Consider the following 55,891-nt stretch of genomic DNA (forward strand, 5'->3'; position numbering starts at 1 on the left):
CGAGTGACGGGGCTCGAACCCGCGACCTCCGGCGTGACAGGCCGGCACTCTAACCGACTGAGCTACACCCGCGCTCCACAGACATTCGTCTGCGTTTTTTCCGAGGAACAGGATGGCGCGAGTGACGGGGCTCGAACCCGCGACCTCCGGCGTGACAGGCCGGCACTCTAACCAACTGAGCTACACCCGCTTATCCTGACCGACAAGACCTTAGTCTCGCCGTACGAACCAGCCTCGGCTGTTCGTTGAGCGGCTAACTACGGCGTTCGTGCGGGGGTGTCAAGCAGGTTTCACGACAAAAGAATAAGCTTCTTCATTTTGATCGGAAAAAACTGAAAGGCCTTTGACCGGCATTGCAGCGAATGCCTTGTTTTCCGGGCTTTTCCCAACAAAAACAAAAAACTTGTCCACAGCCGGGGCGTCCGTAACGCGATTCCAGCATACCGCCAAAGGTAACGGCCGGGCGTTGTTTTTATCGAAAAGCCCGCAGTTCCCGGCTTTTTGCCGATCACCTCTGCCAATGGGCAAAGCTATCCGGAAAAAAAACAAAAAAACTTCACAAAAGCTCTTGCGGTTTTTTTCCGATCCGAATACATCACGGCCACCGACGCGGCAGACACGATCTGCAAGACGCGAAGGGCGATTAGCTCAGTTGGTAGAGCGCCTCGTTTACACCGAGGATGTCGGGAGTTCGAGTCTCTCATCGCCCACCATTTTCCAGCTTCTTCAAATTGTGCGCATTACCAAGCCGAAGCTCTTTCGGATGTCGGTGCGTTTTACCGTCAACTTCCTGCATCGGGAATCACGGCCCCTGCCCCTGATTCTGTAGACGGCCGCGGCCTTGGGCTGGTGGAGCGGCTTTTCCGGCGTGAGTCTATGCCAGATCGGCACTTCTGTTCCACATTCATACAGGCCGGCTCCAATAGGTGTGCCACCCCGCAACATACCGAAAAATAAGCAGATTCAGACTTTTTAAAGAGATTTCATGCATTGTTTTCGAGCCGTTTCATGATGAACGGTATAAATGATGGATGAAACCATGTCGGTCGACGCGTTTGTAACACTCGCGCTTATTGCGCTGCCTGTTTATATTTTTTTCCGCTGGGTCCAGCAGGACTCGGAAAAAGACAGCACTCCCAAAAGCAAGAATTCCATGGGGCGGTGAGCTCTAGCGATCTGGTCCACTGCACATTCATGGAAGTCCTCCGGATAACACCCTCGATTATGCGATAGCGACGCGACCATGCCGGTTTTAACGGCTGGTATGCGACTCATCGTGGGGAATCGGCATTCCCCGGATCGGGGTTTCTTCCGCCGCACAAAAAAGCCGGGCTATGCCCGGCTTTTCTCACTTGCGATTCTATTCGGACCGATCAGTTGATCGCCTTTAGATCAACGGTAAAGAACAGCGTTTCGCCGGAAGATCCGTCGACGCCGTCATTGTCAGTGACGACATAGGCCGTTCCTGCCTTGCCGAAGGTGAAGCCTTCCAGCTTGTCAACGGTATAGCCATTCGTCTGGGCCTTGAGGTCCGGCAGGAAATCATGTGCTTCCTGCTTGGCCACCAGCGGCAGTTCGCCACCGATCTTGCCCGGCTTCAGGTCAGCGATCGCGACGCGGTAAAGCTTCTTGATCTTTGCCTTGTCACCGACCTGATTGTCGCGCTCGACGATATAGACATAGTCGCCCTGTGCGGTGATTTCAGAAAGGCCGACCCAGCCTGCCTCGGTCTTGTCGAGCGGGTAACGCACGGCTCCCCATTCCTTGGACTTCGGATTGTAGGAGACGAGCTTGACGAAACCCTTCTCGTCCGTGCCCCATTCGCGCTGTACGGCCATCCACAGCGTCGCGTCGTCGCCCTTGCCGATCATGGTCACGCCTTCGAAACCGAAGCGGGTTTCGCCAGCCAGCAGTTCCTTCGGCAGAGCGATCTCAGCCTTGATCTCGCCCTTGGCGCTGACATTGTAGAGTGCGTGGGGCACGAGCTTGGCACTGTCACCTTCCGAGGCCAGCCAGAAGCCGCCCTTACCGTCAAGCGTAATGCCTTCGATGTCGAGTTTCTGGGCTGCGATACCGTCGCGCTTGATGCGCAGGGCGCTGGTGATGGTGGCGGGCTTCTTCGTTGCGTCGATGGTGTAGATCGACGGCTGGTTTCCATAGACCGAGTCGGACACGGCGTAGAGGATGCCAGGCTTTTCAGCATCGCCCACCAGACCGGAGAGAGCGCCCCAGCCGATCGGTGCGCCATCAACGGTGGCGGAAGCGAGCTGCGGGTAGGCAATCTGGCCTTCTGCGCGTTCATAGATCATGACATGCGAGCGAGCGCCGCCATCTTCGACGAGATCGGCTTCGTTGGCAGTGACGAGAAGATTGCGCGACGGAATGGCGACGGCGCCTTCAGGCGAAATGCCCGAGGGCAGAAGCTGGACCAGTTCCGGTGTGCCGCCCGTATCCTTGTAGACCGCAGCGAGAGACGCGCGCTCGGCAAGAACGAAGAAGTACTTCTGACCATCGAAGGTTGCCGTCTCCAGACCTTCCGGCTCGATGCCCTTGGCCTTGGAGCGCTTTTCCGGATAGTGGCCGATGCTGGCGGCGGCGTGCTCAAGGGTGGCACCGGCTTCATAAAGAAGCTTGCCGGTCTTGTCGAAAATGGTGAAGCCGCGCGCGCCGCCCTGCCAGTCACCCTCATTGGCGATGACGATTCGGTCATTGTCCAGCCACTTCACGGCATCTGGCTCACGCTTGCGGCCTTCCTGCTTGTCGGTGAATTTGATCTGGCCGTCCGTCTTCGTGTCGACGCCTTCCAGATCAACCGTGCCGGCGGAGAAATGCGTCTTTACCGTACCGGTCTTGCCGTCGATGATGACGATGTGGTTGTTTTCCTGCAGCGTGAGCGCGATCTCGCCATTGGCATTGATCGAGACGAATTCCGGCTCCGGATCTTCCGGGGAGATTTCGGCAAGGCCGGTCACGTCGATCTTCTTCAGCGTCGCGCAGTCGGCAACGCCGTTTTTCAGACCGACCGTCACCAGATAACCGGCCGGCATCTGTGGCAGGGCGCCTTCGTTCACCTCTTCATCGCGTTCGTTTTCGATCGCGATGGCGGCGAAGGTCTTGTCCGGGGAAATTGCGACAGAATCTGGCTGGCCACCGAGATCGCAGCTCGCTTCAATCTTCTTGGTGGCGATATCGACCGTCACCAGCTTGCCGGACGGCTTGGCGCGGTTTTCGGACGTGTTGACACCGGCCAGAACCTTGGCGCCAGCAACGGCAACCGAGGTCGGTTCGCCTTCCAGCAGCAACGCGCCGCCAGCCTTGGGTGCCTTGGCGTCGGTGATGTCAACGAATCCAATGCCGCCAAGCGGGCTGTCCGAATAGATCAGCGTCTTACCGTCTTCGCTGGCGGTTACGATTTCAGCTGAAGTGACGGCCTTCGCGTCCTTGTCCGCTGGCAGGTTCTTTACGACCGGGAAAGATGCGATGCGGTTGAAAACCGGCTCGGCAGCAGCCGGAAAGGCCGCGGACGTGAGCAGAGCAGCAGTCAAAGCCATCTGAGAAAGTCGGAACGCCATTATAAATCCCCCTTGGATCCAAAAAAACACCCTATGGCTTCTGCGTCAGAGACATGACAGCGGCATGACATTTCCTGCCGGAGGAATCAAAAAGCCCGACCATGAAGGCCGGGCTTTCCTGTTCGTGCGCACATTCCGCGTATCGGAGCGCCGTGTGACCGGATAGAGGCTACACAGGCGCGCTCTCCTACTTTCAAGTACATCTTGCCGGTTCGAAAAAAGGGCTATCCGAAAAATCATTTCGAAAAGCCGCCCGGTTTACGTGCCGGCATGACGGCGTCAGGGCGTCAAAACATGTTTCCTCGTGAACCTGAAAAGCCGCCCGCCCGCCGCCGGACGTCACGGCCTTTCGGAAACCTTACGAGTTGACGGCGTCCTTCAGGCCCTTGCCTGCGGAAAACTTCGGTACGTTGCGAGCCGGGATATCGACTTCAGCACCCGTGGAAGGGTTACGACCCTTGGAGGCTTCACGACGGCTTACGGAGAAGCTGCCGAAGCCAGCGAGACGGATGTCGCCACCGCTCTTCAGTTCGTTCTGTACGGTTTCGAATACGGCATCAACAGCGGAAGCAGCATCTGCCTTCGTGAGACCAGCCTTTTCGGCAACAGCAGAGACGAGCTCGTTCTTGTTCATGTTTCCACCCCTTTCAATGGTTTGAAACGACTCAAATTAAGCCGGCGCAGAATACGTCTGTATCCGCGCGCAGCAACTCAAAAGCGCTGGAATCGCCTGAAAAACAAGGGGTCTGCGGGGTTTTTCACAAAAAAGGCCGACATTTCTGCCGGCCTTTCCCTTAAACGTGCCAATTTCGCACCAGTTCTGCGAGCATCAAAGAAGCATCGCGCCTTTCGGCATCTAACACATTGAATCTATGCACAGGTGTCGCGAAAACGGATTCTGGCTTTCACAACGACGTGGCAATCAATGTGCGATCGTCTGTCCGCCCTCGTCGACACCGTCGACAGTTGCGATAACAGGCGTTTCGATGCTGCCGTCCCACTCGATTGGCTCGGGCATGCGAAGCAGCGCGTGCTTGATGACCTCACCCATGCGAGAAACCGGGATGATCTCCATCTCGTTCTTCACATTATCAGGAATATCCGCCAGGTCCTTGGCGTTTTCTTCCGGGATGAGCACCTTCTTGATGCCGCCGCGAAGAGCCGCAAGCAGCTTTTCCTTCAGGCCGCCGATCGGCAGCACGCGACCACGAAGCGTGATCTCACCCGTCATCGCCACATCCTTGGAGACCGGGATACCGGTCATGATGGAGACGATGGCGGTTGCCATGGCAACACCGGCAGACGGTCCATCCTTCGGGGTAGCCCCTTCCGGAACGTGAACGTGAATGTCGCTCTTGTCGAAACGCGGCGGTTCGATGCCGAAGTCCACGGCGCGCGAGCGGACATAAGATGCCGCTGCCGAAATGGATTCCTTCATCACTTCCTTGAGGTTGCCGGTGACCGTCATGCGGCCCTTGCCCGGCATCATCACGCCTTCGATGGTGAGCAACTCACCGCCGACTTCCGTCCATGCCAGACCGGTGACGACACCAACCTGATCCTCACGCTCGGCCTCGCCGTGGCGGAACCGCGGAACGCCCAGATAATCCGGGACATTGGCTGCGGTGACTTCCACGGACTTGACCTTGCCCTTGATGATCTCGGTCACGGCCTTTCGCGCAAGCTTCATCAACTCGCGCTCGAAGCTGCGCACGCCCGCCTCGCGGGTGTACTGCTGGATCACGATCATCAGAGCGTCATCGCTGACCGAGAACTCTTCCGGACGCAGGGCATGTTCCTTGATCGCCTTCGGCAGCAGGTGACGCTTGGCGATTTCGCGCTTTTCGTCCTCCGTGTAACCGGCGATGCGGATCACTTCCATACGGTCCATCAGGGGACCTGGAATGTTCAGCGTGTTGGCCGTGGTCACGAACATCACGTCGGACAGGTCGTATTCCACTTCAAGATAGTGGTCCATGAAGGTGGAGTTCTGTTCCGGATCGAGCACCTCCAGCAGTGCGGAAGACGGATCGCCACGGAAATCCATGCCCATCTTGTCGATCTCGTCGAGCAGGAAGAGCGGATTGGACTTCTTGGCCTTCTTCATCGACTGAACGATCTTGCCCGGCATGGAGCCGATATAGGTACGGCGGTGACCGCGGATTTCCGCCTCATCACGCACACCACCCAGCGCCATACGCACATATTCGCGGCCGGTCGCCTTGGCGATCGACTTGGCGAGCGAAGTCTTGCCGACGCCGGGAGGACCGACGAGGCACAGGATCGGGCCACGGATCTTCGAAGCGCGAGCCTGCACGGCCAGATATTCAACGATGCGTTCCTTGACCTTGTCCAGACCGAAATGATCCTGATCGAGGACCGCCTCGGCGCTGTTGAGATCAACCTTGACCTTCGACTTCTTGCCCCAGGGCAGGCTGAGCAGCCAGTCCAGATAGTTGCGCACGACAGTCGCTTCCGCAGACATCGGGCTCATCTGGCGAAGCTTCTTCATTTCCGCCTCGGCCTTATCCTTGGCCTCCTTGGAAAGCTTGGTCTTGGCAATGCGCTCTTCCAGTTCGGCCATCTCGTCACGGCCATCCTCGCCGTCGCCGAGCTCCTTCTGGATCGCCTTCATCTGTTCGTTCAGATAATATTCGCGCTGCGTCTTCTCCATCTGGCGCTTGACGCGCGAGCGGATACGCTTCTCGACCTGAAGCACGGAAATTTCGCCTTCCATGAAGCCGAGCGCTTTTTCAAGCCGCTGCTTCACGCTGACGGTTTCCAGCATTTCCTGCTTTTCGGTGATCTTGATCGACAGGTGCGACGCAACAGTGTCGGCCAGCTTCGAATAATCGTCGATCTGGCCGGCAGCGCCGACAACCTCGGGCGAAATCTTCTTGTTGAGCTTCACATAGCTCTCGAACTCCGAAACGACGGACCGCGACAGCGCCTCGATCTCAACCGGGTCTTCCGCAGGCTCCTGCAGCGGCGTCGCAGACGCTTCGTAGAAATCCTCGCGGTCGGTATAGGCCTCGATCTGGGCGCGACCCTTGCCTTCCACAAGCACCTTCACGGTGCCGTCGGGCAGCTTCAGCAGCTGGAGAACGTTAGCGACCGTGCCGACCTTGTGGATGGCTTCCGGGGACGGATCGTCATCGCTGGCGTTGATCTGGGTAACAAGCATGATCTGCTTGTCCGAGCCCATGACCTCTTCGAGAGCGCGAATGGATTTTTCCCGCCCGACGAACAGGGGAACGATCATATGCGGGAAAACGACAATGTCGCGCAGGGGAAGTACCGGATAGATACCGCCGGATGCCGCAGACGTGATGTTCGTCATATCATTTCCTTTCATGGTCCCTTTCAGGACACTTTGCCTGACGTCTTGGGGCGTCCGGCATATTCATTTCTCGAGACTGAAAGTGGAGTTTCGGAACGCCGATTTCAAGTCACCGGAAGAGACGACCCCGCGCAACGGCACGGCCGTAAAATTCAAACAAATACAGCGCCGGCTATTACTCCCGACATTTCCGGTTATCCCACAGGATCAGGAACCGGGTCGCCGACGGTAATTCACATTTCCGTCATATCGCGCTGCAAATCAGTTTTAAGACTTTATCAGCAAAGCGCAATCCGCTCCAAACGCAAAATCGGGTTACTCCAAGTTAGCGGCAAGTTTCGCACCTGCCACAACAGAAAAGGCCCGCACGAGTGCGGGCCTTTGGAATTCATCAAAGCGTCGGATCGGTCAATCAAGCCGAAACATTGGCCTTTTCTTCCTGACGATCCGCATAGATGTAGAGCGGGCGAGCGATGCCGCTGACGACATCGTTGGAGATCACCACTTCGCGCACGCCTTCCAGCGTCGGCAGTTCGAACATGGTATCCAGAAGGATCTTTTCCATGATCGAGCGCAGACCGCGGGCACCCGTCTTGCGGGTAATCGCCCGGCGCGCAATCTCGCGCAACGCGTCCTCGTGGAAGGTCAGTTCCACATCTTCCATCTCGAAAAGACGCTGATACTGCTTGACCAGCGCGTTCTTCGGCTCGGACAGGATCTGGATCAGCGCATCCTCGTCAAGGTCCTCCAGCGTAGCCAGAACCGGCAGACGGCCGATGAATTCCGGAATAAGACCGAATTTCACCAGATCTTCCGGCTCCAGTTCGCGCAGCACCTCGCCAACGCGGCGATCGTCTTCCGCCTTGACGGTCGCACCGAAGCCAATCGAGGTCTTTTCGCCCCTGGCCGAGATGATCTTGTCCAGGCCGGCAAACGCGCCGCCGCAGATGAAGAGAATGTTGGTCGTATCCACCTGCAGGAATTCCTGCTGCGGATGCTTGCGGCCGCCCTGCGGCGGAACGGAAGCGACCGTGCCTTCCATGATCTTCAGAAGCGCCTGCTGAACGCCCTCGCCCGACACGTCACGCGTGATCGACGGGTTGTCCGACTTGCGGGAAATCTTGTCGACTTCATCGATATAGACGATGCCGCGCTGGGCGCGCTCGACATTGTAATCCGCAGCCTGCAACAGCTTCAGGATAATGTTTTCCACGTCCTCGCCGACATAACCGGCTTCGGTCAGCGTCGTTGCGTCTGCCATTGTGAAGGGAACGTCGATGATGCGGGCGAGCGTCTGGGCAAGATAGGTCTTGCCGCAACCCGTCGGACCGACGAGCATGATGTTCGACTTCGCAAGCTCGACATCGCCATTCTTGGAGGCGTGCGCGAGGCGCTTGTAATGGTTGTGAACGGCCACCGACAGGATCTTTTTCGCCTGCTTCTGGCCGATGACGTATTCGTCGAGGATCTTGATGATGTCCTGCGGGGTGGGAACACCCTCGCGCGACTTCACCATCGACGTCTTGTTCTCCTCGCGGATGATGTCCATGCACAATTCGACGCATTCATCGCAGATGAATACCGTCGGTCCGGCAATGAGTTTCCGGACTTCGTGCTGGCTCTTGCCGCAGAATGAACAATAGAGTGTATTCTTAGAGTCGCCGCCGTTGCTGCCGCTGACTTTGCTCATATCACTTTCCTTCCAGCACGCCGCAGGTCCGCCAAACGGATCGCGGTCAACTTACCGCCCGCCGATACGGCCGCCCTTGGGTGCATCGCCGTATCCGCCTCGTTTCCCGGGGTACTAACCGGTATCAGATACATGAGCTGACAACCGGCTGCAACGAATTCCCCATCAAAACAAAGGCCACGTCATAAAAATTCAACACAGCCTTTATATATACTAATATCGCTTTCTGTTGCGGTTGAAAGCCCCGAAATTACTTTGCGGGGTTAAACAACCGTCAAAAAGCGTCGCGCCTTAATTCGCGGCGGCGCCTTCCATTTCCTGGCGCGAGGTGAGGATCTTGTCGATCACACCCCAGTCCTTGGCCTCGTCGGCATCCATGAAGTGGTCGCGATCAAGGGTTTTTTCAACCTCTTCCAGCGTACGGCCGGTGTGCTTCACGTAGACTTCATTAAGGCGACGCTTCATTTTAATGATGTCGCGGGCGTGACGCTCAATATCCGAAGCCTGCCCCTGGAAGCCGCCGGAGGGCTGATGCACCATGATGCGGGCGTTCGGAGTTGCGAAACGCATTCCCTTTTCGCCAGCGGCCAGAAGCAGCGAGCCCATGGATGCGGCCTGGCCGACGCAAAGCGTCGAAACGGCAGGACGGATGAACTGCATCGTATCGTAGATCGCCATGCCGGCGGTCACGACGCCACCCGGCGAATTGATGTAGAGCGCGATTTCCTTCTTCGGGTTTTCAGCCTCGAGGAAAAGCAGCTGCGCGCAGACGAGCGAGGCCATCTGGTCTTCCACCGGTCCGGTGAGGAAAATGATGCGTTCCTTGAGAAGACGGGAAAATATGTCATAGGAGCGTTCGCCGCGATTGGTCTGCTCTACGACCATCGGCACCAGAGCCATGGCGGTATCAACTGGATTTTTCATGTCCGTCCTTTGTCAAACTCTGCCCTTCGCGGAAAACCGCTCCGGAATCACTTCTAACCTTCGTTCTCCCTACATAGAGTGTCCCTGCCCGGTACTTCAAGACACGAAGCCGCATATCCTTAACGGCTCAACAGCGTTTACGGGCGTTTTCCACCCGCGGGGTAACGGCTATGGACAAGCCGATGCCAACCGGACCATTCTCTGTCGCCCGCATTATTTTTTAACAGGAGCAAACCGCAAACGCAAAAACCGGTGTGTTGCCCAGATATAACTTCTCACTGGCAAGAACTCGTTAGGTATTTGCGGCTGATACTACGACCGCGAATTTCCGGTTTCCCGTCAGGGGGCGGGAGCCTCTTTTGAGGCGAAATGGCATCTCCACCAATTCGGCGGGCATTGCGCACATCGTGCAGCGAACCGCTTTTACGGCATGATAGCGCAGATAGGATTTTGCAATGCTGGATGCAAAGACGGGCATGCTGCTTTGGGCGTCGGAAACGCTGACCCTTGCCCTGCTGCTGGGAACCCTGTGGCTGCACCGCCCTGCCCGCCGGCACAATATCTATTTCGCCGCCGGTTTCGCCGCCACGAGCGCCGGCACGGTGATGGTGGCGCTGCGCGGCGATATTCCCAACTTCCTGTCGATCGAAGTCGGCAATACGCTTGCCCTTTCGGCCTTCAGTTTCTGGCTCGCCGGTCTCCTGTCCTTCGAACAGCGCAAGACCGCCGGCTGGATCGCCATTCCGGCGCTGTTATGGGTGGCGGGCATGCTGATCGGCCCCGTACGCGAAAACATGGTCCCGCGCATCCTGCTCTATCACATCTGTGCCGCCACCGGTTATTTCATGCTGGCCGGCATTCTTCTGGCCAGCAAGGCACGCGCGTCATTCAGCCGCAAGGTGCTGGCGGCCACCTTCATCGTGCAGGCATTTTGCGGGGCGCTCGTGGCGTCCATCGTCATTCCCGTCAACGCCGCCGCCCCCAACGCCATTCCGCTGACGGCAGCGCTCGCCTTTTCAGGCATTCTCGGCTTTACCATCATCGTCATGATGAGTGCCAAGATCATCATGGAAGATACGGAAACCCGCCTGCACCGGCTGGCCATGACCGACCACCTGACCGGCGTCCTCAACCGGCGAGGGCTGCTTGAAGAGTTCGAACACATCAAAAAAAGGTCGCCCGGCTCCAGCCGTTACGTGGCGCTGGCGCTGTTTGACATCGACCATTTCAAGAAGATCAACGACAAATACGGCCATCAGTCGGGAGACGCGGTGCTTGTGCATTTTTGCAATATGGCGCAGCGGGTCATCGGTGAGCGCGGCCTGTTCGTCAGGATGGGCGGCGAAGAATTTGCGCTCGTCGCCGAAGTGGAAAGCCCCTCCAGCACCGTGACGCTTGCGGAAGCCATCCGCAGCAACCTGCGCCTTTCGAAGATCAGCGCACGCGGCGAAAACATCGAGGTCACGACCAGCGTCGGCATATCCGAAGCCATGATCAAGGATGCGGATCTGAGCGTGATGATGACGGAGGCCGACCGCGCGCTTTACGCGGCCAAGAAGGCCGGCCGCAACCGGACCGTGATCCACGTCAATTCAGCCAATGTTGTCGTCCCCTCTCCGGACCGGAACGAAAACCCGATGGACAACAATGCCAACCGGCAGGTTGCGGCGCTGAACCGGATAGCGGCCATCGCCAACCGGTGACAAAGTAACCACACAGTGACATGCGGATAAACACATGGAACGGCATTTTCACGCCCTTCCCAAAGTGCGGCGCGCGGAATAAACCATGGACATGACAGCGACATTTCCCTTTCTCAAAATCGATCCCGCCACGCGTCGTGTTTCACTCGATGCACGCAATCCGGCTTTCTACAACGACCCGAACCCGGTCTACGCTGCCCTGCATGCCCAATGTCCCACTTTCTATTGGGAAGAGCAGCGGCAGTGGTTTTTCACCGAATACGACCATGTCAGCGCCCTCCTGCGCGACCGCCGGTTCGGACGGCAGATCCTGCATGTTGCGAGCCGCGAGGAGATCGGTCTGGCAGAGCCGCTCGAGCATGTGAAGCATTTCGACGCCGCAGAGCAGCACTCGCTTCTGGAGCTGGAGCCGCCGGAACACACACGGCTGCGCACCCTCATCAACCGCGCTTTCGTTTCGCGGCATGTCGACAAGATGAAGCCGGAAATCGAGGAACTCGCCAACCGGCTGATCGACGCCTTTGAAGGAAACGGCGAGACGGAACTGCTCTCTTCCTATGCCGATATCATCCCGGTCACGATGATCGCGCGCATGATCGGCATTCCCGAGGAAATGGGGCCGCAGCTTCTGAAATGGTCACATGCCTATGTCGGCATGTACATGTTCAAGCGCACGCCCGAGGACGAGCTTCTGGCCGACAGGGCCGCACATGAGTTTTCAGACTATGTGCGCAGTGTGATCGCGGAGCGCCGGGCAGAGCCGAAAGACGATCTGCTGAGCCACATGATCCATACGGAGCACAAGGGCCAGTATCTGACCGACGACGAGCTGATCTCGACCACCATCGTTCTGTTGAACGCCGGGCACGAGGCGACGGTGCACCAGATCGGCAATTCCGTGCGCATCATTCTGGAAAGCGGCATCTCGCCCGACACACTTTTCCACGACGAGACGGTAACGGAACGCACGGTGGAAGAAACGCTGCGTATCTGCGCGCCCGTCCATATTTTCCAGCGCTGGGTTCTGGAGCCGGTCGAGATCGACGGCGTGGAATTCAAACGCGGCGACAAGGTCAGCCTCATTCTGGCGGCCGCCAATCTCGATCCGGCCAAGTTTTCCGATCCCCTGGCATTCAGGCCGGACCGAAACGAAGGCGCCAACGTCTCCTTCGGCGCCGGCATCCATTTCTGCATTGGCGCGCCGCTGGCAAGACTGGAGCTGAACCTAGCCTTGCCTCTGCTTTTCAAGCGACTGCCGGGCCTGAAGATTGCCGAGCCACCCAAGGTCAAGGACGTCTATCACTTCCATGGTCTGGAACGGCTCGATCTCAGCTGGTGACAGCCACGCCGGGAACAACCTTTATCCCGGCGGTGGACCAATAGAAATCATCCGGCTCCTACAACCGGATGACATAATCCTTGCGGGTCGTTTCGACGACCTCCCAGGTTCCCTTGAAGCCCGGCCGCAGGACCAGCCTGTCGCCCGGTTTCAGGTCGCGCGGGGATCCGCCATCCTCCGTCAGGATCGAGTGACCCTCGAGAATGTTAAAATATTCCCATTCGTCATAGACCACCCGCCATTTGCCGGGCGTCGACTGCCAGATGCCGGCATAGATGCCACCGGGCGCTTCCTCCAGATTCCACGTGGTGAATTTGGGGTCGCCGGAAATCAGCCTTTCCGGTGCGGGTGCACTGTGCTCCACCTCCGCCTCGACATCACTGGCCGTAGCGGTTCGTGTATCTTCGAATGCGAGAAAATTCGTCATGACGACCCCGGTCTCTCAGAGCTTCGCAAGCGATTGTTCGAGATCGGCGATGATGTCCTTGACATCCTCGATGCCGATCGAGAGGCGCACCACATCCGGTCCGGCACCCGCCGCCGTCTGCTGTTCCGGTGTCAGCTGCGCATGTGTCGTGGAAGCCGGGTGGATGACGAGAGAGCGTGTATCGCCGATATTGGCGAGATGGGAGAAGAGTTGCAGACCTTCCACCAGCGCCTTGCCGGCGGCATAACCGCCCTTGATGCCGAAGGTGAAGACGGAACCAGCGCCCTTTGGCGAATAATGCTGCTGGATTGCGTAGTTGTCGCTGTCCTCCAGCCCGGCATAATGCACCCAGCCCACCTTGGGGTGCGCTTTCAGCCATTTGGCGACGGCCAGCGCATTGTCGGAGTGGCGCTGAACGCGCAGCGGCAGGGTCTCTATGCCCGTGAGGATGAGGAAGGCATTGAAGGGTGAGATCGCAGGGCCGAGATCGCGTAAGCCAAGAACGCGGCAGGCAATCGCGAAGGCGAAATTGCCGAAGGTCTGGTGCAGCACGACGCCGGAATATTCTGGGCGGGGCTGCGACAGCGACGGATATTTATCCGTGGCCGACCAGTCGAAAGTGCCGCCATCGACGATGATGCCACCCATGGAATTGCCATGGCCGCCGAGGAATTTCGTCAACGAATGCAATACGATATCCGCGCCATGTTCCAGCGGCCGCAACAAATAGGGGCTTGCCATGGTGTTGTCGACGATGAGCGGCAGGCCGTGACGATGAGCGACATCGGCAATCGCGGCGATATCCACGAATGTGCCGCCCGGGTTGGCCAGGCTTTCGATGAAGATCGCGCGTGTGCGGTCGTCGATCTGCCGTTCGAAAGTGGCCGGATCAGCCGCATCGGCCCAGCGCACCTGCCAGTCGAAACCCTTGAAGGCGTGGCCGAACTGGTTGATGGAGCCGCCATAAAGCTGGCGTGCCGCGACGAAATTGTCGCCGTGTTGCAGCAATGTGTGGAAGACCAGCAATTGCGCGGCGTGACCGGATGCAACGGCAAGTGCCGCCGTGCCGCCTTCAAGCGCTGCGACACGCTCCTCCAGAACCGCCTGGGTTGGGTTCATGATGCGCGTGTAGATATTGCCGAACTCTTTTAATCCGAACAGCGCGGCGGCGTGATCGGCGTCACGGAAGGCATAGGCCGTTGTCTGGTAGATCGGCGTCGCGCGCGCACCGGTGGTCGGATCGGGCTGTGCGCCCGCGTGCACGGCCAACGTTGAGAACCCGGGATTGCTGCTCGGCATGATGTTTCCTCCAATGATATTTTGGAGGGATCATAATGCCTTGCCGCCAAATGATAAGTCCAATCCGTACCAACTATCGCACAATATTGAGACGCGGATACTCAATTGCGGGGCAACGGTCCATCACCACGTTCATGCCGTAGGCCTCGGCCTTGGCCGCCGCATTGTCGTCTCTGACCGAAAGCTGGCCCCAGATCACCGATGGCCGCTGCGGCAGCAATATCGCCTCTTCGACAATTGCCGACAAATATTCCGGCGCCCGGAACACATCGACCATATCAACGGGCTCGGGAATGTCGGCAAGCCGCGCATACACTTTCTGCCCCAATATCTCCTTGCCCGCCTGACCGGGATTGACCGGAAACACGCGGTAACCCTTGGACAGCAGAAAGCGCATGACGCCGTGGCTCGGCCGATCCGGATTGGGAGAGGCGCCAAGCAGGGCGATGGTCCTGACATCCGTCAGAATTTTTCTGAGGTAATCCGGTTCATAGGTATCATGCTGCATGTCAACTTTTCCCTCTGCCATATCGCGCGGTTCAAGGACCTCAAGCGCCGGCTCGACGCTCAATGGCCCAGCGAGAATTGCCTCTCCCGCATAAATCCGCGGACGAGCTTTTCGCACCGCTTTTTTGCGGCCGCTTTCCTAGATCTAGGAACCCTCATCCTTCTCTTGAACCCCTGCTCGAATGAAAATATTGAACAAGCCGGGCTCGTGATGTCACGAAAGTATACCTAGGTTCGCGCAAAATGATTTCACAAAAACACCTTAAGCGGCGTTGTGCTGAGTATTTTTATCCAGTTTTTCAAAAGCATACATTTCGATGAACATTTGCTGAAACAACATTTGCGTGCATCTTATGCGCCCTTCGTCTCCTGTTTGTTTTCATTCCGTTCACCGATGCATTAGGCGTATCTAATTTTCAGAAAGTTATTCTGTAAATCAAGTTATAGGTAAAACTGTAACGTTGTAGCCGGCCATTCAGTAATGAATTGAAACTTCTTTTCATTTTTAGCCTGCATGTGCTCGCTTGATTGATACAGTTTCATCTTCTGGATATGGGCAATTTCGAGCAGGAATAATCGCCGCAATCGGTCGCATTTTTGCGAAAAACACGTTCCACAGCAAAACCATAAGCTGTGCATCCGGCATAGGCGCGTATGTCCTGCTGATGAAATCGTGAGCACGGCCGTATATCGCCTCTCGCACAGTTACCCACTCCATCCCGCAACACGCACAAACCCGAAACTTGACACGCGTCATAATCCGCAAAGAAGCAACCGCTTACGACAGGAGGATTTGCGTCTCCCACAGCCACCACGGAAAATGGATTCCGGTTTTCAAGCCGATGCTGTAGGTTGCCTAGAATAGCCCATGAGCGAGTCTCTATCGTGACATTTGACATTCTAATTCTGGTGCTTCTGGGCGCGATATTGCATGCCGGATGGAATGCGCTGGTAAAATCCGGATCCGACAAGTCGCTGGACGCCTCGCTGATCGCGGCGGGCGCCGCAGCTTGTTCTTTACCCTTCCTGCCCTTCCTGCCGTTTCCTGCGCCGGTGGCCATTCCCTTTCTCATCGCCTCGGCCGTTCTGCAATTTGCCTATTTCCGGCTAGTCGCCGCCGCCTATACGATCGGCGATATCGGCCTCGTCTATCCCGTCATGCGTGGCGTGGCGCCGCTGATCGTCGCAGCGACGAGCAGCCTTTTTCTCAGCGAGATTTTAAGCCCGCTTGCGCTTGCCGGGATTGCCATCATTTCCGGCGGCATCCTGACGCTTGCCTTCGAGGCGCGGCGCGGCGGCGGAAAGGCGATCATTGTCGCGCTCATCAACGCCTTCGTAATTGCATCCTACACCTTCGTTGATGGTTTCGGCGCAAGGCTTTCCGGCAATGCGATTTCCTATACGCTGTGGATGTCGCTTCTGCCGCCCGTACTCCTCTTTGGTTTCGCATTTTACCAGCGCGGCGTAAGCGCGGTTACGCAGCATGTGCAGCGAAACTGGTGGCGCGGCCTGATCGGCGGCGGCGGCTCCATCCTCTCCTACGGGCTGGCGCTCTACGCCATGACCAAGGCCCCCGTCGCCGTCGTCGCGGCGCTGCGCGAAACCTCAATTCTGTTTGCGCTGGTGATCTCCGTCGTCATCCTCAAAGAACGCGCCAGCGTCTGGCGTTATCTCGCTGGCGGCATCATCGCAGCGGGTGTTCTGGTCATGCGGCTGGGATGAAACAGGTAAATCTATGGGGTAAAATAATACCACATAAACAAACCGTTGTTTTTATTGATTTATTTTTACGGTCAGCAAAATCCGTCATATTGACGCTTCATCCAGCACACCGTATAAGCGCGCCAGATCGGATTCCAAAGGGAATATGGTCATTTGTGGTCGCCTTCGGGTGACCAAACCAAGCAACAAGAAACGCCCGTATGCTCTTACTTAAAGAGCATGACGGGTCCACGTTAGAAAGTGAAATCCATGTCTACTTTCGTTCAGAAGCCTGCTGAGGTGGAGAAGAAGTGGGTCATCATCGACGCCGAAGGCCTCGTTGTTGGTCGCCTCGCCACCATCATTGCAACCCGCCTGCGCGGCAAGCACAAGGCCACCTACACCCCCCACGTCGATGATGGCGACAACGTCATCGTCATCAACGCGGAAAAGATTGCCTTCACCGGCAACAAGTACGCCGACAAGAAGTACTACTGGCACACCGGTCACCCGGGTGGCATCAAGGAGCGTACGGCTCGCCAGATCATCGAAGGTCGCTTCCCGGAGCGCGTCGTTGAAAAGGCCGTCGAGCGCATGATCCCGCGCGGCCCGCTCGGCCGTCGTCAGATGAAGAACCTGCGCGTTTACGCCGGCTCGAACCACCCGCACGAAGCACAGCAGCCCGTCGTTCTCGACGTAGCCGTGCTCAACAAGAAGAACGTAAGGAGCGCCTGATAATGGCCGATCTTTCCTCTCTGAAAGACCTCGCCCCTGCATCGGAAGCTTCTGCTCCCGTGCACGTCCGCAAGGTTGACACTCTCGGCCGCTCCTACGCGACCGGCAAGCGCAAGAACGCCGTTGCCCGCGTATGGGTAAAGCCGGGTTCTGGCAAGATCATCATCAACGGCCGCGATTTCACCACGTATTTCGCACGTCCGGTTCTGCAGATGATCCTTCAGCAGCCGATCGTTGCCGTTGCACGCACGGGCCAGTTCGACATCATCGCTACCGTTGCCGGTGGGGGTCTGTCCGGTCAGGCCGGTGCCGTTCGTCACGGTCTGTCCAAGGCCCTCACCTACTTCGAACCTGGCCTGCGCGCCGTTCTGAAGAAGGGTGGCTTCCTGACCCGCGACAGCCGCGTTGTCGAACGTAAGAAGTACGGTAAGGCCAAGGCCCGCCGTTCGTTCCAGTTCTCCAAGCGCTAATCGCTTCTCGGAACCGTTCGTTCAAAACTTCGAAAAGGCGGGGCTTCGGCTCCGCCTTTTTTCATTGCCATCCTCCTTGTTTTTTCGGCGAGAAGACAGCACCCTCAGCGCAAACCGCAATGGGGTGATCAATGCCATCAAAAACCATCGACCATGCCTTCACCGCAGCAACGCTGACATCGGCTGCGACCGACCCGACCCATGCGGGCGTCCTCTCCTTCATGCGGCGCAAATATACCAAAATCCTCAAGGGCGTATCGACGGCCGTCTGGGGTGTCCCCTTCGATGCAGCGACATCCAACAGGCCGGGTGCACGCTTCGGGCCGCAGGCGATCCGCCGCGCCTCCGCGATTTTCGACAACGACCCGCAATATCCCTTCGCCCGCGATCTTTTCGCCCATATGCCGACCATCGATTATGGCGACTGCCTGCTCGACTACGGCAATCACTGGAAAACGCCTGATACAATCGAAAAGGAAGCGCGCAAGATCATCTCCAAGACGGATTATCTGCTAACGCTCGGCGGCGACCATTTCATCACCTGGCCGCTGCTGAAGGCGCATGTGGCAAAGCACGGCCCGCTGGCGCTGGTGCATTTCGATGCGCATCAGGATACCTGGTTCGACGACGGCAAACGCATTGACCATGGTTCCTTCGTGGCACGCGCCGTGCGCGATGGTCTGATCGATGCCGATCGTTCCATCCAGATCGGCATTCGCACCCATGCGCCTGAGGATTTCGGCATCCGCATTCTCCACGGTTACGAGGTGGAGGAGATGCGGGCGAGCGATATGGCCTCGCTGATCATCAAGCACACGGCAGGCATGCCCACTTATCTGACCTTCGATATCGATTGCCTCGATCCAGCCTTTGCGCCCGGAACCGGTACGCCTGTGGCCGGTGGGCCGACAAGCGCCAAGATATTGTCCGTCCTTCGCGGACTCGGCCAGCTCGATATTCGCGGCTCCGACGTGGTGGAGGTCGCGCCCGCTTACGACCATGCTGATATCACTGCCATTGCCGGAGCGACCGTTGCAATGTATATGCTTGGCCTGCGCGCCGAACGGCTGGCGAAGGCCGGCTGAACCGACGCCCGGGCGCTTAGCAAACTGAATCCGATTACACTCGCAACCCTCTGAAAAGTCAGGACAAGGACATGACAGCGAAGATCTTCATCGATGGCGAACACGGCACAACGGGTCTGCAGATCCGCACGCGCCTTGCTGGTCGCCGCGATATCGAGTTGCTGTCCATTCCCGAAGCAGAGCGCCGCAACGCCGCTATCCGCGAGGACATGCTCAACAACGCCGACATTTCGATTCTCTGCCTGCCGGATGATGCTTCCAGAGAAGCTGTCACCATGGTGGCAGGCAACAACAATGTCCGCATCATCGACACCTCGACCGCCTATCGTATCCATAAGGACTGGGCTTACGGTTTTGCCGAAATGGACAAGGAACAGGGCGAAAAGGTTCGTTCCGCCCGCTTCGTCGCCAATCCGGGCTGCTACCCGACCGGTGCGATCGGCCTTCTGCGTCCGCTGCGCGCCGCCGGCATTCTGCCCGATGGTTATCCCGTCAGCGTCAACGCCGTGTCCGGATATACCGGCGGCGGCAAGCAGATGATCGCGCAGATGGAAGATCAGAGCAGGGACGATGCGATCAGTGCCAACAACTTCCTCTATGGCCTGACGCTTGCACACAAGCACGTGCCGGAAATGACCATTCACGGCCAGTTGGACCGCGCCCCGCTGTTTGCACCCTCCGTCGGGCGCTTCCCGCAGGGCATGATCGTGCAGGTTCCGCTGTTTGCCGCCGACCTCAAGGACGGCGCGACCATCGAGACCGTGCATGCCGCGCTCACCGCCCATTATGCCGGACAGGACATCGTCAGCGTCGTTCCGCTTGCCGAAAGCAAGGGGCTGTCCCGCATCGATGCCGAGGAACTGGCGGGCAAGGACACGATGAAGCTGTTCGTCTTCGGCACGCCGGGCGGCGAACACATCAATCTCGTCGCGCTGCTCGACAATCTCGGCAAGGGCGCATCGGGTGCGGCTGTCCAGAACATGGAGCTGATGCTCTCGGCATGAGGCTTTCTGCGTGAGCCGAGCTATCCCCTTTTTTCCGGCCTCGTGGAATATCGAGGCCGCAAAACAGATTGCCGATACGCCTGCCGGGGTGGTTTACGAAGTCAGACTTGGCAATGGTTCCCTTGCCATCGCCAAGGTACTTAAACACAAGGTTCTGAAAGACAGCCTTCGCGGGGCGGATTTCATCGAATGGCGGGCAGGTGTCGGCTGCGTGAAGCTGCTCGATCGCTCCGACGACATATTGCTCATGGAACATGCCGGCAATGAGACATTGCGCGACGTGCTTTTTCGCGACGGCGACGATGATGCCACGACCGCAATCGCCGCCGATGTTCTCCTTCACTATCACCAGCCTTCAACGCAGACGCCACCAGCAAGCCTGCTGACGCTGCCGCAATATTTCGAAAGTCTGTTCCGTAAAGCCGAGCACGATTGCAGCGAAGGCTTCGACAGCCCCTATATCGAAGCCGCTTCACTTGCCGAGGAGCTTATCGGGCACCAAAGCAATATTCGACCGCTGCACGGCGATCTGCATCACGAAAACATCATGCGCAGTGCGCGTGGCTGGATCATCATCGACCCGGCAGGCCTGATCGGCGATGAAGCACTCGACGTCGCCAACATGTTCTCCAATCCACTCGACCGCTTCGATCTGACACGCAGCGAGGCACGCATCGCCTCCATGGCGTCGATTCTTGCGAAAACGCTCAAACGGAACGAACGGGTGCTTCTGCAATATGCCTTCGCCTACGGCTGCCTTTCGGCAGCATGGCACGAGGAAGATGGCAACACGCGCGAACGCGACGACGAACTGGCCGTCGCGACAACCATCAAATCTGTCCTGAAGCAATTTTAAGGGTTTTCAGTCCCTGATCTCAACCGCTACAGGTGCCGGGTATTCGCCGAGGAAGCCTCGCCAATGGGCGACTGCAAAACCAAGCACCAGCAGCGCCATGCCCTGATGGGCGAGCGCCACATGAATGTCCACATGCATCAGAAGCGTGGTGATGCCGAGCGCCGCCTGAATGGAGATCAACACGAAGAACAGTACGGCGCGGCGGGCATGCGGCGTGCCGGGCAAGGCGCGAGCCAAGGACACCATATGCCACAGCGTGGCGGCAAACAGCGTATAGGCGCCGAGGCGGTGGACGAACTGCACCGTCTTCGGGTTTTCGAACAGGTTGATCCACCAGGGCTGTTGCAGGAAAAGATCGCCGGGCACCAGGGAGCCGTCCATCAGCGGCCACGTGTTGTAGGACAGGCCGGCATTCAGCCCCGCCACCAGCGCGCCGAGATAAATCTGGAACAGACAGAGGAAGGTCAGCAGCGCGGCAAAACGGCGGCCGGTCGTTTCATTGGCAGCATCGGGCGAATGGTGCGACAGGCCGCGCAATATCCACATGCAGCCCGCAAAGATGAGGCACGCGATCGTCAAATGCGTTGCCAGGCGATATTGCGAGACATCCGTACGGTTGACGAGGCCGGAAGACACCATCCACCAGCCGACGAAGCCCTGAAAGCCGCCAAGCCCCAGAAGGCCGATGAGCGGCAGGCGCAAGCGCCTTTCGATGCGGCCGGTCAGCCAGAAGAAGGCTAGCGGCAGGGCGAAGATGAGGCCGATGGCGCGGGCAAGCAGTCGATGCGCCCACTCCCACCAGAAAATCGTCTTGAACTCATCGAGCGACATGCCCCGGTTGATTTCCTGATATTGGGGAATACGCTTGTAAAGCTGGAATTCCTCTTCCCATTCGGCAACGGAAAGCGGCGGAATGGCGCCGTGGATGGGCTTCCATTCGGTAATTGACAGGCCAGACTCGGTCAGCCGCGTGGCGCCGCCGACAAGCACGAGACAGAACAGCGTGAAGAGAACGACGCGCAGCCAGATGCGCAGCAGGCGGCGATCCTTCTCCTGTTTCTGCAGGGCAGCCTCCACCACCATTTCCGCAGAACCATTTGCCATCGTCATGCCGCTCGAATGCATCTTTGAGGTCTCCATCATACAGTCATGTTGATTAGCCCCAACCGGCACAACAAAACAAGGCCTCAGGGTTTGCGGCATCCGGTCGCGGCGGTATAGTTTCGCCAGACACTAGATCGTCCTGTTTCTGCTTCGAATCACCAAGACGATCTAGATTTTTTGTTTTACGCATGTCTTTTCCCCAAAACCGATGACACTTTTGGGATACATGCTCGGTTACGGAAGATTTCATGCACCCTCGCCTCAGATCGCTCATCGGCACCATCGTCATCATCTGCCTCGTCGTCATCTACGCCGTAGCGGCGACGGCCATCGCGTCGGCGACGCTGGCGCAATCTCCATGGTGGGTGCATCTTGCCTACTTCGTGCTGAGTGGGCTTTTGTGGATACTGCCCGCCATGCTGGTCATCAAATGGATGGCCGGCTCCAAAAAACAGGAATAGGCACCTGCCTTCTACGGGACATCCAGAGGTCGCAATTTTATAAACCTCTTGTTTGCCGCTCAACGATATAGTCTCACCGAAACAACCGGAGAGCGTGGATGGCGGCTGAAGCGCCGGTCATAGTCAGCGAGGGTGAAGGACCAGCCGCCGTGCAAAACGAGCGGCGGGGCGCCGATCGCCTGGCTATCGATCTCGTCGACGATGCCTCCACTATCCGCGCCGACTGGGAACAGCTGGAGAGCGACCCGCTCAATTCGCTGCATCAGGGTTACGGCTGGTGCTCCATCTGGGCGCAAACGCAGGACAGACCCCTCCTCATCATTCGCGGCAGGCAAAGCGGAAAGACCGTGTTCCTGCTGCCGCTCGAAATCGTTCTGGAAGGCGGCATCCGCAAGGCACGTTTTCCCGGCGGTCGTTTCAACAATATCAATACCGGGCTTTTCGACCGGTCCTTCGCCGAAGCAGCCAGCCACAAAACGGCGGCAGCCATTGCCCGCGAAGCGCGAAAGCTGCTGCGTGGCCAGGCGGATATTCTGGCCTTGCAGAACATACCGCTGATCTGGCGCGGCAGGGCCAACCCGCTCTCGCATCTGGCATCAGTCGAAAACCAGAACCCGGCCTTCCAGATTCCCTTACTGGCAAATTTTGAGAGCACGCTTCGGCAGATCAACGCCAAGAGGCGCCGGAAGAAATTCCGCATCCAGAGCCGAAGAGCCGAGGAAATGGGTGGTTACAGCCATGTGATCGCCCGTTCGCCACGGGAAAAGTGCGAATTATTGCAGACGTTTTTCCGGCAGAAGGCAGCCCGGTTCGCATCGCAGGGCATTCCGGATGTTTTTCGCGATCAATCGGTAAAAGACTTTTTCTATGACCTCGCAAATTTTCCGGAGATCGGCACAGACAGTCTTCTGGAACTACACGCCATTCGTCTGCATGGTCAAAATGAAGGTTTCATCGCTGCCATATCCGGCCTTTCGCGCAAGCAGGATCACATTATCTGCCAGTTCGGTTCTATCGATGAGACCTTCGCGGAAATCAGCCCCGGTGAGCTGCTGTTCTGGCTGATGATCGAACGGGCTTGCAGTGAAAATGCGGCGATCTTCGATTTCGGCGTCGGCGACCAGCCCTACAAGCGCAGCTGGTGTCCGCTTTTCACCGTGCAGCATGATATTTTCCTGCCGATGACGTTGAAGGGCCGCGCGGCGGCCTCGGCCTACGTTGCCATTGCCCGGACAAAGAGCCTGATCAAATCCAATCCGGCACTCTATGCGTTCATTCAGCGTTTCCGCGCCGGCCGGCCGAGCATGGACGCAACGCCCGCCGCCGACTGACCGGTTATCGGCCGCAGCATGTCAGGCGGCGCTAAGACGGTCCGGTTTGCGCATGCCGGTCATCGGCAATGCCTGCTCGTAGCCGTGGGCAACCAGTTCTCCGAGGGTCTTTTCCAGCAATTCGCTATCATTACCGGGAACGGACACAACGATTTCCGCCGGCAGATTGCGCAGCATTTTCTCAAGGCTCGATATCTGCACCGCGCCGCACTCCACGAGAACCGTGTCATAGGCGTCGGAAAGCGCGCTGAGGATCATGGTCAACCGGTCGATCGCGCGCATGGCCTCACGCGGCTGCGCATTGCCGCGCGGCACGATATGGGCATCGGAAAGCCGGTCGCCGTGAATGGTTTCGCCAAAGGCGGCGGCACCCGCCAAAAGGTCCATGACGCCCGGAAGTCCGGTCTCAGGCGCCATCAGGCGCGTCGGACAGGCCGATGCCGTCATATCGACGAGAACGACCGAACGGCCCATTTCGGACAGGGCGCGCGCCAGCATGACGGTGGTGGTCGAACCACTATCACCAGCTGGAGACACGACCGCTGCGACGGATTTGGCAAGACGGGTGGCGAGGAAAGACGCGACGGAGTCGATCGAGAAATTGTCGGCGTTGTCGATCTCTTCTTCCGCAGTGTCCACTTTCGCAGCGACGGCGTCTGCAACCGGCAGGGCCGATTTGGCAGCAACGGCCGCGACCGGTATCTGCGCTTCCTGTTCGACAACGGACTGGCGGGCAGCGGCAGGCATGGAACGAACCGCAGGCGTCGCATCCTCTTGACGTGCGGGAAGCGGTTGCTCCGGCGTATCCGATGTCTCATTCGTGTCAGCACGCGCTTTGGCGGGCGGTGGCGGATCGGACAGCGGCGGGACATGGGTCTTGCCAACCGGCTTCAACGCCCGCCCGGTGAACAGTTCCACGAGCATGACGACGATGCAGGAGAGAAGGAAGGCCGCCAGCGTGACGACAATGGTGATGGCGCCGGTCTTCGGGAAATAGGGTTCGCGCGGCTCCACTGCAGTTGAAATCACGCGGGCATCGGCGGGCGTGGATTCGGCTGAACCGGCGCGCGACGTCGCCTCGCGGTAACGGGCGAGATAGGTTTCAAGAAGCTGGCGCTGAGCCGAGGCCTCGCGCTCCAGGTCGTTGAGGCCAACCTGCTGCTCACCGGCGCGTACACTTTCCGTTTTCAGCACGTTCAACTGCTGAACCAGTTGCCGCTCCCGCAGGCGGGACACATTGGCCTCGTTTTCGAGACTTGCGAGCACCTTGCGGGTCTCTTCCTGAATCTGCCGCTGTATGCCGTCAATTTGGCTGCGCAGCGCCTTGATACGCGGATGGCCTTCCAGCAGCGAGGAAGACAGATCGGAAATCTGGCTGCGCATGGCAGCCTCGCTTTCCTTCAGTCTCTGGATCATCGGCGAGGCGACGACGTCGGGGAAAGTATCGAGTGGGCGGCCGCTCGAAAGCGCGTTGCGCACGCCTTCTGCCCGCGCCTCCGCATTCGCCCGCTCGCCGCGGATACGGCCAAGTTCGGTCGAGATATCGCTGAGTTGCCGGGTGGCGAGCGTTTCGCCCTGCCCTGCCGACAGAATATCGGACGAGGCGCGGTAATCCGCGACCTTCCTGTCCGCATCGCGAACCTTCTCACGCAGACTGGCGATTTCCGGCTCCAGCCAGCGTGCCGCCTCCGTGCTTGTGTCCAGTTTCGCGCCGCTCTGCAGCGCGATATAGGCCTTCATCATCGCGTTGGGGACTGCTGCCGCAAGCATGGGGTCCTCGGACGAGAACTCGACCGTGATGACGCGCGAGCTTTCGACCTGGTAGACCTGCAACCTCTCCTGGAACGCTTTCAGTATCCGTTCCTCTGGCGGCACCTGCTGCGGATCTTTCTTGACGCCGACAGCAACCAGCAGCTTCGAGACGAGAGAAGGACGCGCCGCCGGGTCAAGCTCCTGCCGCTCATAAAGCTTCATATCTTTCGCGACCTGCTTGATAAGGTCGACCGATTGCAGGATCTGCACCTGGCTGGAGATCGTCAATTCATCGAGCACGGGTTCGGCGGGCGCATTCGACTGCTGCGACGCACCGAAGGAGGCCGCGCGCGATTCGATGAGGACGCGCGCCTCGCCCTTGTAAGCGGGCGACATCATGCTTGCGACAACGAAGGCGGCGCCCCCGGCAAGCAGCGTGATCGCCGCTATCCTGCCCTTGCGCTGCCATATGGCAGCGACGAGCCGCGCGAGATCGATATCCACATCTCTGTCATCAATGCGATCGCCGTTCATACGGGCTCCGTAACCGAGATACACCTCGGGCGCTCAAATATAGAGGCCAATTTTCGCGAAGTTTAAGTCTTTCCGGTAACACAACAGTTAATTGTGACGAAGCCCACGAAATAAAGCCGATATTACCATCCTTGCGACTGGCTGTTTACCGCCCATTAACCCTAACAGAACGATAAGAATGCTCATAGTTCGACTCGGAGCCAGATGAGATGCCGCTCGCCGGATCACGACATGTCACCGCACTGACGCTTGCCGTTCTAACGGCCCTTTCCGGTTGCGCGGCATATCAACCTGCGCCCAAGGCGTTTCACGAGGGCGCCCTGCAGCCCTATCATGTCGATAGCGGTGACAGGCTGCGCATCAACGTGTTCGAACAGACCGGGCTGACAAATACCTATACGGTCGATCAGGCTGGTTATGTCGCCTTCCCGCTTGTCGGTCAGGTTCCCGCCCGAGGCAAGACGCTGCCGCAGCTCGAAGCCGCCATTGCCGCCAAGTTGCGTCAGGGTTATCTGCGCGATCCCGATGTGACGATCGAGATCGATCGTTATCGCCCCGTCTTCATCATGGGCGAAGTCGGCCGTCCCGGCCAATATTCCTACGTGCCGGGCATGACGGCGCAGAACGCCATCGCCATCGCCGGCGGCTTCACGCCACGCGCCAATCAGGCCGATGTCGATATCACCCGCAAGATCAATACCGAGGTGATGACCGGCAGGATCGGGATCACCGCACCAATTCTTGCGGGCGATACGGTCTATGTGCGTGAACGCTTCTTCTGAAAAACGGAGCGGCTGACATGGCGGATGACGGTCCTCCCCTGCGCATCATTCACTGTTTCCGCTCTCCCGTCGGTGGCGTGTTCCGCCATGTCCGCGACCTGATCGAAGAACACGTCAAGCAGGGCCACAAGGTCGGCATCGTCTGTGATAGTTCGACCGGCGGCGCGCATGAGGAACGGCTTTTCGCGCAGATCGCCCCGATGCTGGAGCTAGGGTTGACCCGCCTGCCGATCAAGCGGTCGATCAGCCCCGGCGACCTGTGGGCGCTCGTTAAGTCCTACAACCATATCAAAAGTTTGCGGCCGGATATTTTGCATGGGCACAGCGCCAAGGGTGGCGCTCTGGCCCGGCTGATCGGCTCATTGTTGCGGGTGAACAAGTATCGCGTAGCCCGCCTCTATTCGCCGCACGGCGGCAGCCTGCATTACGATCGTAAAAGCCTTAAAGGGCAGCTGTTCCTGCGTATTGAGCGGTTTCAGGAGCATTTCACGGACGCCCTGTGTTTCGTTTGCAATTTCGAACAGGAAACCTACGAAACCAAGGTCGGCAAACCACGCACCCGCACGGCGATGATCTATAACGGCGTGCAGGAAAGCGAGTTTGAAACCGTGCCCACCCGCGAAGGGGCAGCGCGCTTTCTCTATATCGGCATGTTGCGTGACCTGAAGGGGCCCGACATCTTCATCAAGGCATTCGCCAAGATGGAACGCAGCATCGGCCAGCCCATGTCCGGCGTCATTGTGGGCGATGGGCCGGACAGGGACAAATATGCTGATATGATCGCCAAGGCCGGACTTTCGCAGCGCATTTCCATGCACGCCGCCATGCCCGCCAGACAGGCATTTGCGCTGGCGACGACTGTTGTCGTTCCCTCACGCGCCGAGGCGATGCCTTACATCGTGCTGGAAGCGCTTGCTGCGGGGAAAACCGTCATCGCCTCGCATGTTGGAGGCATAGCTGAGGTTCTGGGAGAAGACAGCGAGGCGCTCGTTCCGGCTGGAGACGCCGATGCGCTGGCAAAGATAATGGTCAAGGATGCCGAGAGCCCGGACTGGGGGAAACGGGTGATGCCCCGCCCCGACAGCTTCAAGGCGAAATTTTCAACGCCTGTCATGGCCGACGACATGATGAAGCTCTATCGTCACCTGCTTTCGCTCTAGAAACATTTCAAAAACACGATTTTTAATTGTATATTCCGCCGTCCTGTAGAAACTCATCATAAACGTTTCTTAGCATGTTTCGGCTAGTTTCCTGCTCGTAGAGCGCACGTATCCGCACGGATGCGAAAACTGTGCTCTACCACTTTGAAGTTGCGCATCGTTCCCTTCGAAAATCGATTCCGATTTTCGGGCCGATGGGCTGGAGGGTGCGGACCAAAGCAATGACCAAGGCTGACAAGGGAAGACTTGAATTCGATCTGGCAACGTTGCGCCAGCAAATCTCCGAGCGCGATACGGGTGAGCCTTCCGCATCGGAAAGCGTTGTTCTCAATCCACTTGCACGGCAGATCGCCAACCAGCTTCGCGCCGGCAACCATTCGCCAAACATGGTCATCGGCCAATTGCGTCTTCTCGAATTTTCGATGCTGGCGATCACCGCGGCCATCGTCAATGGCATCGCTGCCCGGCAGGGGCTTGAAACCTTTCTTGCGGTTTTCGGCATTGGGGTGCTGGGCGCGGCGGTTTGCGTGTTTCTTTTGCAGGCCGGCGACTGTTACCAGTTGCCGACGCTGCGCGCGCCGCTGAAAATGTTTGCCCGCATTCAGGGCGCCGTCTGCCTGTCCTTCGTCACCGTCGCCGGCATCCTTCTCCTGTTTTTGCCAGAAGCGCTGCATTCCTGGCAGACTTTTGCCATCTGGTACGCCACCGGCGCAATCGCCATTTTCACCGGACGGCTGATCCTCGGCTTCGCCATTCGCCACTGGGGCCGCAACGGCGTGATGGAGCGTCGCGCCGTGATCGTCGGTGGCGGCGATGCCGCCAAGGACCTCATCCGCTCGCTCGAACAGCAAACGGACAATGATATCCGCATCTGCGGCATTTTCGACGACCGGAAAAGCGAGCGTTCGCCCGATGTGGTTGCCGGCTACCCCAAGCTCGGCACCTTCGCGGAACTGGTGGAATTCGCCCGCCTGACGAAGCTCGACATGCTGATCATCGCCCTGCCGCTCAGTGCCGAGGCGCGTATCCTCCAGCTCCTGCGCAAGCTTTGGGTGCTACCCGTCGATATCCGCATCGCGGCGCATGCCAACAAATTGCGTTTCCGCCCCCGCGCCTATTCCCATGTCGGCGCGGTGCCGATGCTCGACGTGTTCGACAAGCCGATACGCGACTGGGATTCGGTCGGGAAACGGGTGTTCGACATCGTTTTCAGCATTATCGGTATCGTTCTGTTGTGGCCGGTGATGCTGGGCGCGGCGATTGCCGTCAAGACGACATCCAAAGGCCCGGTGTTCTTCAAGCAGAAGCGTCATGGCTTCAACAATGAAACGATCAATGTCTGGAAGTTCCGTTCCATGTATACGGAACTCAGCGACCCCACGGCGAAAAAGGCGGTCACGAAAAACGATCCGCGCGTCACGCCGGTCGGGCGATTCCTGCGAAAATCCTCGATGGACGAGCTGCCACAGCTTTTCAACGTTCTTTACGGCGATCTTTCTTTGGTCGGGCCGCGTCCGCACGCCGTGCACGCCCAGACGGGCGACCTGAAATATACCGAGGTGGTGGAGCATTATTTTGCCCGGCACAAGGTCAAGCCCGGTGTTACCGGCTGGGCGCAGATCAATGGCTGGCGTGGTGAGATCGACCACGGCGACAAGATCAAGTTCCGCACCGAATACGATCTCTATTATATCGAGAACTGGTCGCTGCTTCTCGATCTCAAGATCCTGTTCCTGACGCCGATCCGGTTGCTCAAATCGGAAAATGCCTATTGACCCACACCGGTTACCAGCACGCACCGGATTTTGACGCACCGCTTGCCGCCATGCGGCTGGTCGGCGCGTTCTTCATTGCCTTCGGCGTCTTTCTTTCCGGCTTCGTGATTTCCGAACCGGCGCCCTATGAGCTGATGATGGTAGGGCAAGTGGCCATCTGGTTCCTGCTGGGCTTGCGCCTTTCGCGCACCGTCGTCCTGCTTCTGTGCCTGCTGCTTGCCTTCAATGTCGGCGGTTATCTTTCGCTCACCACCATGGCCAATCTCGACGAGGGGCCGCTTTATCTCGCCGTATCGACCTTTCTGGCGCTGACCTCGGTTTTTTATGCTGCCATCATCGAGGACAAGCACCAGCGGCTGCTGCTGATTTTCCGGGCCTGGCTCGCCGCAGCGTTGATTACCTCCCTGCTCGGCATCATCGGTTATTTTCACGCCATTCCCGGTTTCGAGGTCTTTACCCTTTATGATCGCGCCAAGGGCGCCTTTCAGGACCCGAACGTCTTCGGCCCCTTCCTGGTGACGCCGTCGCTGTACCTGATTTACGGCCTGCTCTCCGGCAAGGCGATGCATACGCCATGGCGGATCCTTGGCCTGCTCATTCTGTCTCTTGCCGTGTTCCTGTCGTTTTCACGCGCCGCATGGGGCCTTTTCCTGTTTTCGGCAGTGCTTCTGGTTTTCGTCATGCTGCTGAAAGAGCGTACGGCGGCATTCCGGCTGAAAATCCTCGTTCTGTTTCTCGTCGCCGTGGCATTGATGGTGGCAGCCGTCATCATCGCCCTGCAATTCAAGCAGGTAGCAGACCTGTTCTCCAGCCGCGCCTCGGCGGTGCAATCCTATGATGGCGGCCATCTCGGACGTTTTGCCCGCCACTATCTCGGTTTCCTGATGGCGATGGAACATCCGCTCGGCATCGGCCCCATGGTGTTCGACGACATCTTTCCCGCCGCGGAACATAATATCTGGCTGAAGAGCCTGACCACGCATGGCTGGTTCGGCTTCGTCATCTATCTCACGCTGATCTGCTGGACCATTGCCGCCTGTTTCAAACTGCTGCTGCGCCAGCGGCCCTGGCAGCCGTTTCTCATCATTTCCTGGGTAACCTTTGTCGGGCATGTGATGATCGGCAACGTCATTGACACCGACCACTGGCGGCATTTCTTCCTGCTGCTCGGCATATTGTGGGGATGCATGGCTCTGGAAAAGCGCGAAAGCCTGCGCCGAAGCAGAAGTGCCACATAAAGTCCTTACCCTTACGGAACCTTACATTATTTCATGCGTTTAGCCCGCGATCATGATTGTCAAACGGGGAGACATCCTATGACGCAGACGAACAATCTCTATTTCATCATTGGCGCACTCCTGGTGGTTCTTGTCGGCCTTGGAGCGTATGTCTGGCACGAAGAAAGCAAACCGAAGGGGATCGAGATGAATATCGGCCCGAACGGTGTTTCCGTGCAGGAAAACTGAGCACTTCCAGTAAAATGCGTAGCGGTTTCATGACTGAAACCAAGGCATTGAGTGCGTCCAACGCTTCGTTTCATTAGAGACGCACTATATGTCCGCAAGCGTCGCGCAAAGTTCGGCTATTAGACCGGGTGTATCCCAAGCTTGAGACGGCTGGGGATACACCCGGTCTTCTTATGAGAGGAGACGAAAGGCGGGATCGAGAATCTTCGCCGAGCCGGTTCGGTATGCATGACGTGTATCGGCCTGATCATGGAAACAGTGAGCGCAATGGTCTCCTCCGTCGACCTGTCCACACGCATCAACTCCACCAAACTCGCACTCAAGGCCATCAAGGAGCAGGAGGACAATTCCGCTTCGACCTCCTCGCCACGAACTGCGATCCTCGACTCCTATGGGATCGACACCTCGCCCTCCTCCACCAATACGCGGCTGACACAGCTTCTGGCGCAATATGCGCAAGTCTCCGGCAATGACGCGGAGACCGACGACACCAGCACACAGGCGCCATCCGGCGACATTACACAGGCCAGTTTCATGACAAGCCTGAAGGCGACGCTGGAAGAACTCTCCAAGGATCCGAGCAAATCTACGCAAGCCAAGGCAATGCTGGAAGCGCTGGCCGCTGGAACGCTGACAGTCTCCGATCCGACCGAAGGCGCAAAGATAAAAGCCTGGGACGTGGAGGCCGACAAGACAACCACCTCAAAACCGGCAACCGAGATCACCACGACCGGCTGGAGCGATTTTCTGAAGGACCACCTCAAGCGCGATGGTTCCGCTTATGCCAAGACCACCGGTGGCGCCTATGTCGACAGTACTTCCGGCGACAATGCATTTTTTGGCAATGTCGGCAGTCGGTATTATTATCTGACCTGGCCGCAGGCGAAAACCGGAACCCTGACGGTTTAAGCCAACGTTTCCGGCGCGGGTCGCAAAGAGCGCCGCCGCACTTTCGTAGATCTGCTGCGACATGAATCATGCCGCAGCATTGTCTCTCTGCATCGTTCAGACGGCAGGTGCTGCCGCTTGTTCCGTTCCGCCGGAAAGCGCCTTTTGCAGTTGTGCTTCCTGCTCTGGCGAAAGCGAGGTTTTGATGACCCGCCCACGAAGACCTTCCAGTTCCGCCATCACCTTTTCCGGCTGCACCTTGCGGATCAGCACGAACAACGCCGAAGAACCATTCGGGATGGCTTCACCCAGAGATTTGATGAAATCGTCGTCGATGCCGTAATCCGTCAGCGACCCCGCAAGCGCACCCGTTCCCGCACCGATCGCGCCGCCGATCGCAAATCCCGCGAGCGGATTGAGGAACAGCAGGCCAACGAGACCGCCCCAGAGACCACCGGAGAGAAAACCGGAGCTTGCACCGATCGCCGTCAGATTGACGCTCTGCTTCAGGTGCACCTTGCCGTTTTCATCGCGAACGACGACGACGGCATCTTCCAGATCGACCAGATATTCCTTTTTCATTCCAGCAAGTTTCAGAAGGACCCGGTCGGCCTCTTCCGTTCCGTCAAAACCGACAACGACGAGTTCGGACATGTTTCATCTCCCTGAATTTCAGTTTCGCTTAGATTGGAACGCCAAAGAACACGGCAGGTTCCCGCCATGATGGAAGGATGATGTGTCACGCGTTTGACGGGCAACATCTTCGGGAAGAAAGTCCCCTACCCACCGTCCACAGCCTTTGTTCCTTTTTTCAAGAAAAGGCTATTTTCCGCTTGCGCCCTAACAGGCTTATATATAAACGGCTTTCAGGTTCGGAGCGTAGCGCAGCCCGGTAGCGCACTTGACTGGGGGTCAAGGGGTCGTGGGTTCGAATCCCGCCGCTCCGACCATTAAAAACAGATAGATAGCCAGTTCCCCCAGAGCTGGCTATAATTTTTTCAGCCACATTCTCGCCGGCGCCATGCGCGAATTGACAAGATGCGGTGTGGGTGTGCGTTTATCCAAGCCTGAGAACGAGGTGTGCTGTGATGGTCAAAAAAACAAAAATTGAACACTCGGAATTCTCGGGCGAATTTGAAGACGACGGCATCACGGTTCTGGTTGATATCTACCGGCCGGCTGGCACCCAGCAGGATTGGACGCTCGAGGTTATCAGCGAGCATGATGATGTCACCACCTGGGAAGAACCTTTCACGACAGACAAGGACGCCTGGGAAGAATTCCTGGCCACCTGTGAGAAAGATGGAATTCGCAGCTTCCTGGACGGCGAAGATCCATCCGTTCATTGACGCTTGACACTGCGGTGCGAGGCTGTGGCGGGCGCGAGTGCATTCAACGATAATTCCAGAAATATACTCTTATTGCAAAGCCTGTGACCGTCCAGAGACGGCACGCATTTGCCTTGTTGACTCTCTGCTAAAATTAGAACATTTAGTGAACAAACGAGAGGTCAACCGATATGCCCGATGCGGAAAAAATCACCCCTGTACGGCCTGACGACATAGCTGGATATGTCATCCAGTGTCATGATGGCGATGCGAAGGCGGCTGTTGAAACGCTGCTGGGCGAAATCGAACATTTGCAGGAACAGCTTTCCCTTGCGGTTGCCATCATGGGAAAAGGCTATACGCGTGGATGGACGCCGGATTTGGGAAGTGACTGAACCAGCCACAAGCTGCGTTTGATGCAGCTTGTGGAATATCAGTGAATGCTGCGCAGCTTTCAGGCCTTTTCAGCCAGTTCGCCGATTTCGCGGTCAATCAGATAAAGCGCATTGGGACCGTCACCGATCAGCTCGATCTTGCCCATTATCGTGCGGCACAGGCTGTCCTCCTCATGCTGTTCGTTCACGAACCATTGCAGGAAGGATGTGGTCGCATGGTCTTTTTCAGACCGAGCGAGATCAACCGCCGCGTTGATGGCGGCGGTGACACGCGATTCGTGTTGCGCGACAATTGCAAACAACCCTTTGATATCGTTTGCGGTGACCTGTGGGGCAGGCAGCTCGGTGAAAATAACTGGAGCTCCGAGATCGTTCAGAAAGCTGAAGATGCGGTGCATATGCACCAGCTCTTCGGCAGCATGGCCAAGCAGAAACTTGTAGCAACCATCGAGATTGCGCTCAGCCGCCCAGGCGGCTGCCTGAAGATAGGCGTGGTGGGCGCGCAATTCGCCGTTGAGCAGGTCGTTCAATGTCGTTTCGACTAGTTTATTTGCCATTGGTTTATCCTTGTTATGGTGATTGCAGCCATTTTTTTCGTGCGGGCTGCTTCACACACCCGGCGAGCGAGATAAGGGGATCGAGCGTCCCATCCGGTCGAGCACGGAGATGGCGTCATTGCGCCGGCGTTACCTGTGCCAGAGCCGCGTCCAGCCTTTCGCCCTTCATGACCAGTTTGGGGCGCAGCTTCTCCGCCTTTTGCCTGACCGCTTCCAGATTGACGGGCTTGCCGACCTGGATCACACCGATCATCGCCATCATCAGATGCGGTGGGCAATAATAGAGATAGACGCCTTCCTTCTCGACGGTAACGGTGAAGGCCTCATCGAGCTTGCCTTTCCACGGCGTTACGCCTTCCGGAACGGCATAGGACTGCACGTAATGGCTGGAATTTTGCGGCACGAAGGTGATGGTGTCGCCGGGCTCTGCCTTTACATAGGAAGGCTCAAACACCATGCTGCCGTCCGTGCCGTAATTGAGCATCAGCACCTTGTGTTCGGCAGCAAAGGACGGCGCGACAGAGAAGGTTACGGCCAAAGCCGCGGCAAACGTCATCAAAAATCGTTTCATGCAATTATTCCTTCAAGGGTTTTCAAATGTTCGGGCAGCGGGTCGCCAGCCGGCTGGATGACGGGATTGCCGCGCCTGTCCCGCAGAACTTCCACCGCCACCCCGTAGGTCTCGGAAATGAGCTTCGGCGTGACGATATCTCCCGGCGCGCCGGTCGCCTTCAATGCGCCATCGGAAATCACCAGCAGGTTGTCGGCATACTGGCAGGCGAGGTTGAGATCATGCAGCACGACCAGCGTTACCCAGCCGTTGGCGCGGGTTTCCTGCTGCACCAGATCGAGAAGCGCCACCTGATGTTTGAGGTCCAGCGCGCTGACCGGCTCGTCCAGCAGCATCGACTGCGGCTCGCGCATCAGAACCTGCGCGAAAAGCGCCATCTGCCGCTGCCCGCCGCTGAGGGAGGCGATCTCCCTGCCCGCCAGATGCGCTATGCCCGCCTGATGCAGGCGTGTCATGGCCAGGTCGAGCGTCTCGTCGTCAATATGCAACGACAGACGCCCGAACCGGCCGAGTGCCACCACCTCTAGCACGCTGAGCGCAATATCGGCCGTGGTGTCCTGCGGCATGTAGGCAAAGCCATCGCGCCACTGCCTTATATACCGCCCCGCCCGCTCCCCGGCCCGAAGGCAGCGGTCGCCGAGGCTGATCGAACCGGCAGCAAGTGGCAGATCGCCAAAGATCGCTCTCAGAAGGGTCGTCTTGCCCGTTCCGTTTGGGCCGATGACGGCATGAATATGTCCCGCCTCCAGACGCGCCGACAGCCCTTTCACGACAGTCTGTCCGCCGCGCTCGGCGGAAATAGAATCGAGAACCATCATCAGCCGCGCCTCTTCGGAGCGAAAATCAGCCACATCAGAAACGGCACGCCGACAATGGCCGTGACGATGCCAACCGGGAACAGCGCACCGGGAACGATCGATTTGGAGAGGATCGAGGCAGCCGACAGCATCAGCGCGCCGCTCAGCACCGACATGGGCAGGAAGAAGCGCTGATCCTCGCCCACGGTCATGCGGGCGATATGCGGCGCGACCAGCCCGATAAAACCGATGACGCCGACGAAGCTGGTGGCCGTCGCGGTCATGATGGCGACGATGACGAGAACCTTCATGCGCAGCCAGCGGACATTGATGCCGAGGCTTGCCGCCCGCATCTCCCCCATTCTGAGCGCGGTCAGCTTCCAGCAATCCGCCATCAGCAGGGCGCAGCAGAGGGCGGTCACGGCAGCGGTCAGGCCAAGCGTCGGCCAGGTCGCCTTGGTCAGGCTGCCGAACAGCCAGAAAAGGATCTGCTGGGACAGCTCCGGTGAGGACAGGAACTGGATGAGCGACAGCAGCGACTGAAACAGGAAAAGAAGCGCGATGCCGCCGAGAATGATGGTTTCGGTCGTCATCTGCCGCATGGAGGCCAGCGTGAAGAGAAAAAGTGCTGCGAGCATGGAAAAGACGAACGCGCCCAGCGGAACGGCAATCATGGCATCCAGCCCAAGACCGCCAAGCGCCAGTACCAGCGCCGCACCGAAACCGGCCGCTGCGGCCATACCGAGCGTATAGGGGCTCGCCATGGGATTATTGAGCAGGGTCTGCATTTGCGCGCCGCCTGCTCCGAGTGCCGCACCGACGGCAAGCGCCATCAACGCCATGGGCAGGCGAAGGCCCCGCACGATGGAATCGGTCATGGCGGCCCGTTCGCCAAGGCCGGTCAGCGACTTCACCACTTCGGCGGGCGACAGCAGCGAAGGACCAGTGGCGATATCGAGAACGAGGCTCACTGCCATCAATACGAAGAAGATAGAGACGACACGCCAGCGACGGCGCTCGCGCAGCCGGTGCGCACCGATGGCCTCGGCGTTGCGGGCAGCAATTGTCATGAAAACCTGCCTGAAAGGACTGTCTGGAAAAGCGGACGCCGCAACGGCGGCGTTCGCGAGATTTCGCCACTGTGGCGGCGAAGAAAGCACGTTTCTGCGCCGCCACAGGCAAGCGCGATATCAATCCTTGACGGCGATGGCGAAAGTGCCTTGAGGCGTTACCGGAAGGTACTTCTTGTAATAGCCGAGATAGTTGGCGATCGGATCGACATCCTTGAACTGCTCGGGATATAGCTGCTTTGCGATGTACTGAACCATGGCGAAATCGGAGAGCGTGCGCGACGCACCCTGGTAGACACCGAACAGCTGGCCGTTCTTGATGGCGGGCAATTCGCTCCAGCCCTGACGGGCCTCAAATGCCTTGAGTTTCTCGCCTGCGTCTGCCGCCTTCACCGCCTGTCCCATTGGCAACGCTGCCGGGTTCTTGTTGTTTTCGCGACCGGAAATGAAGATGGCGTCAGGCTTGGACGCCAGAACCTGTTCTGGATTGATCGGTCCCCACCATTCGACGAAGGGAGCGGCAATGTTGTCGCCGCCAGCCGCCGTGGACATGGCGCCCCACATGTTCTTGCCGTAGGTGAAAGAATATTCGGCCGGGCCCTTGTTGCCGAACTCGACATAGACCTTCGGTTTCGGCTTTCCGGACTTGGCGACCCGATCAGCTACCTCTTTCAGCGAACTGGCATAGAAGTCGGCAATTTCCTTGCCACGCTTCTCCTGGCCGGTCAGGTCGCCAAAAAGCCGGGTCGAGGCGACGTGCCGCTCGACCGTCTGGGCGTTGTAGTCGACGACGACGACGGGAATGCCCTCTTCTTCCAGACGATCGGCATCGAGACCAAGCGCTTTGTATTGCCAGTCTGCCAGAATGACCAGATCGGGATTGAGGCTCAACACTTTTTCGACCGAGAAAGTCTGCGCTTCCACTTCACCGACATCGGCAATGTCGGCAAGCGAGGCGCGATGCGCGAGATGCATCTTCCAGTTGGCGGGTACCCAGCCTTCCCAGGCTTCGCGAGAAATGCCGACGACGGAATCATAGGCTTTCTCGCCGCCGACCGCCATGTAGTCCTCGAAGTAGAAACCGAGAACAACGCGCTTTGCTGGAAGGTCAACCTTCACTTCGCGTCCGATGACATCTGTGATGGTCTTTTGTTCAGCCATTACATAAGGGGCGGTAAAGAGAATAGATAAGAGCGATGCGGCAAGGCCGCTCATAAATGATTTTGGGGTCATGATGCGATCCAGAAGTTGAAACAACGTCGCTCTATAAAAGATGATTTAAAGAGTCAACTTAATTGTTGGATCGCATAAGTTACTAATATATAGACAAAAAATGTGATTTCCGACGAACCTCGAGAGGGAGAAAGCGGGTCGCCTGATGAAAGACAGGCTGCGTCGTTGAGAACTCAACAGTTAAGAAACCAAGCGTTTGGGCCCCGTCCCGACCGTTGCGCGATCAGAACAAAACGCAAAATCCCGCTTCAGGAGATCGATCAGCAATTTTGCGGACGTTATGCCCGACCGTTTTCAAAACTCGTTTGAAGCAATTGTGAAGTCGTCGGCGATCGACATGTGTTCGACATTTTCCCAGGTCTGGTCCATGGCATAGGTCTCAGACAGATAGGGGATGCCGATATGGCCGTAGCGGACGGAAAGCTGGCTCTCAGCCGCCTTTTCACCGAGATACGCGACGCGGCCGAGATAGAGCGCGGTCGCAAGGCCTGTCCTGTCCGCACCGGACTTGCAATGGATGAGGATGGGCTTCGGCGCATCACGCATGATCGCGACCAACTGGTTCACCTTGGTCATGTCGAGTTCGTGGCGGGCTGACATGCCAAAATCGATATGGGTCAACCCAAGCTCGCGCGAGGTTTTGATCTCATCCTTGTACCAGTCCTCGGATTCATTCTCTCCGCGCAGATTGATGACCGTCTTGATGCCATGGTCCCTGGTATAGCGGACCAGCTGCTCACTGCTTGGCTGGTTGGAGCGGTAAAGCTGCCCTGCCACCACCTCGTGAAAGTTGCCGAGAAGCTGGATGGCGAGGAGATAACCGCCTGCGGCAAGCACAGCAATACCCATGCCCCCCAAGGAGCACTTCCATAATCTTCGCATAATAAATCGGTTCTCTCATTGGACGAGACAACCGATACAGCTGGATTCTGACAGTAGGCTGAAAGTTATGCGACAGTATTGTAAGAGTAGAAAAACTGCGTTTCGTCAGCGCACGAAAACGTAGACCGCATAGATGGCGATGAGCGCTGCGGCCACAGCGGCGGCAATAACACCAAGGCGTTTTTCGATGAAGTGGCGCACCGGTTCACCGTATCTTTGCAGCAACCCGGCGAGGATGAAAAAGCGCGCGCCGCGCGTGACGACAGCCGAGAGAATGAACAGGCCGAGGCTGATATTGGCCGCACCGGAGAGGATGGTGACAACCTTGATCGGCGGCAGATGCGCAAAGCCCGATGTCACCAGCAGGAGAATGATGGTCTCGTAATTTACCGAATTCTTGAGCTGCTCGAAGCTGTCCAGCTTGCCGTAAAATTCCAGAATTGGCCGCGCGATACTCTCGAAAGCATAGTGGCCGAGAAACCAGCCGGCAATGCCACCGAGAACGGAAGCGACCGTTGCGACGAGCGCATAAAACATCGCCTTTTTTGGCTTTGCCAGGACCATGGGCAGGAAAAGCACATCCGCCGGCACAACGAAGACGGAGCTTTCGACGAAGGCCACGATCGCCAGCCACCACACGGCGCTTTTGCGCGCGGCAAGCGCCATCGTCCAGGCATAGATGTTTTTCAGCATTTCATGTCCCCGGGGGAAGATCGTTTTAGACCGAAGGCAAGGCGGGAGCCAAGGCATCTCAGTGGCGTTTTGTCAGCGGCGGACGGTCTGACTATCGACCGCCGCCAAATCAGGATTAGAGACAACGCAAGAGAATGGCAAATGTTAGAAGATTTATTTTTTGCGTTGCGGCAAATGAGAAAAACAAACAATTCCAGACCGCAGCGGCGAATGGTTGCTGCGATGCGAAATTTCACCCTCAGGTAGATAAACCGGCCTTTTTGCGGTAGAATAAGGTGTGGCGGAAAGAGGAGGAAGTTATCATGGACTATGTAAGCTTCATTACGTCGATCAATCCGGTCATACTCGTCATCCTGCTGATTGTTCTTCTCGCAGGCGCCTACAGCAGCTGGGTTTCCCACTGACAAAGGCGGGCAGCAGCACCGGTCCGAAAAGACGCTGATTTTCCATCGGCGGTAGGCATTTGGCCGGATGAATGTTATCAAACCCGGAGTTAAAGCAACTTCCGGGAAGCCTAATGTCGAACGAATTCGCATTCACTGATACGTCTGAAAAGCTCAGCACCACGCTCGAAAAGCTGATTGGGAAACTGCAAGGTCAGACGATCACATTGCGCGAGCTGATGGAGGCAATCGGCGAACAGGGCCTGTTGCTCATCTGTGCCATAGCTTCCCTGCCCTTCCTCATTCCGGTCTCCATTCCCGGCGTCAGCACCGTGTTTGGCGCAGCGATCATTCTCGTCAGTCTCGCCATCACCCTCAACCGTCTGCCATGGCTGCCGGCCAGGATTCTCGACCGGCAGATGGAAACGGCAAAGCTGGTACCGGCACTGCAGAAAGGCGTCGCCATCGTCTCCAGGCTCGATCGCTTCATCCGCCCGCGCCTTCCGGCGCTGACGGCGGGCATCGTCGCCAATAGAGTAAACGGACTTGCGCTGATGACCGCTGGCGTGTTGCTGATGATGCCGCTCGGCTTCATTCCCTTCTCCAACACCCTGCCTGGCGTCGCCATCCTGCTTTTTTCGGCGGGTATGATCCAGAGGGACGGTGTGACCGTTCTCGGCGGGTATCTGTTTCTCATCCTGACAGCGATTTATTTTGCAGCACTCGCCTATGCCGCCTTCTGGGCTGGACAGGGCCTCAGCAGCTCGATGGGCGGCTGAGACTTATTGTCCACCTCTATTGCGGGTGTTGCGACCATTGCGTCGCGATGCCCACCAGACTGCCAGCCGCCGCCGCCTGCGGCGAACCGCCGGCAAATCGTGGGAAAGCACGATAAGACCAAGCGGGACCATCCAGAAACCGAGGATGGGCAAAAACCCGAGCGTTCCGCCCACCACCAGCGCCGAGCCGGTGGCGATCCTGCCGACGCGCGAACGCGGCATGGCAACGCTCCATTTTCCGAGATTGAGACGACCCGTTCTGTGGTCCATTCCAAATTTCATTCCATACTGCCCTTTAACATCTGGCCTGTGGATAATTTTTTCACCGTCGATAAGCCCGGAAAATCGGGACTCCGGCGAGATAAAACAAGATGAATGCGTTTTTTTTGAAAAAAGCGCTTGGCAAATCGGAAAAGCATTTGTATTACCCCGCTCACACCGCGCCAAGCAGCGCACGTTCCCTGGTAGCTCAGCGGTAGAGCATTCGACTGTTAATCGACAGGTCGCCGGTTCGAATCCGGCCCGGGGAGCCATTTTTCTCTAGAGGAGAAAAGTAACATACCGCAAAACAACCATGCAAAAACAATTGCTTACAATTGACCGCTGCTTTCATGGGCGCCAGCGCCTACTCCCATTCTTGCTATTTCGGATACTTTTTGGCTACATTTCCGTCTGCAGGCGGGTAAACGAATGAAGTCAGAAGATGTTTCAAAATATGTGCTGAGAGATCCATCGAGTGGCATCTATCGGTATTACCGGCGCGTCCCTACGGAGGTTTCTCACCTCGACAAACGCGCGCATGTGAAGAAAAGCCTGAAGACGAAAAATCATAAAGACGCGCTTGAACGAGCCGAGTCTGTTCACAAGGCCTCGGAAGCTTTCTGGCGTGCCCTACTTGAGGGCAAAAGCGCCGTTGGTGCAGTCGAGGAATATGATGCGGCTGTGCGAGCTGCACAGTCAATGGGCTTCACATACAAGCCGGTGGGCGAAGTTTCCCAGATTGACATTGCCGAACTGGAGCGCCGTTTCAAAATTGCCGAGCAGAATTTCGACATATCGCGGACCATTGCCGACGGCGTCCTTGGAACCGCCCCCGAACCTAGACCACACATAAGTGACGTGTGGAAGCTCTACACACATCACAAAGAGGCCGGGCGGACCGGAATGTCGCCAAATCAGCTAGCCGAGACAAGTAAATGAGTTTGCTCCTGCGGCTGTAGGACGCTACCCGATTTAGCGTCCTGTGACCCTAGGACGATTTCGTCCTGTGGCTGTAGGACGCTTGATTTTGTATCGTCCTGTGACGGTAGGACACTAGTAGTGTCCGGCGACTGTAGGACGCTAAAATTCGGGTGGTATTCGGAGGGCCGTTTGCCAGAACCCATCACGCGGGTGAAATAGCCCCACGCTACAAGATCCTCTGTTGCGCTTGCGACGCTGCCCCTTGTTAGGCCGGTGGCTTGCTGCAAGAAACTAACACTGGCGCGCGCGTTGCCATGCTTCTGGTAATAGCGCTTGAGAATGTGGCGCGCGGTCTTGATGTGGATGAGCCGCACGGCTTCACCTACACGCCGGCCGGCGACGTCTCCCAGATCGATATCGTGGAGCTGGAGCGCCGCTTGCCACCATCGCTACCGAGGCAACTCGTCCTACAATCGTCGTGCGTACTAGAAATGTCCTCGACCGTCGCGAGCCACAATTGAGCATTCACCCCTGGTTAAGATCGCAAGCGTCATTGTCCATGGAACTGCGACGCTTTGTCGACGTTAAATCACTCATCGGGAGTCGAAATCATGAGACTATTAAGCGTAGCAATTGGTATGTTGTCCGTCGGTATCCTCTCTGGATGCGTGGATGACAGCGGATATCAATCGGGCGGTTACTACGCGTCGAGCGTTCAGTATCGTTCCAATGAGCGTGAACGATACTACCGCGACTATGACCGGCGCAATTACAATCGTCGCGACTATGTGCGTCGTGACCGTGACCGCCATGATTATGTTCGACCAGAGAGGGAACCGCAAAGAGATCCTTCCGGAAACAGCAGAGAATGGATCGATCAAGGCGGTGGCAGAGGGTACGAGCGAGCCGTCGTCAACGGGCAGGTCATTTACAGGACGGGGAAAGACGTCCAGTAGGGCAACTAAATGCACGCCGCCAGGTGCTGCAGATCGAAGGGCGAACCATCGACTTGGCGCTTTCTGCTCACTATCCTCACAAGCAAATAAAAACCCGCCCACCTCTCGGCAGGCGGGTTGAATGCCTTGGCCATTGGTTGGGGGTAATGTGCGGACTAGTTTTTTTATCCTGCCGGCTAACCGGTTTTGTACGTCCATAAGGATCATATTCAACAATTATATTAGAAGGCCAATATTCGCTTGCTCCGCCAAAAACAGCGAAACCTTCAAGTGGTCCTCGATATAGATCAGTTTCTATCTTTCCATAATCAATTCTCCTAAAGTATTGGAGATTTTAATTATAGACAAAAACCAAATACGTTTCTTTATCGATTAGACTACTTACTCCTGCTCACCTCAACAGGGCATAAATGCTTGAGACCTCAATCGAGAAAGAGCAACATGTATTTTCAATCATATGATCGCGATGCCGAATACTTCTACTGGCTAGAGCGCGTTTATTGCTGCTGTCCGCACAGGTACTCTGGTTACTGGCGGCCTTGCTGTCGCTCTCGGTCCCATTGGTTTGATCGCTGGGAGGCTTCTGCTGCACTGTGCCTGCTCATCGACGGTGCCAACGCTACCGATACCGCAACCACAAACGCCAACGCCGCTATCTATAGTAATCCCTCGGCCCTAGATCAGGCAAAGTTTTCTTCAAACGGCTATACCTCTGCACTGCGCGATCAGATTCAGATGCAATATACCGCAGCTTGTGCCACCGGCCCGGGGAGCCATTTTTTCCAAAATATGGCATGATGAGCGAGATGCCGCAGCATTCGCTCTATATCGATCTTGGCATAGGCGCGTAGCTGGGCGCTATTGACCTCAGGTCTTCTTCGCCACACGCTTCGTCGAAGTGGACGCGTTGGTGAGTGCCGGCGGATCGCTTGCCGGGAAACTTTCCTCCAGGCTTTCGGTCAGGTCGTCGTCTTTTCGGCTGGTCTCAGCTTTTTGCTCTTTCTGAAGAGATTTTACCGCTGGTGATTTGGCATTTTTTGCCGAAGCCTTATCCGCAGTCACCTTCTTCTGGACCAAGGACTTGGCGGCAGCGGGTTTCTTCGCGCCATTTTTGCCATTGGTCTTTCCGGTTTCTGTGCTTGCCGAGACCTCCAGTTCCGCCTCCATCCAGTGGCGTTCGTGATGTCCCTCCGGCCTGCCTTCCCTCTCCCATATTGCGCGGGCTTTTTCGCGGATTGCTGCTTCGCGATCATGGTTCATAACGTCCTCCTCTTTGCGTCGCATCGGCTTTGACTGCGCCAATTGAAAAACAGAAATGGCCGGAAATTGTTCCGCGTCCGGAGATTGCGCATGCGCATTTCCCTGAAAAAAGGGAACCCTACTCACTGCAGGATCGTTTGTCCGGCAGGAACCCGCAGGAGGACCATCCATGAGCGATCCGAAACAGAAGAAAAACGAACCTCTCGATATCAAAGACGAAGATTTGCCGCGTTTTGAAACCGACAGCGAACTCAAATCGAAAGAAAGTGAGATTTACCCCGATGAATCGATAAGCCTGCGCGCACGCCGGCAGGCAGCGCGGCAACACGAGGATGCCTTCATCGTCGCCACAGACCTTGAGGACGATGACCAGCGCGATGCGGCACCCGGCACAAGGGAACAGCCATAGGGGCCTTAAAACGCATAAGGCGGGCCACAGCCCGCCTTTATAAGGATCGTAGTAAGTTGGTCCGGTCTTCAGCGACGCACGGAAACGATGGCCTTGCGGTTGAAGTTCGACACCTGTACCCGGCCGGACTGATTGCCGCCGAGAATTTGCGCTGTCTTGCCGCTCATGCTCTTCAATATTCCGGCGTGATAACCGCGGCCGTTGCGAATGACGACAACATCGCCCGGTTTGGCGGCGGCGACGGGAACGGCATAACCGAATGACGTCCAGGATTTTGCAAATCCGTAGGATTTGGGCGATGCGCGCCCGGCCTTGCTGGCAACGGCATGCAGGAACAGGCCACACCACGGTGTGCTGCGGGGATTTGCCCCAAGAATATTCTTCAGGCTCTTGTTGTTTTTGGATTCATGCAGTCCGGTGTATTTTTCAGCCTGGTTCAGCATGCCAGCCGACGCGGGTGCCACGACTGTAAAAGCCAAGGCAGCGGATAGAATTAACGCGGATACTCTCAAACGTCTCGCCCTTATGTTAGAGGGCGTCCGTGTATTGTGACAATTTAGCGACAATTTGACGAGAAAAGGGCAGAAATCAGACGGCTATTCATGTGGACTGATCTGTCATTGCTTTAAAACAGGCTGCCCTGTGCATCGTCAGCACGGCTGCGGCCGGCATTTTCGAGATCCAGCATGCGTAATTTGGTGTTCGTACCGCCCGGCGCGGAAAAGCCACCCAGCCGGCCGCCAGCCGCCAGAACACGGTGGCAGGGAATGATCAGCGGCACGGGATTTTTCGCCATGGCCTGCCCGACGTCGCGGGCCTTTTCCATGGAGAGGCCCAGCGTTTTTACGATACCGCCATAGGTCGTCGTGCGGCCCCAGCCGATATGCCGTGCCACCTCATAGACATCTAGGAAGAACCGCTCCTGCCCGGCAAGATCGAGTTCCACGGGCGTAAAATCAATCTCTTCACCATCGAAATAGCGGGTAACCATCGCAATCACCTCACGGGCGCGTGTGTCAGGTACCGCGATGGAAGATGACGGCAGGCGTTTCTGGATAAGTTTCTCAGTTTCACCGGCATCTGTGCTGGGCAATTGCAGACGGGCGATACCGCGCTCTGCCCATGCGAGGCCGCAATGGCCGAGAGCTGTCGGGAAAACAATATAGCCGTAGTGGTTGGTCATTGCCGTATTCATCCGCTTTGCACGCGCACGATGCCATATCCTGCGTTCGACACAACCCGTTTCTGGCGGCGGATAAAACAAGGCCACCCGGCTTTATGGGTGGCCTTTCACATCTCAATCCGGCAACGCTGTCAGGATGCAAGTTTACCCTGATCTTCCACCTTGTTTCCGGCCTCCAGGAGGCATTGCGCCTGCCGGCTTGCGGTAACGAAGGCGGCGCGCGCAATCTCTCCAGCCACGTCCCCCATCAGCGAGGCGCGGCACAGACGCAGGGCCTGCTCATGCGCCTTGTCACCGCGTTGTGGCCATTCGTGCTGCAGAAAATCGAAGGCCTCGTAAACGCCGTTGAAAATCCGGGGAGCACCGTTTTCCAAGGATATGGTAACAGGCTTTTCCCACTTAACGTCTTTCAGCAACATTGATTGTACTTCCATGCTCTATTAACCAGCGAAAAACGCCGGCTCCTCCAGTTGGTTCCCTTCACTTTCGGTTTCAAGGTCGAAAAAATAGCCCTCGAAAAACCATGTGCCTCCAGCTTTCCATTCTACGCGATTTGAGGAACAAAGCGTTTCAACACTCGTTCAAGCGGAAGTGAACCGGATCCCTTCATGCCAACAAAATCCTCTCCTGTTATCGTCTGGTTCCGCAAGGACTTGCGCCTTGCGGACAATCTCGCCCTTCTCGCAGCTGTGGAGCATGGCGGCCCCGTCATACCGCTCTATATTCGTGAGACATCCAGCGGCCCGCTTGGCGGCGCGCAGGAATGGTGGCTTCACTATTCGCTTGCCTCTCTTTCCGCGGCGCTGGAGAAATGCGGCAGCCGTCTACTTCTCAGGAGCGGCAACGCAGAGGAGACGCTGCGCCGGCTGATAGCCGAAACCGGCGCGGATGCAGTCCTCTGGAACCGTCGCTATGAGCCGACCGGCATGGCAACAGACAAGACACTAAAAGAGGCGCTTGGGGACGACGGCCTGACAGTTCGCAGCTTTGCCGGACACCTGCTGCATGAACCATCCCGGGTGCAGACCAAATCCGGCGGTCCCTACCGGGTCTACACGCCCTTCTGGCGGGCTCTGGAGGGCGGCGAGGAGCCACATACGCCGGCGGATGCACCGCAGAGCCTGAAGGCACCTGAGACATGGCCAAAATCGGAGAAACTCGATGATTGGAAGCTTCTGCCGGTCAAACCGGACTGGGCCAAGGGTTTCAGCGAGATATGGACACCCGGTGAAAATGTCGCGAGGGAAAAACTCGATGATTTCATCGATGGTGCCTTGAAAGGTTATGAGGAAGGCCGCGATTTTCCGGCGAAGGACGCCACGTCGCTTCTTGCGCCGCATCTGGCGCTCGGCGAAATATCGCCCGCCGCCGTGTGGCATGCGACGAAGGGGCTATCACGCCATATCCCGTCCAACGATATCAGCCGTTTCCGCAAGGAACTCGTCTGGCGGGAATTCTGCTACCATCTACTGTTCCACTTTCCCGAGCTGGACGAGAAAAACTGGAACGACAGTTTCGGCGCCTTCGGCTGGCGGGACGATGACACATCCTTCAACGCCTGGACGCGTGGCATGACGGGTTATCCGATCGTGGATGCCGGCATGCGGCAATTGTGGAAACATGGCACCATGCACAACCGGGTGCGCATGATAGTGGCATCCTTCCTCATCAAACATCTACTTATCGACTGGCGCAAAGGAGAGAAGTGGTTTCGCGATACGCTTGTTGATGCCGATCCGGCCTCCAACGCTGCCAACTGGCAGTGGGTGGCGGGTTCGGGCGCGGACGCCTCGCCGTTCTTCCGCATTTTCAACCCCATATTGCAGGGGGAGAAATTCGATGCCGAGGGAGACTACGTGCGCCGCTTCGTGCCGGAGCTTGAAAGGCTTGAGCGAAAATACATCCACAAGCCGTTTGAAGCACCGAAAGAGGTGCTTAAAAAGGCGGGTATCGAGCTCGGCAAGACCTATCCCCTGCCGATCGTCGACCATGGGAAGGCACGGGAAAGAGCACTTGCAGCCTATGCCGAAGTGAAGAACAACGCATAAAATTGGGTATCGGCAAAATTTTGCGTGGCGAAGCCTAAGGCGGGAAGATAATTTCTTGCCTTGAGGCGGTTGTAACGGGACATAACGGCACCTAATTTCCGCTCAGACAAGAAGGCTCAATCATGACCATTCATCCCTCTGCGCTCAGTGCTATCGGCAACACGCCGCTTATCCGTCTGAAAGCTGCCTCTGAAGCGACGGGGTGTGAAATCCTCGGCAAGGCGGAGTTTCTCAATCCCGGCCAATCGGTAAAGGATCGCGCCGCGCTTTACATCATCCGCGATGCGGAACGGCGCGGACAGCTGCGGCCGGGCGGCACCATCGTGGAAGGCACGGCAGGCAATACCGGCATAGGCCTGTCGCTGGTGGCCAATGCGCTCGGCTACAAGACTGTCATCGTCATTCCCGAGACGCAAAGCCAGGAAAAGAAGGATGCGCTGAAGCTTCTCGGCGCAAAGCTGGTCGAGGTTCCGGCGGCACCCTATTCCAACCCGAACAATTACGTGAAGGTTTCCGGCCGCCTGGCAAAACAGCTGGCCGCGACGGATGAAAACGGCGCGATCTGGGCCAACCAGTTCGACAATATCGCCAACCGTCAGGCCCATATTGAGACAACGGCACCGGAAATATGGGACCAGACGGACGGCAAGGTCGATGGTTTCATTTGCTCCGTCGGTTCCGGCGGAACGCTTGCGGGCGTGGCTGACGGCCTGCGCGATTTCAATCCCGATATAAAGATCGGCCTTGCCGACCCTGAGGGGGCCGCCCTCTACGAATTTTACAAGCATGGCGTCCTGAAGTCGGAAGGCTCCTCTATCACCGAGGGCATCGGACAGGGGCGCATCACCGCCAATCTGGAAGGCTTCGCGCCGGATTTCTCCTATCGTATTTCGGATGCGGAAGCCCTGCCGGTGCTGTTCGATCTGGTCACGAAAGAGGGTCTTTGCCTCGGTGGCTCCTCCGGCATCAACATTGCCGGCGCAATCCGCCTTGCCCGCGAGCTTGGTCCGGGGCATACAATCGTGACGATACTTTGCGACTACGGTAATCGTTATCAGTCGAAGCTGTTCAATCCGGATTTCCTGCGCTCCAAGGGGCTTCCGGTTCCGCAGTGGCTGGCAGCGAAAAGCGAGATTGCGGTTCCGTACGAAACCGTTTGAGGACATGCCGAAATGCCTGTGAATGCCCTGTTCCGTGACGATTTTTATCTTTCCACCGCAGAAGCGATCGTCACGGCGGTGCATGAGGATGGCGGCATCGAGCTCGACCAGACCTGCTTTTACGCCACGTCCGGCGGCCAGCCGGGCGACAGCGGCTTTCTCGAGCGGGCCGATGGTTCGCGCATCGAACTCGGCATTACCAAAAATGGCTCCGACAAGAGCGTTATCATCCATGTGCCGCTGGAAGGTCAGCCTTCGCCCGAGGTCGGTGAAAAACTGACCCTGCATGTAGACTGGCCGCGCCGTTACAAGCTGATGCGCATGCACACGGCCTGCCACCTGCTATCCGTCATCTGCCAGTGGCCAATCACCGGTGCTGCCGTCGGCGAAGACGAATCGCGCGTCGATTTCGACATGTCGGAAACCATCGACAAGGATGAAGTCACGGCAAAGCTGATGGAACTGGTGAAAGCCAACCATCCCGTTTTCCTGCAATGGATTACCGACGAAGAACTTCAGGCCAATCCGGGCATCGTCAAATCCAAGAATGTGCGCCCGCCAATCGGCCTTGGCCGGGTCAGCCTTGTCTGCATCGGCGAAAACTCTACCATCGACAGCCAGCCCTGCGGCGGCACCCATGTTTCCGAAACGCAGGAAGTGGGCGATATTCACATTGCCAAGATAGAAAAGAAGGGCAAGGAGAACAGGCGGTTCCGCATTCGTTTCGGCACGCCTGAAGCTGCTGCCTGAAATCAGGAGAGACATCGTGAGCACGGATAAGAGCCGTTTCGTCGTTTCGGCGGACTGGGTAGAAAAGCAGCTCGGCACGGCCGGGTTTCGTCTCGTTGATGCCTCGTGGTATCTGCCGGCGCATAAACGCAACGGTGCGGAAGAATTTGCGGCGGGTCACCTGCCCGGTGCCGTGTTCTTCGATCAGGACAAGATCGCCGATCATGCAACCGGATTGCCGCATTCCCTGCCCTCGCCAGAGTTCTTTGCGGAACAGGCGGGAGAGCTTGGCCTCAGCGACACCGATACCATCGTGGTCTATGACGGCCCCGGTTTCTTTTCCGCACCGCGCGTGTGGTGGATGCTGCGGGTGATGGGCGTGCGCAAGGCCTACGTGCTGGATGGCGGTCTTGACGGCTGGAAGCGCGAAGGCCGGCCGCTAGAAACCGGCACGCCGGAAATCGAGCCTGCCACCTTCACACCCGATTTCAACGAAAAGCGCGTGACCTCGCTATCGACCATGCGCGGCATCGTTGACAGTGGCGAAAAGCAGATTGCCGATGCCCGCGGCGCGGGACGTTTCACCGGCGACGAGGCCGAGCCGCGTGCCGGCATGCGTTCGGGCCATATGCCTGGCGCTCGCAGCCTGCCCGCCACCGCATTTTCCGAGAACGGCCACTTCAAGGACCTCACCGCCATCCGAAAGATGGTGGCGGATGCCGGTATCGATCTTGGCAAGCCAGTGGTGACGAGCTGCGGCTCGGGCGTTACCGCCGCCGTCATTACGCTGGCGCTGGAATCGCTCGGCCATCAGGATAATTCGCTCTATGACGGTTCGTGGTCGGAATGGGGTGGACTGGAAGACACGCCTGTTGTCACCGGCCCTGCCGAACCTCTTCCCGTGGTGTCACATGGGCCGTTGAAGGCGCATGTGACGCAGCTTGAAATGACGGCGCCGCCGAAGGTTAGCCTTGCTATCCCCGTCAACATCCAGACGGCACTGATGCGGGTCACCAATATTCCCTTGCACTTCTACCGCTACATGTACTGGCGGGTGGGAAAACGTTGGCACTGGCAGAAACGCATGCGCATGAGCGATGCGGAACTGTCCGCCGTCCTCAAGGACCCGAACAACAGCGTTACCGTCCTTTATATGAACGGTGCACCCGCCGGTTTCTTCGAGCTGAACAAGGCAAACGACGAGGTAACCGAGCTTTCCTATTTCGGGCTTCTCGAAGAGGCGATCGGTGCTGGCGTCGGCAAGTGGTTCCTGTTGCAGGCGCTTTACGCTGCCTGGCAGGACAATCCGAAGCGCGTGACGGTGACCACCAACACGCTTGACCATCCGCGCGCGCTGCAACTCTACCAGATGATGGGATTTTCGCCTGTTGGTACCTATGAGGCCTGGGTAGAGCCGCTGTCAGATACGGAGCTTCTGGAAATCTCGCTGCGCAACTGAGTTCGTCACGTCGGGGATGGCCCGCGCTATTCCCCGACTATAGAGAAGATCCGACTACTCCTCCCTCATTCCTTTGCTTGTCACAGGAATGAGGGAGTGGGAGGCAACCGCACATGAAACCATTGTGTAGTTTGCGACTCAGGCTTTATCGATAATCAAATGGGTCGCGCCCTCACCCGCCGAGGTCCCGGTGCAGCGATAACCAAGCGCAGGCAAATCCAGCCCCTCGAAGAGGTTTTCGCCCTTGCCGAGAAAGACCGGGGCCAGCGCCAGATGCAGTTCGTCGATCATGCTTCCGGCCATATATTGCCGAATGGTCGAAACGCCGCCGCCGATCCGGACGTCCCTGCCATTTGCCGCCTCCAACGCCATGTCGAGGGCGGCCTTGATGCCCGTGTTGACGAAATGAAACACGGTGCCGCCCTTCATCGCAAAGGAGGCGCGCGCATGGTGCGTCAGCACGAAAACCGGCACGTGATAAGGCGGCTCTTCCCCCCACCAGCCCTTCCAGTGTTCATCCGGCCAGGCACCGCGGATAGGGCCGAACATGTTGCGGCCCAAGATCCAGGCGCCGATATTTTCGAAACTTTTCTCGGAAAACTGCTCGTCCGTGCCGGTTGAGCCGCCTTGCTTGCCGAACATGCGGTGAAAGGTGCGGGTCTTGAACGCCCATTGATGCAGCATTTCGCCATTCACACCCAGCGGGTTCTGAAGACTTTGATCCGGCCCGGCACCGTATCCGTCAATCGAAATGGCGAAATTTCGAACGACAACCTTCGGCATGGCAATATCCTCCCGTTTCAAGAGGACAGGTTGCCGTGCATCCGGTAACTGGCCTCAGATTTCTCTTTCCAGAGTTACAGCCGTCGGGGTATGCCCGCCGGCGGAACCTTTGTCTTCGGTAACGCTGTTGAGGAGATGATCGGCAATCAGCTCCGCCTGGAATTTACCCAACTCGTAGCAATAGGTGATCTCACGTTTTTCGGCCGACCAGTAGACATCGGGACGCCCGCAGGACTTCGCCGTCAACTTGACCTCGCCTTTCAAGCCGTAAACGCCGAAACTGCGGCTGATAAGATCGAGAACCTTCGATTCCTTGACCATGATGGCGTAAGGTTCCAGCTCAGGATCGCGCGGCGGCACGTAGCTAACGGTAAATCTGGATGGTGTCTGCGCGCGGTGGGGCGTCAGAAAATCTTCCCACGCCGATGCGATACGCGGATAGGCGGCGCCACATTTGGCAAATTCGTCATTGGCGAGCCCCATCATGGTGGCAAGATCACCATAGCCGTCTTTGTCGCGGCCGACCATCAGGCAGGCCATGTTGCGATCGCGGCTCCTGTCGGGAACAAGTGCCGAAAACACCGGTGCTTCGTGCTGGGGCAAAGCCTCCGTCTCGCGCGCCAGATACCAGCTGTCGGTAGCGTTGACGAGTGCGGTATCAAGCCATTCCTCGTTGGCCTGAAGGATGAGCGTGCCCGCCAGCTGATCGGCAGGTGCTTGCGCGCTGCCGGTCTCCGGCGCGCCGAAATCGGAGATCAGCATGCGTGCACCCTCGTGATAAAGCGAGAAGATCGCATTGCCGATGACGAAATTGACCGCCTGCTGGAGCTGATCGTCGGACAGGCCATCGAGACCGGAGGCGACCTGCGCCTGCGTGTCGATCGGAACCGTCAAAGAAACGAAAGCCAGCGGAACGGCGGCCAGAAAACGACGGAACATAAAATCAGACCTTCCGGGATCGAGGAGCGCCACTGATTCCCGATGCTAACGAGTCACGCAATGGGCTGGTTGCATCACCCGTCAAGAATCGGGTGGATAGAGGTCTGTTTCGGGATCATAGCTGCAAAGAAGCAACGCCGATCCCAACAGAAGGACCTCGCCATGACCGATCTCGTCTTTACAGCAATGCCGGCTAAGGAAGCTGAGGCTTTCCGGGCGGGAGCCGCCGACGCCTATGGCAACCCGCCGGAAAAGGCCGTTTCTCCAGGCGGCATGCCGTGCCGCCATTGCCTTTCCCAGATTAATGAAGGCGAAGGAATGCTGATCCTCGCCTACCGGCCCTTCCCTTCGCTCCAGCCCTATGCGGAAACGGGGCCAGTCTTTCTTCACGCTGAGGCCTGTGAGCACTATCCGCAGACGGATGCCCTTCCCCCGATGCTCAACAGCCCCGATTATATCGTTCGCGGTTATGGCACTGACGACCGCATCGTCTACGGCACCGGCGCGGTGACGGCGACGGACGAAATCCTTTCACGCGCAGCACATCTTCTGGAGCGGGCAGACGTCGCTTATGTGCATGTGCGCTCCGCCCGCAACAATTGCTACCAGTGCCGTATCGACACAGCATAATCGCGCGATTACTTGCAATTTTAAGCAAACGGCTAAACGGCTCTCAAACTTTCTACGTCATGATGCAAGCATCGGAAACAATTGATTTGAGTAGCGAAATGACAAACAACCTCAATATGGCGACCCGCACTGCGACCCGTAGCAAGACCCGGATCTACGCGACCGTGCACTATTTCAGCCAGTCGACCCGAGGCCGCGTGGTGGACCTGTCCGCCACCGGCATGGCGCTCGAACTGGACGGACCTTTCGCTGCCGCCAAGGGAAGCCGGGTGAAGGTGCAGAGTGAAGATCTGGGTTTCATCGAGGGTGTCGTGCAATGGCAGCACATGAACCGGCTCGGCCTGCAACTCAAACTTTCCACCAACACGCTGGCACAGCTGTCGTCTTATTTCCGCTTCTTCCACGAAGAAGTAAAACCGACTCTCGCCCGCTAAGCAGACGTTTCCGACAAGGGGAATGCGCAGGCCGGACAAAGCGCATTCCCGAAGCGCACCATGCGCGCGCGGCCACCTTGTGACAAAAAATTTATCAAACGGTTGAAAACTGGCCCGTCCGTCACGGGCTTGTCATTTTGATGATGGACTCCTCGGGGATTGCTTCTACCTTGTCGTTTTCCTGACAGAGCAAGCTTCATACGAAGGAGTTCCCATGTCGTCGCTTCTCGCTCTCCACCCCATCACTCGCCGTTCGCTTCTGGGTGGCATCGCCGCCTCTTCGGCTCTGGTGCTGTTGCATCCCTTCGCCGCGCGCGCCGCAGCCAACCAGGCGCATCTGCGCATCATGGAAACGACTGACATCCACGTTCACGTCTTTCCCTATGATTATTACGCCGACAAACCGAACGACACGATGGGTCTGGCGCGCACCGCTTCGATCATCGGCGCCATCCGTGCCGAGGCCGGAAACTCGATGCTGGTGGATAATGGCGACTTCCTGCAGGGCAATCCGCTCGGCGATTACATCGCCTATGAGCGCGGCATGAAGGCCGGCGACAAGCATCCCGTCATCAACGCCATGAATGTCCTTGGCTATGATTGTGGCACGCTTGGCAACCACGAATTCAATTACGGCCTCGACTATATGTCCAATACGCTGGCGGGCGCCGGTTTCCCTTATGTCTGCGCCAACCTCACCAAGGGTCAGCTGGCTTCCGATCCCAAGCAGGATGAGCTGTTCTTCAAGCCTTACGTCATCCTTGAGAAACAGATCCGCGATGGTGCAGGCGTAACCAGCCCGGTCAAGGTCGGTATCATCGGTTTCGTGCCGCCGCAGATCATGATGTGGGATTCCAAGAATCTGGAGGGCAAGGCCCAGACGCGCGATATCGTCGAGGCGGCTAAAGCCTGGGTTCCGGTCATGAAGGAAGAAGGTGCCGATATCGTCATCGCGCTTTCCCATTCCGGCATCGATGGCAAGGGCCAGACCGATCGCATGGAAAACGCCTCGCTTTATCTGGCGGGCGTGGAAGGCATTGACGCCATCTTCACTGGTCACCAGCATCTGGTCTTCCCCGGTCCGAAGACATGGGACGGCATCGAGGGTGCGGATGCGGTCAAGGGTACGCTGATGGGCAAGCCGGCCGTGATGGCCGGTTTCTGGGGCTCGCATATGGGCCTCATTGACCTTCTGCTCGAAAAGGACGGCAAAAGCTGGAAGATCGTCGATTTCACCTCCGAGGCCCGGCCGATCTACCACCGCGACGACAATCGCAAGGTCGTTGCAGATGTCACGGACAAACCGGAGGTCATAGCAGCCGCCAAGGCAGATCACGAAGCGGCGCTCGCCTATGTGCGTCGCCCGGTCGGCAAGACGTCGGCGCCACTCTATTCCTACTTCGCGCTGGTGGCCGACGACCCGTCCGTGCAGATCGTCTCCAATGCCCAGACGTGGTACATCAAGGACATGCTGAAGGAAGGGCAATATAAGGATCTGCCCGTGCTTTCGGCAGCAGCGCCCTTCAAGTCTGGCGGTCGCGGTGGTGCGGATTATTACACCGATGTCCCTGCCGGTGACATCGCCATCAAGAACGTCGCCGATCTCTACCTCTACCCCAACACGGTGCAGGCGGTGCTGATCAACGGTGCGCAGGTGAAGAACTGGCTGGAAATGTCCGCCGGCATGTTCAACACGGTCGAGGCCGGCGCAAAGGATGCGCCGCTCCTAAACGCGGATTTCCCGTCCTATAATTTCGACGTCATCGACGGTGTCACCTACCAGATCGACATTTCCAAACCGGCAAAGTTCGACAAGGACGGCAAGGCCGTCAATCCCGACAGCAACCGCATCGTCAATCTGCAATTCGACGGCAAGCCGATCGACCCCGAGCAGAAATTTGTGGTGGCGACCAACAATTACCGAGCAAGCGGCGGCGGAAAATTCCCCGATATCGCCGCCGACAAGGTGATCTTCGTGGCGCCCGACACCAACCGTGACGTGATCGTGCGCTATATCGTCGATCAGGGCACCATTAACCCGTCGGCGGATGCGAACTGGTCCTTCGCCCCAGTTGCCAATACGACCGCCATCTTTGAGACTGGCCCGAAGGGTCGCAATTACGCGG

At 57.6% G+C, this 55,891-nt stretch carries 56 protein-coding genes and 4 tRNA genes (1 of these 60 cut by a window edge); 33 read left to right on the forward strand and 27 right to left on the reverse strand.

Annotation, left to right across the window (positions count from 1 at the left end):
• Positions 1-113: 113 nt before the first annotated feature.
• Positions 114-190 (reverse strand) — tRNA-Asp (locus AC5SEO_RS13765).
• 89 nt (positions 191-279) lie between these two features.
• The gene (locus AC5SEO_RS13770) at positions 280-411 is read right to left on the reverse strand and encodes a hypothetical protein (protein ID WP_003512651.1); all 132 of its coding nucleotides are present in this window, start codon (positions 409-411) and stop codon (positions 280-282) included.
• A 226-nt stretch (positions 412-637) separates the two neighbouring features.
• Here AC5SEO_RS13770 and AC5SEO_RS13775 point away from each other — a divergent pair.
• Together AC5SEO_RS13775 and AC5SEO_RS13780 are read left to right on the forward strand one after the other, a co-directional pair.
• Positions 638-713 (forward strand) — tRNA-Val (locus tag AC5SEO_RS13775).
• 311 nt (positions 714-1,024) lie between these two features.
• A complete protein-coding gene (locus AC5SEO_RS13780; protein WP_003512649.1) occupies positions 1,025-1,165 on the forward strand; it encodes a hypothetical protein in 141 nt (46 codons plus the stop codon).
• 208 nt (positions 1,166-1,373) lie between these two features.
• Here AC5SEO_RS13780 and AC5SEO_RS13785 read toward each other — a convergent pair whose 3' ends face one another.
• The 5 genes from AC5SEO_RS13785 to clpP all read right to left on the reverse strand — a co-directional run bounded on the left by AC5SEO_RS13785 (position 1,374) and on the right by clpP (position 9,526).
• On the reverse strand, positions 1,374-3,572 hold the full coding sequence (locus tag AC5SEO_RS13785; protein ID WP_174068295.1) for an esterase-like activity of phytase family protein: 2,199 nt from the start codon (positions 3,570-3,572) through the stop codon (positions 1,374-1,376).
• Between the two features lie 358 nt (positions 3,573-3,930).
• Positions 3,931-4,206: a DNA-binding protein HupB gene (hupB, locus tag AC5SEO_RS13790; protein ID WP_003496481.1), complete on the reverse strand. Its 276-nt coding sequence runs from the start codon at positions 4,204-4,206 to the stop codon at positions 3,931-3,933.
• Between the two features lie 288 nt (positions 4,207-4,494).
• A complete protein-coding gene (gene lon, locus AC5SEO_RS13795) occupies positions 4,495-6,912 on the reverse strand; it encodes an endopeptidase La (RefSeq protein WP_003512645.1) in 2,418 nt (805 codons plus the stop codon).
• Positions 6,913-7,324: 412 nt separating this feature from the next.
• A complete protein-coding gene (gene clpX, locus AC5SEO_RS13800; protein ID WP_003512644.1) occupies positions 7,325-8,602 on the reverse strand; it encodes an ATP-dependent Clp protease ATP-binding subunit ClpX in 1,278 nt (425 codons plus the stop codon).
• 291 nt (positions 8,603-8,893) lie between these two features.
• A complete protein-coding gene (gene clpP / locus AC5SEO_RS13805; RefSeq protein WP_003496491.1) occupies positions 8,894-9,526 on the reverse strand; it encodes an ATP-dependent Clp endopeptidase proteolytic subunit ClpP in 633 nt (210 codons plus the stop codon).
• A gap of 455 nt (positions 9,527-9,981) precedes the next feature.
• On the opposite strand from clpP, the gene AC5SEO_RS13810 reads away from it, so the two are divergent.
• Both AC5SEO_RS13810 and AC5SEO_RS13815 read left to right on the forward strand, forming a co-directional pair.
• Positions 9,982-11,229 (forward strand): GGDEF domain-containing protein, encoded by a 1,248-nt coding sequence (locus AC5SEO_RS13810; protein WP_174068294.1) that lies wholly within the window; start codon positions 9,982-9,984, stop codon positions 11,227-11,229.
• Positions 11,230-11,314: 85 nt separating this feature from the next.
• Entirely contained in the window at positions 11,315-12,568 is a 1,254-nt protein-coding gene (locus tag AC5SEO_RS13815; protein ID WP_003512642.1) for a cytochrome P450, read from the forward strand.
• A 58-nt stretch (positions 12,569-12,626) separates the two neighbouring features.
• Here AC5SEO_RS13815 and AC5SEO_RS13820 read toward each other — a convergent pair whose 3' ends face one another.
• The 3 genes from AC5SEO_RS13820 to AC5SEO_RS13830 all read right to left on the reverse strand — a co-directional run bounded on the left by AC5SEO_RS13820 (position 12,627) and on the right by AC5SEO_RS13830 (position 14,802).
• Positions 12,627-12,995, reverse strand: coding sequence for a cupin domain-containing protein (locus tag AC5SEO_RS13820; RefSeq protein ID WP_003512641.1), 369 nt, complete (start codon positions 12,993-12,995; stop codon positions 12,627-12,629).
• 15 nt (positions 12,996-13,010) lie between these two features.
• Complete coding sequence (locus tag AC5SEO_RS13825) at positions 13,011-14,294, reverse strand: O-acetylhomoserine aminocarboxypropyltransferase (protein ID WP_003512640.1); 1,284 nt, start codon at positions 14,292-14,294, stop codon at positions 13,011-13,013.
• Between the two features lie 73 nt (positions 14,295-14,367).
• Positions 14,368-14,802 carry a CoA-binding protein gene (locus tag AC5SEO_RS13830; RefSeq protein ID WP_025593243.1) on the reverse strand — a complete coding sequence of 145 codons (435 nt, stop codon included), beginning with the start codon at positions 14,800-14,802 and terminating at the stop codon, positions 14,368-14,370.
• Positions 14,803-15,686: 884 nt separating this feature from the next.
• Between AC5SEO_RS13830 and AC5SEO_RS13835 the strand changes: the two genes are divergently transcribed.
• The 6 genes from AC5SEO_RS13835 to AC5SEO_RS13860 all read left to right on the forward strand — a co-directional run bounded on the left by AC5SEO_RS13835 (position 15,687) and on the right by AC5SEO_RS13860 (position 20,652).
• Positions 15,687-16,523: an EamA family transporter gene (locus AC5SEO_RS13835; protein ID WP_174068293.1), complete on the forward strand. Its 837-nt coding sequence runs from the start codon at positions 15,687-15,689 to the stop codon at positions 16,521-16,523.
• 249 nt (positions 16,524-16,772) lie between these two features.
• Positions 16,773-17,237, forward strand: a complete 465-nt coding sequence (gene rplM, locus AC5SEO_RS13840) for a 50S ribosomal protein L13 (protein ID WP_003512633.1) — start codon at positions 16,773-16,775, stop codon at positions 17,235-17,237.
• Between the two features lie 2 nt (positions 17,238-17,239).
• Positions 17,240-17,707 (forward strand): 30S ribosomal protein S9, encoded by a 468-nt coding sequence (rpsI, locus tag AC5SEO_RS13845; protein ID WP_003512631.1) that lies wholly within the window; start codon positions 17,240-17,242, stop codon positions 17,705-17,707.
• A gap of 131 nt (positions 17,708-17,838) precedes the next feature.
• Positions 17,839-18,792 carry an agmatinase gene (gene speB / locus AC5SEO_RS13850; protein WP_113291481.1) on the forward strand — a complete coding sequence of 318 codons (954 nt, stop codon included), beginning with the start codon at positions 17,839-17,841 and terminating at the stop codon, positions 18,790-18,792.
• A 71-nt stretch (positions 18,793-18,863) separates the two neighbouring features.
• On the forward strand, positions 18,864-19,796 hold the full coding sequence (gene argC, locus AC5SEO_RS13855; RefSeq protein WP_019565461.1) for an N-acetyl-gamma-glutamyl-phosphate reductase: 933 nt from the start codon (positions 18,864-18,866) through the stop codon (positions 19,794-19,796).
• Between the two features lie 10 nt (positions 19,797-19,806).
• Positions 19,807-20,652 (forward strand): aminoglycoside phosphotransferase family protein, encoded by an 846-nt coding sequence (locus AC5SEO_RS13860; protein WP_174068292.1) that lies wholly within the window; start codon positions 19,807-19,809, stop codon positions 20,650-20,652.
• A 6-nt stretch (positions 20,653-20,658) separates the two neighbouring features.
• On the opposite strand, the gene AC5SEO_RS13865 is transcribed toward AC5SEO_RS13860, so the two are convergent.
• Positions 20,659-21,777 (reverse strand): COX15/CtaA family protein, encoded by a 1,119-nt coding sequence (locus tag AC5SEO_RS13865; protein WP_003512619.1) that lies wholly within the window; start codon positions 21,775-21,777, stop codon positions 20,659-20,661.
• Between the two features lie 227 nt (positions 21,778-22,004).
• Here AC5SEO_RS13865 and AC5SEO_RS13870 point away from each other — a divergent pair, with 227 nt between their 5' ends.
• Entirely contained in the window at positions 22,005-22,217 is a 213-nt protein-coding gene (locus tag AC5SEO_RS13870) for a DUF2842 domain-containing protein (protein ID WP_003512618.1), read from the forward strand.
• A gap of 98 nt (positions 22,218-22,315) precedes the next feature.
• Entirely contained in the window at positions 22,316-23,548 is a 1,233-nt protein-coding gene (uppA, locus tag AC5SEO_RS13875; protein ID WP_174068291.1) for a polysaccharide biosynthesis GNAT family N-acetyltransferase UppA, read from the forward strand.
• A 21-nt stretch (positions 23,549-23,569) separates the two neighbouring features.
• Here the strand turns inward: uppA and uppB are convergent, their stop codons facing one another.
• Complete coding sequence (uppB, locus tag AC5SEO_RS13880) at positions 23,570-25,834, reverse strand: polysaccharide biosynthesis protein UppB (protein ID WP_112674475.1); 2,265 nt, start codon at positions 25,832-25,834, stop codon at positions 23,570-23,572.
• Positions 25,835-26,043: 209 nt separating this feature from the next.
• Between uppB and uppC the strand changes: the two genes are divergently transcribed.
• The 6 genes from uppC (at position 26,044) to AC5SEO_RS13910 (ending at position 31,926) form a co-directional block, all read left to right on the forward strand.
• Positions 26,044-26,616 (forward strand): polysaccharide export protein UppC, encoded by a 573-nt coding sequence (uppC, locus tag AC5SEO_RS13885; RefSeq protein ID WP_003512614.1) that lies wholly within the window; start codon positions 26,044-26,046, stop codon positions 26,614-26,616.
• 17 nt (positions 26,617-26,633) lie between these two features.
• Positions 26,634-27,776, forward strand: a complete 1,143-nt coding sequence (uppD, locus tag AC5SEO_RS13890; RefSeq protein ID WP_038490701.1) for a polysaccharide biosynthesis type 4 glycosyltransferase UppD — start codon at positions 26,634-26,636, stop codon at positions 27,774-27,776.
• A 221-nt stretch (positions 27,777-27,997) separates the two neighbouring features.
• Positions 27,998-29,551 carry a polysaccharide biosynthesis glycosyltransferase UppE gene (uppE, locus tag AC5SEO_RS13895; RefSeq protein ID WP_065661099.1) on the forward strand — a complete coding sequence of 518 codons (1,554 nt, stop codon included), beginning with the start codon at positions 27,998-28,000 and terminating at the stop codon, positions 29,549-29,551.
• Positions 29,548-30,789 carry a polysaccharide biosynthesis O-antigen ligase family protein UppF gene (uppF, locus tag AC5SEO_RS13900; protein ID WP_174068290.1) on the forward strand — a complete coding sequence of 414 codons (1,242 nt, stop codon included), beginning with the start codon at positions 29,548-29,550 and terminating at the stop codon, positions 30,787-30,789. The genes uppE and uppF overlap by 4 nt, the downstream gene beginning before the upstream one ends.
• A gap of 78 nt (positions 30,790-30,867) precedes the next feature.
• Positions 30,868-31,017: a hypothetical protein gene (locus tag AC5SEO_RS13905; protein ID WP_003512607.1), complete on the forward strand. Its 150-nt coding sequence runs from the start codon at positions 30,868-30,870 to the stop codon at positions 31,015-31,017.
• Between the two features lie 228 nt (positions 31,018-31,245).
• A complete protein-coding gene (locus AC5SEO_RS13910) occupies positions 31,246-31,926 on the forward strand; it encodes a hypothetical protein (protein WP_113473842.1) in 681 nt (226 codons plus the stop codon).
• Between the two features lie 96 nt (positions 31,927-32,022).
• Here the strand turns inward: AC5SEO_RS13910 and AC5SEO_RS13915 are convergent, their stop codons facing one another.
• Positions 32,023-32,559 (reverse strand): DUF1269 domain-containing protein, encoded by a 537-nt coding sequence (locus AC5SEO_RS13915; protein WP_113473841.1) that lies wholly within the window; start codon positions 32,557-32,559, stop codon positions 32,023-32,025.
• A 219-nt stretch (positions 32,560-32,778) separates the two neighbouring features.
• Here AC5SEO_RS13915 and AC5SEO_RS13920 point away from each other — a divergent pair.
• The 3 genes from AC5SEO_RS13920 (at position 32,779) to AC5SEO_RS13930 (ending at position 33,628) form a co-directional block, all read left to right on the forward strand.
• Positions 32,779-32,855, forward strand: a tRNA-Pro gene (locus tag AC5SEO_RS13920).
• Between the two features lie 138 nt (positions 32,856-32,993).
• Positions 32,994-33,254: a hypothetical protein gene (locus AC5SEO_RS13925; RefSeq protein WP_003512603.1), complete on the forward strand. Its 261-nt coding sequence runs from the start codon at positions 32,994-32,996 to the stop codon at positions 33,252-33,254.
• Between the two features lie 170 nt (positions 33,255-33,424).
• A complete protein-coding gene (locus tag AC5SEO_RS13930; RefSeq protein ID WP_013635930.1) occupies positions 33,425-33,628 on the forward strand; it encodes a hypothetical protein in 204 nt (67 codons plus the stop codon).
• A gap of 59 nt (positions 33,629-33,687) precedes the next feature.
• Here AC5SEO_RS13930 and AC5SEO_RS13935 read toward each other — a convergent pair whose 3' ends face one another.
• The 7 genes from AC5SEO_RS13935 to AC5SEO_RS13965 form a co-directional block, all read right to left on the reverse strand.
• Positions 33,688-34,185, reverse strand: a complete 498-nt coding sequence (locus tag AC5SEO_RS13935) for a ferritin (RefSeq protein WP_113473840.1) — start codon at positions 34,183-34,185, stop codon at positions 33,688-33,690.
• A gap of 115 nt (positions 34,186-34,300) precedes the next feature.
• Positions 34,301-34,756: a pseudoazurin gene (locus AC5SEO_RS13940; protein WP_065661104.1), complete on the reverse strand. Its 456-nt coding sequence runs from the start codon at positions 34,754-34,756 to the stop codon at positions 34,301-34,303.
• Positions 34,753-35,574, reverse strand: a complete 822-nt coding sequence (locus AC5SEO_RS13945; RefSeq protein ID WP_113473839.1) for an ABC transporter ATP-binding protein — start codon at positions 35,572-35,574, stop codon at positions 34,753-34,755. Before AC5SEO_RS13945 ends, AC5SEO_RS13940 begins: the two co-directional genes overlap by 4 nt.
• Positions 35,574-36,623 (reverse strand): FecCD family ABC transporter permease, encoded by a 1,050-nt coding sequence (locus AC5SEO_RS13950; RefSeq protein WP_065658284.1) that lies wholly within the window; start codon positions 36,621-36,623, stop codon positions 35,574-35,576. The genes AC5SEO_RS13945 and AC5SEO_RS13950 overlap by 1 nt, the downstream gene beginning before the upstream one ends.
• Positions 36,624-36,743: 120 nt before the next feature.
• Positions 36,744-37,838, reverse strand: a complete 1,095-nt coding sequence (locus AC5SEO_RS13955; RefSeq protein WP_003512597.1) for an ABC transporter substrate-binding protein — start codon at positions 37,836-37,838, stop codon at positions 36,744-36,746.
• Between the two features lie 312 nt (positions 37,839-38,150).
• Positions 38,151-38,705, reverse strand: a complete 555-nt coding sequence (locus AC5SEO_RS13960; protein WP_003512595.1) for a dual specificity protein phosphatase family protein — start codon at positions 38,703-38,705, stop codon at positions 38,151-38,153.
• A gap of 138 nt (positions 38,706-38,843) precedes the next feature.
• Positions 38,844-39,431 carry a YqaA family protein gene (locus AC5SEO_RS13965; protein WP_003512594.1) on the reverse strand — a complete coding sequence of 196 codons (588 nt, stop codon included), beginning with the start codon at positions 39,429-39,431 and terminating at the stop codon, positions 38,844-38,846.
• A 517-nt stretch (positions 39,432-39,948) separates the two neighbouring features.
• Between AC5SEO_RS13965 and AC5SEO_RS13970 the strand changes: the two genes are divergently transcribed.
• Entirely contained in the window at positions 39,949-40,593 is a 645-nt protein-coding gene (locus AC5SEO_RS13970; protein ID WP_003512591.1) for an exopolysaccharide biosynthesis protein, read from the forward strand.
• Positions 40,594-40,596: 3 nt separating this feature from the next.
• Here the strand turns inward: AC5SEO_RS13970 and AC5SEO_RS13975 are convergent, their stop codons facing one another.
• Positions 40,597-40,875 carry a hypothetical protein gene (locus AC5SEO_RS13975; protein WP_013635921.1) on the reverse strand — a complete coding sequence of 93 codons (279 nt, stop codon included), beginning with the start codon at positions 40,873-40,875 and terminating at the stop codon, positions 40,597-40,599.
• 176 nt (positions 40,876-41,051) lie between these two features.
• On the opposite strand from AC5SEO_RS13975, the gene AC5SEO_RS13980 reads away from it, so the two are divergent.
• The 3 genes from AC5SEO_RS13980 to AC5SEO_RS13990 all read left to right on the forward strand — a co-directional run bounded on the left by AC5SEO_RS13980 (position 41,052) and on the right by AC5SEO_RS13990 (position 42,296).
• Positions 41,052-41,126, forward strand: a tRNA-Asn gene (locus tag AC5SEO_RS13980).
• Positions 41,127-41,283: 157 nt separating this feature from the next.
• The gene (locus AC5SEO_RS13985) at positions 41,284-41,793 is read left to right on the forward strand and encodes a DUF6538 domain-containing protein (RefSeq protein WP_003512587.1); all 510 of its coding nucleotides are present in this window, start codon (positions 41,284-41,286) and stop codon (positions 41,791-41,793) included.
• 260 nt (positions 41,794-42,053) lie between these two features.
• Positions 42,054-42,296, forward strand: a complete 243-nt coding sequence (locus AC5SEO_RS13990) for a hypothetical protein (RefSeq protein ID WP_162736169.1) — start codon at positions 42,054-42,056, stop codon at positions 42,294-42,296.
• A gap of 1,302 nt (positions 42,297-43,598) precedes the next feature.
• Here the strand turns inward: AC5SEO_RS13990 and AC5SEO_RS13995 are convergent.
• Positions 43,599-43,991: a DUF2934 domain-containing protein gene (locus AC5SEO_RS13995; RefSeq protein WP_003512570.1), complete on the reverse strand. Its 393-nt coding sequence runs from the start codon at positions 43,989-43,991 to the stop codon at positions 43,599-43,601.
• 169 nt (positions 43,992-44,160) lie between these two features.
• On the opposite strand from AC5SEO_RS13995, the gene AC5SEO_RS14000 reads away from it, so the two are divergent.
• Positions 44,161-44,400, forward strand: a complete 240-nt coding sequence (locus AC5SEO_RS14000) for a hypothetical protein (protein WP_013635919.1) — start codon at positions 44,161-44,163, stop codon at positions 44,398-44,400.
• A 68-nt stretch (positions 44,401-44,468) separates the two neighbouring features.
• On the opposite strand, the gene AC5SEO_RS14005 is transcribed toward AC5SEO_RS14000, so the two are convergent.
• The 3 genes from AC5SEO_RS14005 to AC5SEO_RS14015 all read right to left on the reverse strand — a co-directional run bounded on the left by AC5SEO_RS14005 (position 44,469) and on the right by AC5SEO_RS14015 (position 46,002).
• Positions 44,469-44,912: a TIGR02594 family protein gene (locus tag AC5SEO_RS14005; protein ID WP_025593218.1), complete on the reverse strand. Its 444-nt coding sequence runs from the start codon at positions 44,910-44,912 to the stop codon at positions 44,469-44,471.
• A 113-nt stretch (positions 44,913-45,025) separates the two neighbouring features.
• Positions 45,026-45,583, reverse strand: a complete 558-nt coding sequence (locus tag AC5SEO_RS14010) for a methylated-DNA--[protein]-cysteine S-methyltransferase (protein WP_111795866.1) — start codon at positions 45,581-45,583, stop codon at positions 45,026-45,028.
• Between the two features lie 131 nt (positions 45,584-45,714).
• A complete protein-coding gene (locus tag AC5SEO_RS14015) occupies positions 45,715-46,002 on the reverse strand; it encodes a DUF982 domain-containing protein (protein WP_003512562.1) in 288 nt (95 codons plus the stop codon).
• Between the two features lie 189 nt (positions 46,003-46,191).
• Here AC5SEO_RS14015 and AC5SEO_RS14020 point away from each other — a divergent pair, with 189 nt between their 5' ends.
• From AC5SEO_RS14020 to sseA, 4 genes are all read left to right on the forward strand, one after another.
• The gene (locus AC5SEO_RS14020) at positions 46,192-47,631 is read left to right on the forward strand and encodes a cryptochrome/photolyase family protein (protein ID WP_019565445.1); all 1,440 of its coding nucleotides are present in this window, start codon (positions 46,192-46,194) and stop codon (positions 47,629-47,631) included.
• Between the two features lie 122 nt (positions 47,632-47,753).
• Positions 47,754-48,791: a cysteine synthase A gene (locus AC5SEO_RS14025; protein ID WP_013635913.1), complete on the forward strand. Its 1,038-nt coding sequence runs from the start codon at positions 47,754-47,756 to the stop codon at positions 48,789-48,791.
• A 12-nt stretch (positions 48,792-48,803) separates the two neighbouring features.
• Positions 48,804-49,541, forward strand: coding sequence for an alanyl-tRNA editing protein (locus tag AC5SEO_RS14030; protein ID WP_141193685.1), 738 nt, complete (start codon positions 48,804-48,806; stop codon positions 49,539-49,541).
• A 16-nt stretch (positions 49,542-49,557) separates the two neighbouring features.
• Positions 49,558-50,979 carry a 3-mercaptopyruvate sulfurtransferase gene (sseA, locus tag AC5SEO_RS14035; protein WP_013635911.1) on the forward strand — a complete coding sequence of 474 codons (1,422 nt, stop codon included), beginning with the start codon at positions 49,558-49,560 and terminating at the stop codon, positions 50,977-50,979.
• 138 nt (positions 50,980-51,117) lie between these two features.
• Here the strand turns inward: sseA and AC5SEO_RS14040 are convergent, their stop codons facing one another.
• Together AC5SEO_RS14040 and AC5SEO_RS14045 are read right to left on the reverse strand one after the other, a co-directional pair.
• A complete protein-coding gene (locus AC5SEO_RS14040) occupies positions 51,118-51,762 on the reverse strand; it encodes a dihydrofolate reductase family protein (RefSeq protein WP_013635910.1) in 645 nt (214 codons plus the stop codon).
• 54 nt (positions 51,763-51,816) lie between these two features.
• Positions 51,817-52,701 (reverse strand): DUF4344 domain-containing metallopeptidase, encoded by an 885-nt coding sequence (locus AC5SEO_RS14045; protein WP_013635909.1) that lies wholly within the window; start codon positions 52,699-52,701, stop codon positions 51,817-51,819.
• Between the two features lie 162 nt (positions 52,702-52,863).
• Between AC5SEO_RS14045 and AC5SEO_RS14050 the strand changes: the two genes are divergently transcribed.
• The 3 genes from AC5SEO_RS14050 to AC5SEO_RS14060 form a co-directional block, all read left to right on the forward strand.
• Entirely contained in the window at positions 52,864-53,331 is a 468-nt protein-coding gene (locus AC5SEO_RS14050) for a DUF1203 domain-containing protein (protein WP_013635908.1), read from the forward strand.
• Positions 53,332-53,429: 98 nt separating this feature from the next.
• A complete protein-coding gene (locus AC5SEO_RS14055; RefSeq protein WP_003512551.1) occupies positions 53,430-53,765 on the forward strand; it encodes a PilZ domain-containing protein in 336 nt (111 codons plus the stop codon).
• Between the two features lie 214 nt (positions 53,766-53,979).
• Positions 53,980-55,891, forward strand: partial view of a bifunctional 2',3'-cyclic-nucleotide 2'-phosphodiesterase/3'-nucleotidase gene (locus AC5SEO_RS14060; RefSeq protein WP_174068188.1) — the 5' portion only. It continues 77 nt past the right edge of the window; only the first 1,912 of its 1,989 coding nucleotides appear in the window; the start codon lies at positions 53,980-53,982; its stop codon lies off the right edge, out of view.

It is taken from the genome of Agrobacterium sp. K11, from assembly GCF_059429395.1.

Coding starts and splice junctions, on each gene's coding strand:
- AC5SEO_RS13780 (WP_003512649.1), top strand. CDS start 1,025: ATGATGGATGAAACCATGTCGGTCGACGCGTTTGTAACACTCGCGCTT.
- AC5SEO_RS13785 (WP_174068295.1), bottom strand. CDS start 3,572: ATGGCGTTCCGACTTTCTCAGATGGCTTTGACTGCTGCTCTGCTCACG.
- hupB (WP_003496481.1), bottom strand. CDS start 4,206: ATGAACAAGAACGAGCTCGTCTCTGCTGTTGCCGAAAAGGCTGGTCTC.
- lon (WP_003512645.1), bottom strand. CDS start 6,912: ATGACGAACATCACGTCTGCGGCATCCGGCGGTATCTATCCGGTACTT.
- clpX (WP_003512644.1), bottom strand. CDS start 8,602: ATGAGCAAAGTCAGCGGCAGCAACGGCGGCGACTCTAAGAATACACTC.
- clpP (WP_003496491.1), bottom strand. CDS start 9,526: ATGAAAAATCCAGTTGATACCGCCATGGCTCTGGTGCCGATGGTCGTA.
- AC5SEO_RS13810 (WP_174068294.1), top strand. CDS start 9,982: ATGCTGGATGCAAAGACGGGCATGCTGCTTTGGGCGTCGGAAACGCTG.
- AC5SEO_RS13815 (WP_003512642.1), top strand. CDS start 11,315: ATGGACATGACAGCGACATTTCCCTTTCTCAAAATCGATCCCGCCACG.
- AC5SEO_RS13820 (WP_003512641.1), bottom strand. CDS start 12,995: ATGACGAATTTTCTCGCATTCGAAGATACACGAACCGCTACGGCCAGT.
- AC5SEO_RS13825 (WP_003512640.1), bottom strand. CDS start 14,294: ATGCCGAGCAGCAATCCCGGGTTCTCAACGTTGGCCGTGCACGCGGGC.
- AC5SEO_RS13830 (WP_025593243.1), bottom strand. CDS start 14,802: ATGCAGCATGATACCTATGAACCGGATTACCTCAGAAAAATTCTGACG.
- rplM (WP_003512633.1), top strand. CDS start 16,773: ATGTCTACTTTCGTTCAGAAGCCTGCTGAGGTGGAGAAGAAGTGGGTC.
- rpsI (WP_003512631.1), top strand. CDS start 17,240: ATGGCCGATCTTTCCTCTCTGAAAGACCTCGCCCCTGCATCGGAAGCT.
- speB (WP_113291481.1), top strand. CDS start 17,839: ATGCCATCAAAAACCATCGACCATGCCTTCACCGCAGCAACGCTGACA.
- argC (WP_019565461.1), top strand. CDS start 18,864: ATGACAGCGAAGATCTTCATCGATGGCGAACACGGCACAACGGGTCTG.
- AC5SEO_RS13865 (WP_003512619.1), bottom strand. CDS start 21,777: ATGCATTCGAGCGGCATGACGATGGCAAATGGTTCTGCGGAAATGGTG.
- AC5SEO_RS13870 (WP_003512618.1), top strand. CDS start 22,005: ATGCACCCTCGCCTCAGATCGCTCATCGGCACCATCGTCATCATCTGC.
- uppA (WP_174068291.1), top strand. CDS start 22,316: ATGGCGGCTGAAGCGCCGGTCATAGTCAGCGAGGGTGAAGGACCAGCC.
- uppB (WP_112674475.1), bottom strand. CDS start 25,834: ATGAACGGCGATCGCATTGATGACAGAGATGTGGATATCGATCTCGCG.
- uppC (WP_003512614.1), top strand. CDS start 26,044: ATGCCGCTCGCCGGATCACGACATGTCACCGCACTGACGCTTGCCGTT.
- uppD (WP_038490701.1), top strand. CDS start 26,634: ATGGCGGATGACGGTCCTCCCCTGCGCATCATTCACTGTTTCCGCTCT.
- uppE (WP_065661099.1), top strand. CDS start 27,998: ATGACCAAGGCTGACAAGGGAAGACTTGAATTCGATCTGGCAACGTTG.
- AC5SEO_RS13905 (WP_003512607.1), top strand. CDS start 30,868: ATGACGCAGACGAACAATCTCTATTTCATCATTGGCGCACTCCTGGTG.
- AC5SEO_RS13910 (WP_113473842.1), top strand. CDS start 31,246: ATGACGTGTATCGGCCTGATCATGGAAACAGTGAGCGCAATGGTCTCC.
- AC5SEO_RS13915 (WP_113473841.1), bottom strand. CDS start 32,559: ATGTCCGAACTCGTCGTTGTCGGTTTTGACGGAACGGAAGAGGCCGAC.
- AC5SEO_RS13925 (WP_003512603.1), top strand. CDS start 32,994: ATGGTCAAAAAAACAAAAATTGAACACTCGGAATTCTCGGGCGAATTT.
- AC5SEO_RS13930 (WP_013635930.1), top strand. CDS start 33,425: ATGCCCGATGCGGAAAAAATCACCCCTGTACGGCCTGACGACATAGCT.
- AC5SEO_RS13935 (WP_113473840.1), bottom strand. CDS start 34,185: ATGGCAAATAAACTAGTCGAAACGACATTGAACGACCTGCTCAACGGC.
- AC5SEO_RS13940 (WP_065661104.1), bottom strand. CDS start 34,756: ATGAAACGATTTTTGATGACGTTTGCCGCGGCTTTGGCCGTAACCTTC.
- AC5SEO_RS13945 (WP_113473839.1), bottom strand. CDS start 35,574: ATGATGGTTCTCGATTCTATTTCCGCCGAGCGCGGCGGACAGACTGTC.
- AC5SEO_RS13950 (WP_065658284.1), bottom strand. CDS start 36,623: ATGACAATTGCTGCCCGCAACGCCGAGGCCATCGGTGCGCACCGGCTG.
- AC5SEO_RS13955 (WP_003512597.1), bottom strand. CDS start 37,838: ATGAGCGGCCTTGCCGCATCGCTCTTATCTATTCTCTTTACCGCCCCT.
- AC5SEO_RS13960 (WP_003512595.1), bottom strand. CDS start 38,705: ATGGGTATTGCTGTGCTTGCCGCAGGCGGTTATCTCCTCGCCATCCAG.
- AC5SEO_RS13965 (WP_003512594.1), bottom strand. CDS start 39,431: ATGCTGAAAAACATCTATGCCTGGACGATGGCGCTTGCCGCGCGCAAA.
- AC5SEO_RS13970 (WP_003512591.1), top strand. CDS start 39,949: ATGTCGAACGAATTCGCATTCACTGATACGTCTGAAAAGCTCAGCACC.
- AC5SEO_RS13975 (WP_013635921.1), bottom strand. CDS start 40,875: ATGAAATTTGGAATGGACCACAGAACGGGTCGTCTCAATCTCGGAAAA.
- AC5SEO_RS13985 (WP_003512587.1), top strand. CDS start 41,284: ATGAAGTCAGAAGATGTTTCAAAATATGTGCTGAGAGATCCATCGAGT.
- AC5SEO_RS13995 (WP_003512570.1), bottom strand. CDS start 43,991: ATGAACCATGATCGCGAAGCAGCAATCCGCGAAAAAGCCCGCGCAATA.
- AC5SEO_RS14000 (WP_013635919.1), top strand. CDS start 44,161: ATGAGCGATCCGAAACAGAAGAAAAACGAACCTCTCGATATCAAAGAC.
- AC5SEO_RS14010 (WP_111795866.1), bottom strand. CDS start 45,583: ATGACCAACCACTACGGCTATATTGTTTTCCCGACAGCTCTCGGCCAT.
- AC5SEO_RS14015 (WP_003512562.1), bottom strand. CDS start 46,002: ATGTTGCTGAAAGACGTTAAGTGGGAAAAGCCTGTTACCATATCCTTG.
- AC5SEO_RS14020 (WP_019565445.1), top strand. CDS start 46,192: ATGCCAACAAAATCCTCTCCTGTTATCGTCTGGTTCCGCAAGGACTTG.
- AC5SEO_RS14025 (WP_013635913.1), top strand. CDS start 47,754: ATGACCATTCATCCCTCTGCGCTCAGTGCTATCGGCAACACGCCGCTT.
- AC5SEO_RS14030 (WP_141193685.1), top strand. CDS start 48,804: ATGCCTGTGAATGCCCTGTTCCGTGACGATTTTTATCTTTCCACCGCA.
- AC5SEO_RS14040 (WP_013635910.1), bottom strand. CDS start 51,762: ATGCCGAAGGTTGTCGTTCGAAATTTCGCCATTTCGATTGACGGATAC.
- AC5SEO_RS14045 (WP_013635909.1), bottom strand. CDS start 52,701: ATGTTCCGTCGTTTTCTGGCCGCCGTTCCGCTGGCTTTCGTTTCTTTG.
- AC5SEO_RS14050 (WP_013635908.1), top strand. CDS start 52,864: ATGACCGATCTCGTCTTTACAGCAATGCCGGCTAAGGAAGCTGAGGCT.
- AC5SEO_RS14055 (WP_003512551.1), top strand. CDS start 53,430: ATGACAAACAACCTCAATATGGCGACCCGCACTGCGACCCGTAGCAAG.